Origin of the sequence: Clostridium tepidiprofundi DSM 19306 (assembly GCF_001594005.1) — a bacterium.
Taxonomy (GTDB): Bacteria; Bacillota; Clostridia; order Clostridiales; family Clostridiaceae; genus Clostridium_AC; species Clostridium_AC tepidiprofundi.
In genome coordinates this window covers 1-57,432 of the sequence record NZ_LTBA01000005.1, presented here as the reverse complement: position 1 = coordinate 57,432, position 57,432 = coordinate 1, and the positions used below count along the sequence as shown (strand labels likewise).

The following is a 57,432-nucleotide window of genomic DNA, read 5'->3' as shown; positions in this document are numbered from 1 at the left end:
ATCTAACACAGTTATGAGCATATTCATCACATATAAAACACTTTCGTGGCTTCATATTAATATGCTTTCTGCCAATCTGCATAGCATTCTCATCATAAACATCAATGTCAACACATCTCCCTAGCATATGCCCATCTTCAATTTCTATTGCTACTTTCTTTACTTCTAAAGCCTTCTTATCAATTATAAAAATCAATAAAGGCCCTTCTGCTGTAAATGTAAGCAACTTGTAACATATTTTTAGCTTAAAGATTTGTGTCAAAACCATATCCATTATACCCAAAATATTTCTTGTCAAATTATTATCCTTATCTACTCCTGGATAATTAACCCTAGCTACTAATAAAGGTTTTTTATACTTTTTTTGAAGTTCATTTTGAAATTCAACCCTTTTTTCCCTTGCCTTCAAAATATCCTCTGCTTTATACATATTTTAATGTGGAGAATTACTAACCTTAATCTTCTCCATTATCTCCCTTCCTTCATTAGAATTTAAAAATTCCCATGTAACGCTCGGAATAAGCTCTTTCATTTTATCATATTGGTCTTCTTTTATTAATTCTCTAACCATTGAAGCACTTATCTTTATACCAGCATTTTCTTTTCTATTGATTATATGAAGTTTCACACCATATTTATTTAATGTTTCGTTTAGTGCATTATTATATGCCCTTGTAACATTACAATAAGGTTCTTCTCCAACAAACCTATCTGTTATATTGAATCTTGAACAAAAATATTTTGCAAATATACCAGCATCAATATTGGTATATGCTTTTAAAACTTCATCTTCTTTTCTTAAAAAATATGAAGGGAATGTAGCTGAAGAAATAATATACTCTCCACCTGGTATAACTTTTACGTTTTCTAAATCGCTTACACCTTTTTTTACCAATTCATATCTATACTTAAAAGGAAATAGCGATTTATCTTCTTCAACAATAAAAACCAATACTTCTTTTGATTTTCTAGCTGCACATTCAATTAAATATCTATGCCCTAAAGTAAAAGGATTACAGTTCATAACAAGTGCTGATTTTTCAGTAGTATTATCTATGTTATATTTATCTGCAATTTTATCTAGATACTTGTTTATGTCATATACTCCGTTTTCAAGCAAACAAACATTTTCTACTTCATATATATCCTTATAATTCATAGAAGTAAATATTTGTTTATTTTTAGGCTTTGTGAATATAAAATTATGATATGTTCCCTCTTCAAATAGTTTATTATTTAGAGCTGTTATAAGCTTATTGCTTATCCCCTCACCTTGAAGTTCAGGAGAAACAGCAAAACACTTAAAAACATTCTTAGCTTTTGAACAGGTAGCTTTAATATTACCATCAAGTCTTATTGCTATCGTATAGTCAACATTGTCATCCAATTTCAAGTCAAATTTTGCAAGAAAGTCCTTAATCTCATCAACTTGCTTTTTGTCACTTAAATCAATTTCTTCAATATTCATACCATACATACAAGCATCTCCAATCATTAGGTATATGAAATTATCAAAACATATCCACTTCAAGTGGCAACTCTACTCTATCTTAAGCAAAAATCTTTAGTTTCCCACTTAGGTGTATTGAAAAAATACCTAGTCAGCATGCAAATCTATACTTGCAAAGTTCTTAAAATTATATAATTCTCTGGACAAAATATGAATCTTACAACTTGATAAGTATAATTACAATGCTTTTCTAACAACATCAATAACAGTACCATCTCTATATTCTACTACTGCAACAATTTCATCAGATAATTGTATTGGCTTTGGCTTACCTGTCATTTTCTCAGCAATATTTTTTAATTCCTCAATATTAACTACTGGAAGATTTGATTTCTTAAGTTTTTCAATTAAATCTTGTCTTTTAGGATTTACTGCTATTCCTCTTTCTGTAACTATTAAATCAATACTTTCCCCTGGTGTCGTAACAGTAGTAACTTTATCCTTTATAATAGGCAATCTTCCTTTTATTAATTTAGTAACAACTATTGCAAGTTTAGAACCAGCTGCTGTATCGCTATGTCCACCTGAACCTCCCATTATTCTTCCATCTGAACCTGTAGTTACATTGACATTAAAATCAGTATCAATTTCTGTTGCCCCTAATATCATTATATCCAAATTATTTACTACTGCACCTTTATTATGAGGATTACCGTACATTGAAGCAGACATCCTCATATGTTTAGTATTAGTTGCACATGACTCAACCGCTTCTAAATCAAAACATTGAACATCAAATAAGTTTCTAAATAATCCTTCTTTGAGCATATCTACAATATATCCTGTTATACCACCTGCTGCAAAGCTTCCAACTATATTTTTATTTTTCATTATTTCTTTTAATTCAGCAGCAACTGCTAGTGAAATTCCACCCGCACCTGTTTGAAATGACACACCATCTTTCACCAATCCAGATGCTTCCATTGCTTTTGCACACATCTGAGCAATTCTAAGCCCAACTGGATCTTTAGTAATTTTTGTCGTTCCTGATACTATTCCTGCTGGATCCCCTATAGAATCAACCTTAACAACATAATCAACATACATTTGGCTAATCTCAATAGGACTTGCAGGATAAGGAACCAAATTATCTGTAATAGCTATAACTTTATCTGCATATTCTGCATCAGCAATGGCATATCCTAGTGAACCGCAAGCAGACTTTCCAAATAAACCATTTATATTGCCATAACCATCTGCAGTTGGTGCAGCTATGAAAGCAATATCAATATGCAAATCTCCACTTTCAATTAATCTAGCCCTTCCACCATGTGTATGCATAACGGCAGGTTTTTTTAGCAAACCATTTGAAACTGCATCTGCGACAGGACCTGACATGTAAGCAGCATATATACCAGTTACCACACCATCTTTAATATATTGAACTAAAGGAGCATGAACTGGGAAAATTGAAGTAGCCGCAATAGTAATATCTTTAATATTTCTTTTGGCCATAGCCTCTATAACCATGTTTAGTACATAATCACCATTTCTCAAATGATGATGAAATGATATTGTCATACCATCTTTTAAATCAATTTTATCTAATGCCTCATCAATACTATGTAAAAGTTTATTATCCATTGGAGTTACTGATTCAATTTTTACACTTGTCTTTTCTTTAATTCCCATATTTACAAAAGCACCTTTAAAAGGTTTTACTTTTCCATATCCATCTATGTATTCGGGTAACTCTCTTCCAATGCTGTTTTTCATATCACTACCTCACTTTCTTATAAAAGCCCTAGTATTTTAGCTAATTCTAATGTTGTTCTCGCTCTATTAATGATTGGAGCATCTACCATTTTACCATTTAATGAAAATACTCCCTTTCCTTCTTTTTCTGCCTTTTCTTTAGCTTCCATGACTTTTTTAGCATGAATAATCTCTTCTTCTGTAGGTGCAAATACTGAGTGCACTGTATCTATTTGTCTTGGATTAATACATGCTTTTCCAGTAAAACCTATGTTTTTTGCATTCATTGTATCTTTAGCTAATCCTATAAAGTCGTTAGTATCCGTAAAAGGAGTATCTATTGAATCTACTTTTAATGCCCTACATGCCATAGCAACTTTATTTCTTGCATAAAATATTTCTCTTCCTTCTTTTGTTCTCTTTATGCCTAAATCAGAAGTTAAATCTTCTCCTCCTAAAAGCACTCCTTCAACTCTATTTGAAGCTTTAATAATGTTGTATACATTTTCCACACCATATGCAGATTCAATTAATGCGAACAACTTAATACTTCCATTTTCATAACCTTTTTCTTTTTCTATTCTTGTTATCATTTCATCTGCTTTTTTTACTGCTTCTTCTGTAGCCTTTGGTATTAAAATTGTATCTGGCTTTACACTCGCTATTTCATTAATATCCTCTTCAGCATATTCAGTATCAAATGGGTTTACTCTTACTACAACTTCTACATTTGAATAATCAATATTTTTAATAGCTTCTCTAACTAATACTCTTGCACTATCCTTCTCTGTAAGACTAACTGCATCTTCTAAATCTAATATAACAGAATCCGCCCCTAATATTCCTGCATTTTGAAGCATACTTGGATTATTCCCTGGCATAAATAGCATTGTTCTTCTCAATCTTTTCATGGATTTTACCTCCTAAGCTGTAGCTCTTTTTACCGCTGTTTCTATTCTAGCTTTTATTGTATAATCTAATGCTCCTTTATCTTGAACTTTAAGCAATGCATTTTTTACTCCAAGCTCATTCAGAGTATTAAAAATCACTTTTTTAATTTCATCTCCAAACTGTTTAATTACAATGCTTTCAAGCTCTAATTCAATTCCGTTATTTTCATTTGGCATTATCATTACATATATATCATTGGATTCCAATGTACCCGCCTTAGCTGGTCTTTTTATTTCCATAGTATCACCTTCCAATATTTTTTACTCTCTGCTTTCTAAGTACGCTTTTTGACCTAATTCATAAAGATCATTTCCCTCACTATCTATTACAACTACCAAAGGTAAATCCTTTACTTCAAGCCTTCTTATTGCTTCAGCACCTAAATCATCATATGCAATTACTTCTGCATTTACAACAGATTTACCTATTAAAGCTGCTGCTCCTCCTATTGCCCCAAAGTAAACTGCTTTATTCTTTATCATTGATTCTACAACTTCTTTTGATCTCAATCCCTTACCTATCATTCCTTTTAATCCTATATCCAACAATCTTGGTGCATATGGATCCATTCTGTAGCTTGTAGTAGGTCCCCCTGAACCAAATGCTTTACCTGGTTTAGCAGGAGTAGGTCCTACGTAGTATATAATAGCATTCTTTACATCTATCGGAAGTTCTTTTCCTTCATCTAATAAATCAACCAATCTTTTATGTGCTGCATCTCTTGCAGTATAAATTATTCCTGATAACAATACAGTATCTCCGGCTTTCAAATCCCTAACCTTCTCTTCAGTCAAAGGAGTAGTTATTCTTTTCTCCATACCATTTTCCTCCAAATCTATTGATTATATAAATTAACACTCTAAAAACAAAGTCACCGTTCACTAGTCACCAATCACCAAAGCAGATTGTGACTTTGATAAAAATTAATACTTAACACCTTGCACTTTTCCTAGTACAGATACTGATATACAGATGTCAAATTTGTACTAGAGACTAGCGACTGGAGACTGGAGATTAAATCAAAATCACCAATCGCCAGTCACCAAAACACATTGTGATTTTGATAATTCCTAGTGCCTAATTCCTCATTGTTACAGTTCTTCCGAAGCATGACGTGTTACATGGCAATTAATATTTACTGCTACTGGAAGTCCTGCGATATGTGTTGGATAAGTCTCAATGTTAACTGCTAGCGCTGTAGTTTTCCCCCCAAATCCTTGTGGTCCAATTCCTAACATATTGATTTTTTCAAGCATTTCTTTTTCTAATTCAGCATAGAATGGATTCGAATTTCTTTCTGATACATCTCTTAATAAAGCCCTTTTTGCGAGGTTTGCTGCTTTATCAAATGTGCCTCCTATGCCCACTCCTACAACTATCGGTGGACATGGGTTTGGACCTGCTTCTTTGACAACTTTCAATATAAAATCTTTTACACCATCTATTCCATCAGCTGGTTTTAACATTTTTAACTGACTCATATTTTCAGAACCAAATCCTTTTGGTGCTACAGTTATTTTAAATTTATCTCCTGGAACTATATCATAATATATTACAGCTGGAGTATTATCCTTTGTATTAACCCTGTTTAAAGGATCTTTAACAACAGACTTTCTTAAATAGCCTTCAGTATATCCCTGTGCAACTCCTTCATTAACTGCATCTTCTATACTTCCACCAACTATATGTACATCCTGACCCATTTCTATAAATACACATGCCATACCAGTATCCTGACATATAGGCATTTTTTCATTTTTAGCAATCTCTGAATTAGTTATTATTTTTTCTAATATACCTTTAGCCGTATTCCATGTTTCTTCATTTTTGGCATTTATTATTCTTTCTTTTATATCACTGCATAAGTAATAATTAGCATCCATACAAAGTTTTTTTACAACTCTTGTTATATCAGAAGTATTTATTTCCCTCATTATTACAACACCTTTCCTAAACTGTTCTTTAGACTATTATAACTCAAATGTAAAAATTATTAAATACATACGTAGCTTAAAAGGCAGTTCTTAACAAACTGCCTTTTACAATATTTTAACCATGATATCCTTTTAATCTACTCTTATCTTCTGTTTACTAATGCTACAACTCTATTCATTTCATTGTTTACTATCATATATCCCTCGTCAACACCCATTCCTGGTTTAGCAAGACATTGAGTTGCTCCACAAGCCATTGCAATATTAGTTGTAACCTCTGCAGATCTGTTAGTTTCATTACAAGTACCACCACAGTATGAACCTATTCCTTTTTCATTACAATATAAAATAGCTTCTGCAATATTGTTTACTCCTCCCAAGTCTGGAGTTTTAATTTGAAGCATATGACCTGCTTTCTTATCAGCAAATAGTTTTACATCTTCAAGTGTGTTACACCATTCATCAGCAACTAATTCAACATTTATTCCTCTATTCTCTAATTCTGCAGTTAATGCTGCAAGTGCTTCAACCTGTTTTTCTCTATCCTCTACATCCATAGGACCTTCGATTCTTAATTTAAATGGTTTAGCAGCCTCTTCTAATGTTGCAATATAATCTGCCATAGCTTTTGTATCATAATTAAATGCAATACCTATTGTTCCATAAACATCAATATGGAATATTGGATTGTAATCCTCAGAAGTTCTTAATTCTCTAACTCTGTTGCTCATCCATTTTATATACTCGTATAATTTTTCACCTTTAGTTCCTAATTTTTCTTCAACATTATTGATTAGTGCATGAGGCATAACATCTGAACCCTTTATTATCATCTTATCAACATTTGCATATCTATCATCACCTGATTGAGTGAATATAGGCACTCTATCAATTTTTACACCAGTATTATATTCATCTCTTATTATCTCTGCCATAGTTACTTTCTTAGCTTTTGCTACAGCATCTAATATTGCTTGTGTTACACCATATCTGATTGCAGTATGTAATCTTTTACCATCAATCTGCATTTTATCAAATTCTTCAGCCAATGCTTTAAAGCTTTCTAACTCTCTTCCAATAAGCTTAGGAGCAATTTCTTTTTCAATAACTGGAATAAAATCCTTAGCTAAGAATAAAGGATCTCTTCCTCCTGCTCCAGAATATTGAACTGCCGCACAATCACCATAAGCTACTTGTCCATCTTCCAAAATTAACATAACAGAAATTGACTCCCCTGCCTGTCTAACTGAAGTAAATCCATCTGTAACGGGTTCTCCAACATATGTAAATCCATCATGCCCAGCACCTTTTTTTATTGCTCTTTGGTCATCAAAGTAAAATCCTGTTCTTCCTGCAGAACATACTACATCAATAATTTTCATTTATCACACCTGTCTTTCTCTGATTTTTTTTATACGTACATAAGGCATCTTCAAAAATAACTAATCAGTATGCTAGTATATTTGACTTGCCATTTTCTTTCAAACACCTAATTATCACTTAACAATTGGATTATTACCAACTGTTAAGTGATATATTATTTGTAAATTATTTTTGCTCAGGTCTTCCTATTAGAACTCCTTTACCAACTGCAAATATATCATCTACTGTCATCTGGAATCCTACTTTTCTTCCCTCAAATTTAGCTCTTTCTTCAAGCTTTTTCATATTATATTCCTTTAACTCATTTGTAAAAGGAACATTTCCAAATTTCAAATATCTAACAGCACCTTCATTATCTCTTGCAGGCATCATCTTACCAAAATTATATTTACTTGGAGCAAATGGAATATCTATTATTCCCATTTTAAATCCTTCAATAGTTCCTATAGCTAAATCGCCTTTTCCAATCTCAAACATCTTATCAATCATACATTTTGTTTCTGCTTTAATTATCTGTATTTCTGTTTTTAATTTATCAGACATTGCCATTTTCTGTCCTCTTAACATATTCAATGTCATCTTAGTAGCTTTAATTCCTTCTGCATTTGCCTCTTTTGTTGGAACACCTATTGCTTCATGAGGCGTCTTTACAATAACCTTTGTTGCTCCTGCCAATGCTGCAGCTGCTGAGCCTGTAGATATTACTCCAAATGCTTTTGCTTCATCTGAAGGGAAACCACCCATCCACTGATGGAAAACAGTTGTCAAATATATATCATCATACCCATTAGCCTTCAAATATTCGTTACATTGCTCTTCAAGTGCCATAATAGCAGCAACATCTTGTACTAAATTTCCACATTGACCATAACCAACAGTTATATTCTTAACTCCCTGTTCTGCTGCAAGTAAAGCTTCAATAATGGCAACCGCATTAGATGTACTTGGTGGTACTAATGTACCTGTTAAAGGTCCAAATGGCTCTCTATTTATTGAAACACCATTTTCTTCATAAATTCCTACTAATCTATCACAATACTGCCAATCAAGAATTGTTCTTTCTAAACTTACACTCTTTGCATACGGAATATTGTAAGATATTCCTCCTCCTTCATTAGAAGTCCATCCAGCAGCATGTATTATTTCGGAAAGAAGTCTAGCATCTGGTGTACCATGTCTAGCCTCAAGCGGTAAATTAACAGCCTCAAGTACCTTTTTACAACCATGCACACCATGATTTACACCTGGAAAACCATTTAACAATGATCTTCCCGCTTTTCTACTTTCAGTTATTCCAATTTCACATTCATCATATCTATTTTGTCTTGTATAACTATCAATTGTGCTAGGAAGTAAATCTGCTCCCCCTTCATCTTGAAGATATGTCAGTAGTTCTATATGCTTATCAATTAATGCAACACCTGCTCTAGGCTGAGCTAGCGTAACCCCCTCTTCCTTAGCCTTGATCAATTTCTTAGCAAAATTCTTGTGTTCTGGAACACTTTTACAATAATCAATTCCTTTTTTAATATCCTTAACGTCTTTACCTGTAGGCCATTGATTTAACACTTCTTCTCTTACTTTGAAAAATTGCTCCTCTGTCCACTTTTTATTTTTAAGTTCCACCTTTATATACCTCCTAGCTCACTTTCACTAAATACTTTTTCATTATTCTAACTGCCAAATCGGGCAATTCCTGTGCCAATAATCCCATTGCAGACAATATATACGTTTTATCCAATAAATATTTCGGATTTTGAGGTTTTAAATAATTAGCTTGTTGTTTATTAAATGTACCTGCTTTTAATATTTCCGCTGGATTATCACTGTGAACTAACACCCCACCTGTTCCTATCAAATACTTTACTTCCATTAAATCCTTACCAATCTGTGAATATATAGCCCCCATAGGTGTATACGTACATTCTATGGTACCAACATGTCTTGACATAGCTAATTCTGTTGCAACTTTAGCCATAGCCTCATCAAAAGCTATTTCACACTCAGTTTTAGGAACCATTTTTATATTTTCTGATCTGTACTTACAATTATTCAACACATCAATTTTCTTTTCCTTATCATTCAGATATTCTCTTATTTTTCTTGTACCTGCTGCTTCTAAAAGTGAGATTGCAGAATACCTCATTCCCAAATCTCCTTCAACAGTTCTTTTAGCAAAAGGTTCTTCAAGACCTCTAACTGTTACACCTGGTTTTGTTGGTTCTCCATCTGCTATTGAGTGAACATCTGTTGTTGCCCCTCCAATATCAATAACTATCAAATCTCCTATACCAGCTTCATCATCAGTTCCCTCACTTAAAGCCCTTGCTGCTTTTATAACTGCTGCAGGTGTTGGCATCAATATTCCATTAACAAATTCTTCTGCATTTCCTAATCCTTTTGCTTCCACTATCCTATTCATAAATATTTTTCTTATTTCTTCCCTAGCTGGTTCAACATTTAACTGGTTAAGTTTTGGCATTACATTTTCGGTAATACTGTAATCCATATTGTGCTCTTTAAATATTCTTTTTATATCATCATTTGCAACTTTATTACCTGCAACAACTATAGGTACATCAATGCCACTTTCAGCTAACATTTTTGCATTATGAATAATGCATTCCTTATTGCCCCCATTAGTCCCTCCAGCCAAAAGAATAATATCTAAATTTGAATTTTTAATTTCCTCTATTTCATCCAATGTAAGCTCAAAACTATAAATATCCAGTATTCTAGCACCGGCACCTAAAGCCGCTCTTTTCGCTGCTTCTGCAGTTAAATCTGGTACAAGCCCAATAGCTATCATTTTAAGTCCACCAGCCGCTGACGAACAAGCAAGTTTTTTTACAAAATTTACATTATTGTTTTCCATTAATTTCTCAAGCTTTTCATATGCTTTATTGAAACCTACCATTATGTCATCTTCTATAGTAGTGATATCTTTTGCTGTTGCAATTATTTCTTCATTCTCGATATCAACTGCAGTTAGTTTGGTATACGTACTTCCAAAATCAATCAATAAGTAAGCATCCATTCTCCCACTCCCAATCAATCGCATACACTGCAATTTTCATAAGCTTATCGCTATTTTATATTTAAATCTTCTTTTAAATCAGCAATAGTTGTTTCAATAGGTGTTCCTGGTGGATATACTCTATTGAATCCCATTGCCGTAAATCTTTTATATACATCATCCCATTCTTGCTTACCTACTACAATATTCCCCCCAACATAAAGAAATATATCTTTTAGTCCTGCTTCATCACATTTTTCTCTAAGTCCTCTACAATCAATTTCTCCATGTCCATACAAAGAAGATACTATTATAGCATCAGCATCAGTTTCCACTGCAGCATTTATGAAATCTTCCTGCGGTGATAAAACTCCTATATTAATTACATTAAAGCCTTCTTCTGTCAATGCATAATCAATTATTTTATTACCTACAGCATGACAGTCTGAACCTATTACCCCAATAACCACTGTTTTGCCATTTTTCTCTTCCATAGTGACAAAGTCCTCCTAATTAAATTTATATATATGTAAAATAATTAATAAACTATTTATCATAACCTATTTCAACAATCTTTGACTTAAGTGCCTTTACTGAACCATCATCAAGTCCATATTTGAATTCAATTATCTCTCTATTAAAGGTATTTAATTTACTAACATCCTTATACCTTCCTGGTGAAACCACTATAACATCATGACTGCTAATAAAGAGTTTAAGTTTTTCTTCATCAAATGTATTTGTAAATTGAATATTAATCTCACCTAATCCAGCTTTCTCCAATGCCCCTCTAACTTTAAACATAAATTCTTCTGATATACAAACAAATCCTAACTTTGATGTTACAGGATATCTAGCTATCTTAACTATTGTTTCCAAATCTGGACTAATTGCAACTCCAAATACTTCTTTTTTTAAATCTTTTGTTAGCTCATACACTTCATTTACATGATTAAATGTAGATATTATAACTTGTGCCTTATTCAGCTTTCCTACAGTATCAACATCCATAGCTCTTAAATCTGCTACTGTCAGAGGTATAACATTCATATTCGTTCTCTTCGATAATTGCTTACTGAACATTTTAGCTTGTTCAATATTGCACTCAACATATACTGAAACCATTTTCTTCATGAGTTCTTTTTTCTCTCTAACTCTATCATTTACCAATTGTAGAAAACCCTCAATATCCATTCCTGATTCAAAGGCTTGTTCTAAAGCTAAATCCAAAAATTTTAATATCTTATCTTTCTTATCTTTATCCTGCCATGAAATTACTTCCTCTATAACGAATGTTCCCTTACCTTGATATGATTTTAAAACACCTGCCTGCTCTAACTCTTTATATGCTGTACTAATAGTATTTCTACTAACTTTCAGCTCTTTAGATAGTTCTCTCTCGGTAGGCATTTTACTTCCAACCTTGATTTTCCCCATTCTTATTAAATCCATTATCTGTTTTTTTACCTGTAAATATAACGGTACCCCACTTTTTCTATTTAATACTATTTCCATATACATCACTCCTTAAACAAACAATGGATTAATGGATTAATCCAATCATCAAAAATATAATATCACACTAGTTCATAAAATACAATAATTTTTATAACAAATTATATTTTTGTTTTTAAACATGTTATAACTACACAATCAGTATATGTATGTTAATATTTTTGGTTAAAATATTACATTTATGTAATATGAATTATTTATTTCTTAATAATGTATTATTATTAAATCACTTATAAAAGCGGCGAAAATGGACTTTTTATTAAAGTCCATTTTCGCCGCTTTTATAATATTCATCTACTGAGTTTGCAATCGATTCTGCTATTTTATTCTGATATTCATCTGTTGTCAATTTTTGAGCTTCAGTCGGATTTGATAGAAAACCACATTCAACTAGTACACTAGGCATAGTATCATGACATCTCAAAACCTTAATAGAGTTATTGGCACTTTTTTCAACCCTCTTGTTATTGTTATCTAAATCCTTCTTTAAATTTTCCTGAATAATATGTGCCAAAATTTTGCTTTTTTGATAAGATGAATACCATACTTGAGCACCATAATACTTACTTTGTTCAAATTTATTTTGATGGATACTAATAAACATATCGCAATTAGATTCTATCTTCATTTTACACCTATTGCTCAAGTCTTCTATTTTTTTATCCCTAACTCTACCTTTATCTGAATATAGTCCAACATCCTCTTGCCTTGTCATAAGAACCTTATATCCTTTATCCCTTAGTATATCTCTTAATTTTAATGCTATGCTCAAATTTATATTTTTTTCAACAATACCACTTTTAGATATTGCCCCTCCGTCAATACCTCCATGTCCTGGATCAATTAAAATTATTTTTGTACCAACATTATTATTCATTGCGTCTATGGTTTTTTTATAATTTACAACTACAATAACAGCAGCACAAATACATATTGTAACTAAACTATAGATCAATTTTCTATTGTTTTTCACATCATCACTCTCCTAAATAGAATTCGTCCATAATACATTCTATTTTAATTATGCTGCACTTTATTCTAAATTATAAAAAAAATGACCCCAAAAGGTCATTTTTTTATTCATTATATATAGACTCAGCAATATTCATAGCGTGATCACCTATTCTCTCTAGGTTGCTTATTATATCCAAGAAAACTGCTCCAACAGTGGCATTACAAATTCCTTGATTCAATCTCCTAATATGAGATGCTCTTAATTCCTTTTCCAATACATCTATTCTTTCTTCAATTGCTTTAACTTCTTTAACTTTATTTTTATCTCTTGTATTAAATGCCTCAATACTCATATCAACAGCATTCAGTGTATACTTATACATTCCTTCAAGCTCTTCCATAGCCTCTTTTGAAAATTGCAACTTCTTTTGTATTTTTTCACTTGTTAAATCCACAATATTCTCTGCATGATCGCCTATTCTCTCTGCATCATTAACAACATGAAACATTGATGTTACTATCTCTGTTTGATTTTCTAAAAGCTCTGATTTTGATAATTCAACCAAAAACTTTGTTATTTCATCTTCTAATAAATTAATTAATTTCTCGTTCTTGTATACTTGTTCTATAATATTATTATCATTTTCTTTAAAAGCCTTAATTGCTAAATCATAATTATCTCTTGCTAATCTTGTCATTCTTAAAACCTCTTGTCTTGCTTGCCCTACGGCTATAACAGGAGTTTCTAATAATCTCTCATCTATGTATTTAACACCATATTCATCTCTTTCATCTTCACCAGGTATTAATTTATTTACCACATTTACAAATACTTTAATAAATGGTATAAAAACGACAGTATTTACTACATTGAAAAATGTATGGAAATTTGCAATCTGTCTTTTAGGTAAATTTGAACTAGATGCAATCCAGTCAACAACTGGTGTAAACATAATTAAAGGTATAAATACCAATGCTCCAATGATATTAAACATTAAATGAATTACAGCAGCTCTTTTAGCATTCTTTGATGTACCTACACTCGATATTAGTGCTGTAACACATGTACCTATATTACATCCTAAAATTATAGGTACTGCAGTATGTAAATTTAGAATTCCAGTCGCTGCAAGTGCAATAAGCATAGACGTTGTAGCAGATGAACTCTGTACTATAGCTGTTATTGCTAAACCTGCAAGTATTCCTAGAGGTATGTTTCCTTCTAAAGTTGAAAGCAAATTGGTAAATGCCTGCGAACTTCTAAGTGGATTCATTGCATCTTTCATTAAATGCATTCCTAAAAACAATATACCAAATCCTAAAACTATATTTCCAATTTCTTTTATATTTTTTCTCTTCGTAAATAATACTATTAATGCTCCAATACCAAGAAATACTGGAATTAATGCTTCAACATCTAATGTAATCATTTGAGCTGTTATCGTCGTACCTATATTTGCACCCATTATTACTGCTGCTGCTTGAAATAAATCCATTAATCTAGCATTTACAAATCCTACTACCATTACAGTTGTTGCACTACTGCTCTGAATAATGGCTGTAGCCAATGCTCCAGTAATTACACCTTTTATTGGATTAGATGTAATTTTTTTAAAAATAGACTTTAACTTCTCACCTGCTGCATTTTCTAAACCATCACCCATCATTTTCATACCATACAGAAACAATCCTAATCCTCCAAAAAGGGCAACAATCATCTGTACTATTTTCATATTATCCCTCCATATTATAAAATTATATAGACACATAACTCCATTTTCATAATACATCAATTAGTTATACAAGTTAATAGTTTTTCATTTTTTTAACATGAATTTAAGCTACTTAACATAGATTTAACATAACTCAAATTATTTATACAAATATCGATGTTTTACTTTAACAAAATAAGTTCATTTTCAAAATCTACGTAAAAAAAGAGAGAAGTATAATAACTTCTCTCTCGAACAAGCAACAAATTATCTCTTTGAGAACTGTGGAGCTCTTCTTGCTTTTTTAAGACCGTATTTCTTTCTTTCTTTCATTCTTGGATCTCTTGTTAAGTATCCAGCAGCTTTTATTTCTGGCTTCAAAGTTTCATCAGCTTTTACAAGTGCTCTTGCAATACCATGTCTGATTGCTCCAGCTTGACCTGTGAAACCTCCACCATGAACATTAACTAATACATCGAATTTTTCTTTAGTTCCTGTTAAAACTAGTGGTTGATTAACAATAACCTTTAAAGTATCTAATCCAAAGTAATCATCAATATCTCTTTTATTTATTACAACTCGCCCTTCTCCTGGTACAAGTCTAACTCTTGCAACTGACTTCTTTCTTCTACCTGTTCCAAAATATTGAACTTTTGCCATTTTTCTTCCTCCCTCCAGCACTTATCGAATATTAATATTTCAATTCTAATACTTCTGGTTTTTGAGCTTCATGATTATGCTCTGGTCCGCTATAAACCTTCAATTTTTTAAGCATCTGACGTCCTAATTTTCCCTTTGGCATCATTCTTCTAACTGCTTCATAAAATACAAATTCAGGCTTTTTAGCTAAAGCATCTCTATATGACATTTCCTTTAATCCACCTGGGTATAATGAATGGTGTCTTAATTTTTTCTGTTCTAATTTCTTACCAGTCAATACAACTTTATCTGCATTAACTATAATTACAAAATCTCCTGTATCAACATTTGGAGTATATATTGGTTTATGTTTTCCTCTTAAAATAGATGCTACCTGACTTGCTGCTCTACCTAATGTCTTTCCTTCAACATCAATTACATACCATTTTCTTTCTACTTCATGTGGTTTTGCTAAGTATGACTTCATTTTTCTCCCTCCCTGAACTTACATGAATAATCTATACGTAAAAGACCCGGGGCTAGTGGATCTTAACATACTATTACAATAACAACTCTAACAATTATAATACATTCATCCTAGTGTGTCAAGATATATACGCTTATTAAAGTGAATAAAACACACTATAAAATTTAATAAAGTACCTCAACTAAACATAGTCCACAAGCTGGTGCACACCCACCTGCCTTTGTCCTATCTTTTGAATACAATATATTCCTAATTTCTTCTGGTTTTATCTTTCCTATTCCTACATCAATCAATGTACCTACAATTATTCTAACCATATTATATAAAAAGCCATCAGCTGACACAGTTATTGTTAATTTATCGTTTTCCTTTTGAACATCCAATCTAGTAATTGTTCTTACAGTAGTTTTAACTGAACTCCCTTTTTTCATAAAAGAAGTAAAATCGTGTTTACCAATAAAATATTTACTTGCCCTTTTCATTAATTCAATATCTAATTTATTCTTATAATGATAAACATAATCTCTTCCAATTGCTATAGGTTCATACCTATTTATTATTGTGTATACATATATCTTTCCTGTACTATGATATCTTGAATGAAAGTTAATATCAACTTCTTCAGACTTTAATATAACAATATCGTTAGGTAATTTGCTATTTATTGCTTCTCTAAATTTTTGAGCTGGTATTTTGCTCTCCGTTGTAAAATTTGCAGTAAACCCTTTAGCATGAACACCAGCATCAGTTCTACTTGAACCAATTAAATTAATGTTTTCATTCGTTATAGAAACAATTGCATTCTCAACAACTTCTTGAATAGTCAATGCATTATTCTGCTTCTGCCACCCAGAATATTTAGTTCCATCATACTCAATTATGAGTTTAATATTTCTCATAAACTCACTTCCTCTTATAATTTCAAACTTAACTGTTATCTTTTCTCTTATTTCCTCGATATTATGGATATAGCAACAAAAACAGCAAATATGAACACAGCAATTAAGTCCTTACTCGTAAACTTAAGTTGTTTCATTCTTGTTCTACCTTCTCCACCTCTATAACATCTAGCTTCCATGGCTGTAGCTAAATCATCAGCTCTTCTAAATGAACTTATAAACAAAGGTACAAGTATAGGAATTAAATTTTTTGCTCTATTTACTATATTTCCAGATTCGAAATCAGCTCCTCTAGATTTTTGTGCTTTCATAATTTTATCTGTTTCATCCATCAATGTAGGAATAAATCTCAAAGCAATTGTCATCATCATAGCCAATTCATGTGCTGGAAACCCTATTTTCTTTAATGGATTTAATAATTTTTCAATTCCATCAGTCAATTCTATTGGAGATGTTGTCAACGTAAGTATTGAAGTTCCAACAATCAAAAATGTCAATCTTAATACCATAAATGCCGCAACCTCAACTCCTCTTCTATAAATATGTATAAACTTCCATGTAAAAATCAAATCTCCACCTTTAGTCATAAAAACATTCAATATTGCAGTAATCAATAGTAAAACAAATATGGGTTTAAGTCCTTTATAAATATATCTAAAATGGATTCTAGAAGCATAAATAATTAAACCTAAGAACAAAACTACATATATGTATCCTTGAAAATTATTTATTATAAATAAATCAATTATGTATATAAATGAAATTATAATTTTTATCCTAGGATCTACCTTATGCACAAATGAATCTCCAGGTACATATTGCCCTATTGTTATATCCTTTATCATTATTATTTAAGCAAAAACAATTTTGCTTAATGTCCCCCCTCTAAATTATTTTAAAACTCCCACTTGTACAAGTGGGATCATCATAAAAATAATAGTAAAACATATATATTTAAATGCACTATACACATTATTTTCGAATTCTAATTTTTTTTAACAAGACTTCTTTAGCCTGTTCAATAGTAAAAACATCTTCTGGCAATTCAAAGCCTCTTTCATTTAATTTTTTAATTAAATAAGTAACTTGTGGAACTGCAAGTCCTACGCTCTCAAGTACATCTGACTGCTTAAATACTTCTCTTTTACTTCCCTGCAATATACATTTGCCTTTTGATAAAACAAAAATCTTATCAGCAACCATCGCAACTTCTTCCATGCTATGCGAAACTAAAATTATAGTCATATTATATTCTTTATGCAACTGTTTGATCTTAGTTAATATTTCATCTCTACCTCTCGGATCTAACCCCGCTGCAGGTTCATCTAAAATTAATATTTTAGGTTCCATAGCAATTACACCTGCAATCGCTATTCTTCTCTTTTGCCCACCACTCAATTCAAATGGTGAAATATCTTTATATTTTTCGTAACTAAGCCCTACAATTTCCATTGCACGGCGTACCCTTTTGTCTATTTCTTTATTCGATAATCCTAAATTACTTGGGCCAAAAGCAATATCCTTTTCTACTGTTTCCTCAAAAAGTTGATATTCAGGATATTGAAAAACAAGTCCAACTTTTTTTCTAATATCGCTCATGTTTACTTTCTTACTAGTAATATCTAAATCATCTACATATATCTTCCCACTAGTAGGGACAAGTAATCCATTAATATGCTGAATCAATGTTGATTTCCCTGAACCAGTGTGTCCAATTAAAGCCACAAATTCACCATCACGTATCTCCATTGATATATTATCTAAAGCTTTCTTTTCAAATGGCGTATCAGGCATATATACATATGATAAATTTTCTATCTTAATTGACATAAAGCATCCACCATCTCATCAATATTTATTATATCTGTATCTATATCAATTCCTTCTTGTTTTAATAGATAAGCAAGTTCAGTAACTTGAGGCACATCTAAACCGACACTCTTCATATTAGGAACATCACTAAATATTTCCCTCGGTTTACCCTGCATAACAATCTTGCCTCTATCCATAACTATTACTTTATCTGCTTCAACTGCTTCTTCCATATAATGTGTAATCAACACAATTGTAATTCCATACTTTTTATTGAGATTATGTATAGTTTCAATTACCTCTTTTCTGCCGTATGGATCTAGCATAGCAGTTGGCTCATCAAAAATGATACACTTTGTTCTCATAGCTAATATTCCAGCTATTGCAACTCTCTGCTTTTGTCCTCCAGATAATAAATATGGAGCATGCTTTCTATATTCATACATATCTACTTTTTTTAATGCATCATCCACTCTTTTACGTATCTCTTGTGGTTCAATACCTAAGTTTTCAGGTCCAAAGGCTACATCTTCTTCTACGATAGTTGCAACTATCTGGTTATCTGGATTCTGAAATACCATCCCTGCTGAACTTCTAATATTCCACAAGTTTTCCTCTATTGAAGAATCAAATCCAGAGACAAATACTTTTCCCATACTTGGAACCAATAATGCATTAAAATGTTTTGCTAAAGTTGATTTTCCTGAACCATTTTGGCCTAAAATTACTACAAATTCACCTTCATCTATATTTAAATCGATTCCATCTAATGCTATTCTCGATGAATCAGTTTCATTTCCTTCATACTCAAAATAAACATCTTTACAATTAATAATCTGTTTTCCCATACTCATTCCTACTTCATTTTAAACTTATATTACTACTCACGTGATATCTATCTCACTTATTAATAATATTAGAAGTAAGTCATCAATATCATTTCTCCGCATTTTTGATAAACAGTTTAATAAAACGGGGACTAAGTTTAATCTTACTTAATCCCCCGCAGGTTAAACTAATTCTAATATTACAACTTCAGCTGCGTCTCCTCTTCTTGGACCCATCTTATACATTCTTGTATATCCACCGTTTCTATCAACATACTTAGGAGCAATATCACTAAAAAGGTTATTTACAACCTCTTTTTCTGTTACAAATGAAAGAACCTGTCTTCTAGCATCTAAATCTCCTCTTTTTGCAAGAGTAATCATTTTTTCAGCTAATTTTCTAGTTTCTTTAGCTCTTGTTACAGTAGTTTCTATTTTACCATGTTTCAAAAGACTAGTAACAAGATTTCTCAACATTGATTTTCTTTGGTCAGTTGGACGCCCCAACTTACGATATCCTGCCATTGCTCTCCCTCCTTAATCCTCACTCTTTTTTAAGCTCAAATCTAGTTCTCTGAGTTTGTTCTGAACTTCTTCAAGAGACTTCTTACCAAGATTTCTTACTTTCATCATATCATCCATAGTTCTCTCAGTTAATTCCTGAACAGTATTTATACCTGCTCTCTTTAAACAATTGTAGCTTCTAACTGATAAATCAAGTTCCTCTATAGTCATTTCAAGAACTTTTTCTTTCTTATCTTCTTCCTTTTCAACCATTATTTCAACATCATCTGCATGATCAGTTAATGTCATAAACAATTTGAAATGCTCAATAAGAATTTTAGCTGAAAGACTTACTGCTTCTTCTGGCTTAATAGTTCCATCAGTCCAAACTTCAAGCTCTAATTTGTCATAATCAGTTATCTGACCTACTCTTGTATTTTCAACTTTAAAGTTTACTTTTTTAACTGGAGTATATATGGAATCAACAGGTATAGTTGCTATAGGCATTTCATCATCTTTGTTTCTTGCCTGTGATACATAGCCTCTTCCTCTTCTTACATTGATCTCCATATGCAATCTACCATCTTTATCTAAAGACGCAATATGTAAATCCTTATTTACTACTTCAACACTTCCATCTGTAATAATATCCGCACCAGTTACTTCACATTCGCCCTGTTTATCGATAACAATTACACTAGACTCTTCTCCATTCATCTTCAATGCTAATTGCTTAATGTTAAGTATTAATTCCGTAACATCTTCCTTAACACCTTTAACAGTAGAAAATTCATGAAGTACACCATCAATTTTAACCCAACTAGCCGCAGCTCCTGGTAATGAAGAAAGTAATATTCTCCTTAGAGAATTTCCTAATGTAATTCCATATCCTCTTTCCAATGGTTCAATAACAAATTTCCCATAGGTAAAATCTTCAGCACTTTTTACGCACTCGATTTTTGGCTTTTCTATTTCTAACATTTAATAACCCTCCTTTATTCGGAATTTATACCTCACCTGAGGGCAACTGACTCTACACTTCAATTATTTACTATATAACTCAACAATTAATGTTTCATTTACTGGAACATCAATTTCATCTCTACTTGGTTTAGATAAAACCTTTCCTTCAAAACTATCTTGGTTAGCCTGTAACCAATTTGGTAATGTCTTTGGATTTTCATTAAATGTCTTGAATACTTCATAGCTTCTGCTTTTTTCACATACTGATATTACATCATTTACTGATACTTGGTAAGATGGAATGTTTACTTTCTTTCCGTTTACTAAAAAGTGACCGTGTGTAACTAACTGTCTAGCTTCTTTTCTAGAATTTCCATATCCTAATCTATAAACAACATTATCTAATCTCATTTCTAATAGTTGTAATAGATTTTCACCAGTAATTCCTTTTATTCTTTCAGCCTTTTCATAATATCTTCTAAATTGCTTTTCAAGAATACCATATATTCTCTTTGCTTTTTGCTTTTCTCTTAACTGTAATCCATAGTTAGACATTTTCTTTCTGCTTTGGCCATGTTGTCCTGGAGCATAGCCTCTTCTTGCAAATGCACATTTGTCTGTATAACATCTATCACCTTTTAGGAATAGTTTCATACCCTCTCTTCTGCATTGTCTGCAAACAGCACCTGTATATCTTGCCATTGAAATCACACCTCCTATATATTAAACTCTTCTTCTTTTTGGTGGTCTACATCCATTATGTGGTATTGGTGTAACGTCTTTGATTAGTGTAATTTCTAATCCTGCAGCTTGTAGTGATCTAATTGCTGCTTCTCTACCTGCACCTGGTCCTTTAACGTAAACCTCTACACTCTTTAAGCCATGTTCCATAGCTGCCTTTGCAGCAGTTTCAGCTGCCATCTGTGCAGCAAATGGTGTTCCTTTTCTAGAACCCTTAAATCCAAGAGCTCCAGCACTTGACCATGATAATCCGTTTCCTGCAGTATCAGTTAACGTAACAATTGAATTGTTAAATGTTGATTTAATATGAGCACATCCATGTTCAATATTCTTTTTCTCTTTTCTTCTTCTACTTCTTTTTACTTTCTTAGGTGCCACGATCATCCCTCCTCGCAATTAATTATTTTTTCTTATTAGCGATAGTTTTTCTAGGACCTTTTCTAGTTCTAGCATTTGTCTTAGTTTTTTGTCCTCTTACAGGTAAGCCTCTTCTATGTCTAATACCTCTATAACATCCTATTTCTGTTAATCTCTTAATATCTAAAGCAACCTTTCTTCTTAAGTCACCTTCAACCATAACATTTTTATTTATATAACTTCTTAATGCTGAAACTTCCTCTTCAGTTAAATCTTTAACTCTAGTATCAGGATTAATACCAGTTTCAGTTAATATTTCTTGAGATTTTGGCAATCCAATTCCAAAAATATATGTTAAGCCAATCTCTACTCTCTTTTCTCTTGGTAGGTCAACCCCAGCTATTCTTGCCATTTGCTACTTACACCTCCTAGGTATTTCTTAAAATATTGAATTGTAATCTAAAGTTACTAATTAAATATATAAATTTTAGGTTATTAGAATATCTAATACAGCCGCACCTAAAATATAATACCATAAAATACTTTCAAAAACATCAATTATTTAACCTTGTTTTTGTTTATGCTTTGGATTTTCGCATATAACCATAACTTTACCTTTTCTTTTTATAACCTTACATTTTTCACATATAGGTTTTACAGATGGTCTAACTTTCATCATTAACCCTCCTTATTACTTATCTCTCCAAACAATTCTTCCACGTGTCAAATCATATGGAGAAAGCTCTACTTTAACTCTGTCACCAGGTAAAATTCTAATGAAATTCATTCTAAGTTTACCTGAAATATGCGCTAATATTTGGTGACCGCTTTCCAGTTTAACTTTAAACGTTGCATTTGGTAAAGCTTCAACTACTACACCTTGCATTTCTATTACATCATCTTTTGACATAAGGTAATCAAACCTCCTTATTGGCATATTCAGCCTCTAAGAATCTCTTTATTCTTAAATCACTAACTTTACTACCATTTAAAATAAGTTCCCTTATTTCTTCAGCTACATTATCTGTAAAAATAAGGTGCTTCAATTTCTTTTTCTTAGGTTTTGATATCTTTCTTAATTTGCCATCCGCAATATAAACAAATTCTTTGTTCAATATACCTACAACAACAAAATGCCTATCTTTATCTCGTCCTACCTTAGAGTATACCACTCTTCCAATAAGGCTCTTATCTTCCAATATATTTCACCTCTATCAATTCTCTCTTAACCTAAGAAAATTATTACAACTCTCTACAGTAAATATTTTCCCAATTTTAATTAATATAATACATATATAACGTTTATTTTTAGTATAAGCACATTTAACTAATACACTTAACAATATACAACATACTTATGTCAGCACTTTCATATATGCTTAGTTAAGTAGCTTTACCCATAATCTCAGAAAATTATTTTATTAAATCCAATCTCTCTGAAATCTGTTTAAATACATTATTAATAGAATATGTTCCATCCACAACTGAAAGTAAATTCTTATCTTTATAATAATCAATAAGTGGTTGTGTTTGTTTATCATATATATCTAACCTATTACTAACAGTTTCTGGTGTATCATCTTCCCTTTGAATAATCGTACTTCCACACACATCACAAATTCCTTCTTGCTGCGGTGGATTAAACTTAATATGATAACTTGCTCCACACGAAGGACAAACCCTTCTGCCAGTCATCCTCTCAAGTATAAATTCTCTAGGAACTGCTATTAATAAAGCTAAATTTAACCTAGAACCATGTTCAGCCAAAAACCCATCCAATGCCTCAGCTTGTTTTACTGTTCTTGGATAACCATCTAACAAAAATCCTTTTTTACAATCATCCTTTAATAACCTATCTTTTACTATGCTGATTGTCAATTCGTCAGGAACTAATTGACCTTTGTCAATATATTTTTTGGCTTCTTTACCAAGTTCAGTTGATAGAGAGATATTTTGTCTAAAAATATCTCCCGTTGATATATGAGGTATAGAATATTTTCTACTTATAGACTTAGCTTGAGTTCCCTTACCTGCTCCAGGAGGACCTAACAAAATTATCTTCATGTACATCATCTCCTAAGGTATTATTTAAGGAACCCTCTATAGTTACGCATAACTAACTGAGATTCTAACTGACGTACTGTCTCAGTAGCTACACCAACTAAAATTAATAACGCTGTACCACCAAAAGCTATTCCAGTAAAATCTGTATAGCCTTCTAATATTATTGGGAACACAGCAATAACTGCTGCAAAACATCCACCAAGTACAGCAATGTTTGTTAAAATTCTTTCAATATACCTAGCTGTTGGCTCGCCAGGTCTTATTCCAGGTATAAATCCTGAAGACTTATGCATATTCTCTGCCATTTCATCTGGCTTAAAAGTAATTTGAGTGTAAAACCAGGTAAATAGAATTATCAACACAGAATACAATAATGCATACAGCCATGAATTAGGTCTAAATACACTATATGGACTAGTTTTAATAAAATTAGTAAAAGCTGAATTCGGTAAGAATTCACTTAATGTATTTGGAAATTGCATAACCGACAAAGCAAATATTATTGCAATAACACTTGCTGAATTAACATTAATAGGTATATGCGTTGACTGTCCTTTAACCATTTTAGTTCCTAACGCTTTTCCTGCATACTGAACAGGAATCCTTCTTTCTGCTAAGTTTACAATAATTGTTAAAAGCAATAATGCTAAAGCCACTACTATAAACATAACAACTTCAACAGACGTAACTGTTCCTGTCTTTTGTAAGTTAGCTATTTGCACAACAGAACCAGGAAATCTTGAAATAATGTTTACGAATATTATAAGCGAAACACCATTACCAATTCCATATGTAGTAATCTGTTCCCCAAGCCAAACCAAAAATATAGAACCAGTCGTCATTGTAAGTACAATTAAGAACAATGTAAACTTAGAATAATCTGCTAATGCACCATATTTTGCAATCAATGCATAAAAACCAAAAGCCATCAAAATACCAAATGCTACTGAAGCATATTTAGTATAATTCTGTATCTTTTTTCTACCCTCTTGACCTTCTTTTTGAAGATTTTCTAAATAAGGTATTGCAACAGTTAATAACTGCATTATAATGGATGCATTAATATACGGCGTAACACTCATCGCAAATATACTAAATCTTTTGAATGCACCACCTGATAGCATATCATAAAAAGAAAACAGATTGCCTGTGTTTGTTAACTGCACTAATTTACTTGTATCAACTCCTGGAACAGGAATAAAATTCCCCATTCGGAAAAACGCAATTAACATAAATGTGAATAAAATTCTCTTTCTAAGCTCAGGAACTTTCCAAGCATTACGTAGGGTAGATAGCATTTTATATCACCTCAACTTTTCCTCCAGCTGCTTCTATTTTTTCAGCAGCAGCCTTTGAGAACTTTGTTGCCTTAACTGTTAATGTCTTTTCCAGATTTCCTTTACCTAATATTTTAACACCACTTTTTACTTTTTTGATGATTTTCTTTTCTAGTAACAATTCAGGAGTTACTTCTGTACCATTTTCAAATACATTTAATCTATCAACGTTAATAGTAGCATATTCTTTTGCAAAAATATTATTGAATCCTCTTTTTGGAATTCTTCTGAATAAAGGCATCTGGCCTCCTTCAAATCCTGGTCTTACTCCTCCACCAGATCTTGAATTCTGTCCATCTTGACCTCTTCCTGCTGTTTTACCCCAGCCAGAACCAGTACCTCTTCCAACTCTTTTACGTGACTTTCTTGAACCTTCTGCAGGTCTTAATTCATGAAGTTTCATACTGACACCTCCTCTGTTTATATTTCTTCTACCTCTAGGAGATAACTTACTTTTTTGATCATTCCTCTAATTTGAGGAGTACCTTCATGCTCTACAGTTTTACCAATTTTCTTTAATCCTAGAGCATTAACTGTAGCTATATGATCTTTTTTACGACCAATTAAACTCTTTTTTAATGTAATTCTTAGTTTTGCCAAGGTTACCCCTCCTATCCTAAGATTTCCTCAACAGTCTTGCCTCTTAATTTAGCAATCTGTTCAACGGTTCTCAAATTATCTAACCCATTAATTGTAGCATTTACCATGTTTTTAGGATTATTAGATCCTAAAGATTTTGCTCTAACATCTTTTATACCAGCAAGTTCTAATACCGCTCTTACAGGTCCACCAGCGATAACACCAGTACCTTCTACAGCTGGCATAATTAATATTTTACTTCTACCGAATATACCATGTATTCTGTGTGGAATTGTATTTTCAACAATTGCAACTTCAATTAAGTTCTTTTTAGCATCTTCAATACCTTTTCTTATCGCATCAGGTATTTCTGCTGCTTTTCCTGTACCAACACCAACGTGCCCATTCTCATCGCCTACAACAACTAGTGCACTGAATCTAAAGTTTCTACCACCTTTAACAACTTTAGCAACTCTGTTAATGCTAACAACTTTTTCTTTTAAGTCTAAGTTGCTTGGATCGATTCTCAATACGTTCCCCTCCTTCTTTTAGAATTTAAGTCCTGCTTCCCTTGCAGCATCAGCAAGTTCCTTAATTCTTCCGTGATAAATATATCCGCCTCTATCAAATACTACCTCTGTGATTCCTTTATCTAAAGCCTTCTTAGCAATACTTTCACCAACTAATCTTGCAGCTTCTTTATTGCTTCCAACCTTTGCTGAGAAATCTTTGTCCTTAGTTGAAGCTGAAACGATAGTGTTTCCAACTGAATCATCAATAAGCTGAGCATATATATTCTTCTCACTTCTAAATACGCTTAATCTTGGTCTTTCGGCTGTTCCGCTTATCTTTTTACGTATTCTTATGTGACGTCTAACTCTAGCTTGAGATCTACTAACCTTCTTTGACATAAGCAGCTCACTCCTTTCTATCTATTATTTACCTGTCTTACCTTCTTTACGTCTAATTACTTCATTCTCGTATTTAATACCCTTGCCTTTATATGGTTCAGGTTTTCTCCATTTTCTTACATCAGCAGCAACTGCTCCTACTACTTCTTTATCTATACCTTTAACATGAACCTTAGTAGTTCCTTCAACCTCAAAAGTAACACCTTCAACTGGCTCTACTTCAACTGGATGAGAATATCCAAGATTCATAACTAATTTCTTTCCTTTTACCTCAGCTCTATAACCAACACCAACTAATTCTAGTGTTTTCTTGTATCCCTTACTAACACCGATTACCATATTGTTTATAATAGCTCTAGTTGTACCGTGAAGAGCTCTATGTAATTTATTGTCACTTGGTCTTGTAACAATTACATTATTTCCCTCAACAACAATCTTGATGTCTTTGTGCATATTCTTTTCAAGTTCACCCATAGGTCCTTTTGCTACAACCTTATTATTAGAATCAACTGTAACAGTAACACCTTCAGGTATAACTATTGGAAGTCTACCAACTCTTGACATAATCACACCTCCTATTCATTAGACTACCAGATATAACAAATAACTTCTCCGCCTACTCCTAATTTTCTAGCTTCTTTGTCAGTAATAATTCCTTTAGAAGTTGAAATTATCGCAATTCCTAAACCATTTAATACCTTAGGAATCTCATCTTTATTTGAGTAAACTCTTAAACCTGGTTTTGAAATTCTCTTTAATCCTGTTATTATTCTTTGCTTATCCTTACCATATTTCATAGTAATTCTTAGCATTGGCACAGAACCGTCTTTATATTCTTCTACATTTTTTATATATCCTTCATTTAACATAATATCTACAATAGATCTCTTAATTCTTGAAGAAGGAACTTCAACAACATTATGACCAACTATGTTGGCATTTCTAACACGTGTAAGTAAATCTGCGATAGGATCTGTCATTACCATATATTTTGCCTCCTTTCGTACAAATCATTTTTACCAGCTTGCTTTTCTGCAACCTGGAATTTGTCCTTTATAAGCTAATTCTCTAAAACAAATACGGCAAATTCCATATTTTCTTAATACAGCATGTGGTCTTCCACAAATTCTGCATCTTGTATACGCTCTTGTTGAATATTTTGGTTCTTTATTCCACTTTTGAATCAACGCTTTACGTGCCACAATCTCCCCTCCTTATTGCTGAGCAAATGGCATTCCTAAATATCTTAATAGCTCTCTTGCTTCCTCATCAGTTTTAGCAGTTGTAACAAAGATAATATCCATTCCTCTAATTTTATCAATCTTATCATAATCAATTTCTGGGAAAATCAACTGTTCTTTAACTCCTAGTGCATAGTTTCCTCTTCCATCAAATGATTTTGGAGATACGCCTCTGAAGTCCCTAACTCTTGGTAAAGCAATATTCATAAATTTATCTGCAAATTCATACATTCTTCTTTTTCTTAAAGTTACTTTACAACCTATCTTCATGCCCGCTCTAACTTTAAAGTTAGCAACTGACTTTCTTGCTCTAGTAACAACTGGCTTTTGTCCAGCAATAATTTCCAAATCAGCTACTGCTGAATCCAATACTTTAGCATTATCTTTTGCTTCTCCAACACCCATGCTAATCACAATTTTTTCAAGCTTCGGAACTTCCATAATATTTTTATATCCGAACTTTTCCATTAATGCTGGAACCACTTCATTATTATACTTTTCTTGAAGTCTTGGTAACATTTTTTAACCTCCTTCCAAAGCTTAGAATGTTTCGCCACATTTCTTACATACTCTTACTTTAGTTCCATCTTCAAGTATCTTATGACTTATTCTTGTAACATTCTTGCATTTTTCACAATATAACATAACCTTAGAACTGTAAATTGGAGCTTCTTTTTGAATAATTCCGCCCTGCATATTTTGTCTATTAGGTTTTTGATGCTTAGACACTACATTAACATCTTTAACCAATACCTTACCTTTTTTTGGATATACTGCTATAACTTCGCTTATTTTACCCTTGTCTTTACCTGAAATAACCATTACCTTGTCATTTCTTCTAACATGAATCTTATTAGCTGACATCTTAGCCACCTCCCTACATTATAATACTTCAGGTGCTAATGAAATAATTTTTGTGAATTCTTTTTCTCTTAATTCTCTAGCAACTGGTCCAAAAATACGAGTTCCTCTTGGGTTCTTGTCTTCTTTTATCAATACAGCTGCATTATCATCAAACTTTATGTAAGAACCGTCTACTCTTCTTACACCTCTTTTAGATCTAACTATAACAGCTTTTACAACATCACCTTTTTTAACAACTCCGCCTGGTGTTGCACTTTTGACACTAGCAACTATTACATCACCAATATTTCCATATTTTCTTTTAGAGCCACCTAATACTCTAATGCACATAATCTCTTTAGCACCAGAATTATCCGCAACCTTCAATCTTGTTTGCTGTTGAATCATTTAAAATTCCCTCCTTTCAGAATTATAAGGAAAAACCCTGAAACTATTTAGCTCTTTCAATAATTTCAACAAGTCTCCATCTTTTTTCTCTTGAAAGCGGTCTAGTTTCCATTATTTTTACTGTATCATTATATCTCGCTTCATTGTTTTCATCATGTACTTTAAATTTCTTTGTTCTATTAACAGTTTTGCCATATAAAGGGTGACGAACCTTAGTTTCAACTGCGACAACAATAGTTTTATCCATCTTATCGGATACAACTCTACCTATTCTCGTTTTTCTTTGATTTCTTTCCACGAAAAATACCTCCTTTCAACAACTACTGTTCTAAATTCCTCATTTCGCCTTCTCTTAAAATAGTTTTAATCTGTGCTATAGACCTCTTCACCTGTCTAATTCTCATTGGATTTTCGAGTTGTCCAGTAGCTAGTTGAAATCTTAAGTTGAACAGTTCTGCTTTTAAATCTTTAATTTTTAACATCAGTTCTTGAGGACTGCTGCTTCTCAACTCGTGCAATTCCCTAGCCTTCATGTTTTTCACCACCCATTTCTTCAAAATCTTCTCTCTTAACAAACTTTGTCTTAACTGGTAGTTTGTGTGATGCTAATCTCATAGCTTCTCTTGCTAATTCTTCACTTACACCAGCAATTTCAAACAACACTCTACCTGGCTTAACTACTGCTACCCAATGTTCTGGATTTCCTTTACCAGATCCCATACGAGTTTCAGCTGGTTTTTCAGTAACTGGTTTGTCTGGGAAAATTTTAATCCAAACTTTTCCCCCTCTTTTTACATGTCTATTAATAGCTATTCTGGCAGCTTCTATTTGATTATTAGTAATCCAACCACATTCAGTAGCTTGAATACCATATTCTCCATATGCTATGAAATTACCTCTTGTTGCTTTACCTCTCATTCTGCCACGTTGCACCTTACGATGCTTAACTCTTTTAGGCATTAACATATGTATTCCTCCTTCCTCGGCAATACTTCTTTTAAACAATCATAAATATATATTACTTTATTCGTTCTCTATGCTTCAATTTTCTCTTTACTATCTTTTTTTACAGGAAGAACTTCTCCTTTATATACCCAAACTTTAACACCTATTTTACCATAGATTGTATCTGCTTCAGCAAATCCGTAATCTATGTCAGCTCTTAAAGTTTGTAGAGGAATTGTACCTTCATGATATTGCTCTGTTCTAGCAATTTCAGCTCCTCCAAGTCTTCCTGAACAAGCAGTTTTAACACCCTTAACACCTGTTCTCATTGCTCTTTGTATTGTTTGCTTCATTGCTCTTCTGAAAGAAATTCTCTTTTCTAATTGTAGAGCAATGCTTTCAGCCATCAATTGAGCATCTGCTTCAGGTTTTTTAACTTCTACGATATTTATTAAAATATTCTTGTTTCCAGACACTACAGTCTTTAATGCATTTTTAAGGTTCTCGATTCCTACTCCACCTTTTCCGATAACCATGCCTGGTTTAGCTGTAAAGATATTTAACTTGATTCTTTTTGCAGCTCTTTCAATCTGAATCTTTGAAATACCTGCAGAGTAATGTTTTTTCTTTACAAGATTTCTGATTTTATTATCTTCTATCAAATAGTCAGCAAAGTTTTTTCTATCTGCATACCATTTTGCATCCCATTCTTTAATCACACCGACTCTCAAGCCATGAGGATGTACTTTTTGTCCCACTACATTTCCCTCCTTTTTAGTTTCTTTCTTTTACTACTAATGTTATATGACTAGTTCTTTTTCTAATTCTATACGCTCTTCCTTGTGCACGTGGTCTAAATCTTTTTAGTGTTGGACCCTGACATGCATAAGCTTCTGCAACATATAATCTATCAACATTTAAATCGAAATTATTTTCCGCATTAGCAACAGCTGATTTTAATAGTTTTCTTACAACAACAGCTGCGTCCTTAGGAGTGTACTGTAAAATAGCATCTGCTTCTTTAACATCTTTTCCCCTAATCAAATCAAGCACTATACCAACTTTTCTTGAAGACATTCTTATATGTCTCACTTTTGCCATAGCTTCCATTATATATTGCCTCCTTTCCGGACTATCTTAATTTTGATGATTTTTCATTTTTAATATGACCTTTGTATGTTCTAGTCAAAGCAAATTCGCCAAGCTTATGTCCTACCATATCTTCTAATACATAAACAGGAACATGTTTTCTTCCATCATGAACTGCTATTGTGTGTCCTACCATTTGAGGAAATATAGTTGAACTTCTTGACCAAGTTTTAATAACCTTCTTTTCGCCTTTTTTATTCATTTCAAGAATTCTCTTTAAAAGTCTCTCTTCAACGTATGGTCCTTTTTTAACTGATCTACTCAATTTACTTGCCTCCTTCCACCGATTATAGAATAGGCGAAGAGAATTAATCAATTCTCTTCAATTATTTTCTTCTCTTAACAATTAATCTATCAGAATATTTATTATTCTTTCTAGTTTTATAACCAAGTGTTGGTTTACCCCAAGGTGTAACAGGACCTGGACGTCCAATAGGTGATTTACCTTCTCCACCACCGTGTGGGTGATCATTAGGATTCATTACAGAACCTCTAACTTTAGGTCTGAATCCCATATGTCTCTTTCTACCAGCTTTACCGATGCTAACAATTTCATTAGTCAAGTTTGAAACTGTTCCAACAGTCGCTCTGCATTCTATTCTAACATTTCTTAATTCACCACTTGGTAATCTTAATAAAGCATACTTTCCTTCTTTAGCCATAAGCTGAGCCGATGCACCTGCTGATCTAACCATTTGACCACCTTTACCAGGTGTAAGCTCGATATTATGAATAACAGTACCAACTGGAATGTTTTTTAGTGGTAATGCGTTACCTACTTTAATATCTGCTTCAGGACCAGAAACAATTACATCTCCCACCTTTAATCCTACAGGAGCAATTATGTATCTTTTTTCTCCATCTGCATAATTAACAAGTGCAATATATGCTGTTCTATTTGGATCATATTCTATTGTTGCAACTTTTGCTGGAACATTATCTTTATTTCTTTTAAAATCTATTATTCTATACTTTCTCTTAGCTCCACCACCACGGTGACGTACAGTTATTCTACCATAAGAGTTTCTACCACCAGTTTTTTTCAATGCAACAAGAAGACTTTTTTCTGGTTTATTAGTTGTTATTTCTTCAAATGTTGGCATTGTCATATGTCTTCTAGCTGGAGTAGTAGGTCTAAAGCTTTTAACTGCCATCTTATTTCCCTCCTTTTTATTCGCTTATCTGGCATCTGCCAATAACAGCTTATTATTACATACCTTCAAAGAATTCTATTGTTTTACTATCTTCAGTCAATTTAACAATTGCTTTTTTATAGTCTGCTCTCTTACCAATATGAACTCCAACTCTTTTAGTTTTTCCGATATATCTTGCAGTATTAACCTTTTCAACTTTTACGTCGAATATTTCTTCAACTGCTTTTTTGATCTGTGTCTTATTGGCATGAATATCTACAATAAAGGTGTATTTTTTGTCGGCCATAGCAGCCATACTCTTTTCAGTTATTACTGGCTTTCTAATTATATCATGGCTTACTAATTTCATTATACATACACCTCCTCAATCTTAGCAACCGCATCTTTAGTTACCATAAATTTGTCGTATTTCAATATATCATAAACATTTAAATTATTTACTGGTAAAACAGTTACATTTGGTATATTTCTTGCAGATCTATATACATTTTCATTCTTTTCTGCAACAACGATTAATGTTTTATTAGCTTCAAACGCTTCAAGCATTCTAACTACTTCTTTTGTTTTAGGCTCAGTCATTTCTAAGCTCTCTAATACAATGATTTCTTCTTCATTAACTTTAGAAGATAATGCAGATTTCATCGCTAATCTTCTAACTTTCTTTGGAATAGACATTCTATAACTTCTTGATTTTGGTGCAAAAACAACTCCACCATGAATCCATTGTGGTGCTCTTATAGAACCTTGTCTAGCTCTTCCTGTACCTTTTTGTCTCCATGGTTTTATTCCACCACCACGAACTTCTGATCTTGTTTTAGCTGATTGAGTTCCTTGTCTTTTATTTGCTAATTGTGCAACCACAACTTGATGCATAACTTCTTTATTTACTTCAACTCCGAATATGCTATCAGATAAATTTATTTCCCCAACTTTTTGGGCATCTCTATTATAAACAGCTACTGTTGGCATTTTACCTCCTCCTTTCTCTTAGAAGTTACTTAACCTTTACTGTTTCCTTAATAACTAAGTATCCTTTTTTAGGTCCTGGCACTCCACCCTTTATAAGTAATACATTCTTTTCAGGAATAATTCTTGCAATTTCAAGATTCATTACAGTGCTCTTAACATGACCCATGTGTCCAGGCATCTTTCTATTTTTAAATGTTCTTGATGGGTCTGAAGCAGCTCCCTGAGAACCTGGTGCTCTATGGAATTTAGAACCATGTGTTGCATCTCCTGTTCTGAATCCCCATCTCTTAATAACACCTTGGAATCCTTTTCCTTTTGAAATACCAGTAACATCAACTTTGTCACCTTTTTCAAAGATATCAACTTTGATCTCTTGACCTAATTCATAACTATCTACATTTTCAAATTTAAATTCTTTGATGAATCTTTTAGGTGTAACCCCTGCCTTGTCAAATTGGCCCTTCATAGGTTTGTTAACAAGTTTTTCCCTCTTATCTTCAAAACCAACTTGAATAGCCTCATATCCGTCTTTTTCAACTGTTTTCTTTTGAATAACAACACATGGACCTGCTTCTACAACAGTTACAGGTATTACTCTTCCATTTTCATCAAAGATCTGTGTCATTCCTATCTTTCTTCCTAATATAGCTTTCTTCATACATCGCACCTCCTAAAGTATTAGCGGATCACACTAGTGATCATAATATTCGAGCCAACCAATCCTAAAGTTTGATTTCTATATCAACACCAGCTGGCAAATCTATTCTCATAAGCGCATCAACTGTCTTTTGTGATGGGCTTAATATGTCAATTAGTCTTTTATGCGTTCTAATTTCAAATTGCTCTCTTGAATCTTTATATTTATGAGGAGCTCTCAAAATAGTAACTACATCTTTTTCTGTAGGTAGTGGTATTGGTCCAGCCACTCCAGCTCCAGTATTTTTAGCAGTTTCAACAATTTTTAAAGCTGATCTATCCAACAACTCATGATCAAATGCTTTTAGTCTAATTCTTATTTTTTGTGCTGCCAATTCGTATCCCTCCTTTTTTTATCAACTATCAAAATTTATTCATTGCAAGCCCTGATATAATATAAACAGTTCCGGGTGTTGCATATTTATTAGTAAACACTTACACAGCTGAATATGTAACTTATACATTAAAAATTACATTAATTTATCTAAAACGCCCATAACGGGACACAATATACTTGCTTTTCTCGTCACAACTTCTTTAGTATACAATATTTTTTATACCTTGACAAGTACTTTTTTTAGCATATTAAAATTTGTTTTTTATTTCATATATGTTGGAAATTTTTCGTTTGTTTAAGGGAGAAGATTTTTGCTTCTCCCTATATTAATTTGAAAAAATTATTCAATAATGCTAGTAACAACACCAGAACCTACTGTTCTTCCACCTTCTCTGATGGCGAATCTTAGTCCTTCTTCCATTGCTACCTGTGTGATTAATTCTACTGTCATGTCAATGTGGTCTCCTGGCATTACCATTTCTACTCCTTCTGGTAACTGGATTGTTCCTGTTACGTCTGTTGTTCTGAAGTAGAATTGTGGTCTGTATCCTGGGAAGAATGGCTTATGTCTTCCTCCTTCTTCTTTCTTTAATACGTATACCTGACCTACAAATTTCTTGTGTGGATTTACTGTTCCTGGTTTACAAAGTACTTGACCTCTTTCTACTTCTGTTCTTTGTACACCTCTTAATAATGCTCCTATGTTATCTCCTGCCATTGCTTGATCTAGAAGCTTTCTGAACATTTCTACTCCTGTACATACTGTCTTCTTCTTCTCTTCACTTAATCCTACTATCTCTACTTCGTCTCCTACGTTCAATATTCCTCTTTCTACTCTTCCTGTTACAACTGTTCCTCTTCCTGTGATTGTGAATACGTCTTCTATTGGCATTAAGAAGTCTTTATCTGTATCTCTTTCTGGTGTTGGAATGTATTCATCTACTGCTTTCATTAATTCTTTTATGCAGTCTCTTTCACCTTTTTCTATTGCCATTAATGCTGATCCTGTGATTACTGGACACTCATCTCCATCAAATCCATATTCACTTAATAATTCTCTTACTTCCATCTCTACTAATTCTAGTAATTCTGGATCATCTACTTGGTCTGCTTTATTTAAGAATACTACTATGTGTTGTACTCCTACTCTTGATGCTAGCAAGATGTGTTCTCTTGTTTGTGGCATTGGTCCATCTGCTGCTGATACTACTAATATTGCTCCATCCATCTGTGCTGCACCTGTGATCATGTTCTTTACATAATCTGCGTGTCCTGGACAGTCTACGTGTGCATAGTGTCTATTATCTGTTTCGTACTCTACGTGTGCTGTGTTGATTGTGATTCCTCTTTCTTTTTCTTCTGGTGCTTTATCGATATCTTCATAGTTTTGTACTTCTGCTTTTCCTTCTTCTGCTAATGTCATTGTAATTGCTGCTGTTAATGTTGTTTTACCATGGTCTACGTGTCCTATTGTTCCTATGTTTACATGTGGTTTGCTTCTTTCAAATTTTGCCTTTGACATTTCTTTTTTCCTCCTTTATAGTAAACATTATTTTTGAATTGAAATCAGAATAAACTCATCCTGGTGTTTTGATAATACTTATAGAAACCTGGAGCCCACGACCGGGATTGAACCGGCTACCTCCACCTTACCAAGGTGACGCTCTACCTATTGAGCTACATGGGCATTTCAACTCATTTAATAACATATGTTTCTATTCGTAAAATACTACAAACTAGTAATTAATTTTACTATTAATGCTTTTCTTTGTCAACATGCATTTTTATCTTTTAGCTAAACATTTTTCCAATTTTCTCTTAACTCTTTGCAATGCATTATCAATGGATTTTGAGTGTCTATCCAAATCACAAGCTATTTCTTGATATGACTTTCCATCAAGATAAGACATTAATACTTCCATTTCTAGATCAGATAATATTTTACTTATTTCATGTTCAATATTCGTAACTTCTTCTTTGCTTATAATCAGTTCTTCCGGATCAGTAATCTTTACACCAGATATTACGTCTAGTAAAGTTCTATCTGATTCTTCATCATATATAGGCTTATTTAGCGATACATATGTATTTAAAGGTATATGTTTTTGTCTTGTGGCTGTTTTAATTGCAGTAATTATCTGCCTCGTAACACATAATTCTGCAAATGCTTTGAAGGAAGACAACTTATCTTTCTTGTAATCTCTTATAGCTTTATATAATCCTATCATTCCTTCTTGATAAATATCCTCTTTATCAGCACCTATCAGAAAATAGGATTTCGCTTTTGATTTTACAAAGTTTTGATACTTATTTATTAAATATTCTTGCGCCCTAACATCCCCTTCTTTAGCCTTGATAACTATTTCTTCATCAAGCTCATTATCAAAACAGCTATCTAAGTTTTCAGGATTTTTATTATCTTTTATTACACTGTTATCCTCAAAGCCCATTTTTTTGTCCAAAAATATCCCCTCCACAGCCAAAATACACCCTAAGACTAATTATACAATATTAGATTTTTTATAGTCAAGTTAATTCAATGACTTTTACGAATTTTATCAAGTTTTTCCAATATATTCTCTTCCAATAAGTCCTCTAATCTATTTTTTGTCTCTGAATTTCTCTTTTTAATTTTTTTTCTTAATTTACTGTTAACATTATTTATTTCATTATAAAACTCAATAGATGATTTTCTCACAGCACCTCTTTGAAAAACCAACTGTTGCTCTAATAAATCAGAAGTAACAACACAAATTTCAACTTTTCGCCCCATGTTATTTGCCGCTCTTTCTATGTAACTGTCTGCTGTTTCACCATATTTAGTAAACACCACTACTACATTTCCCATTCTTTCTTTTTTTTCTATACTCCCTTTTACCATATGAGCATCGAAAACAACAAAAACTTTATTGCCTGTATATTCTGCATAATTTTGCACAATTTCTATGAGTTTCTGCCTAGCAGAATCCAAACTATAATCAATAATAGGTTTGATATTTGGCCAACTATTAATAACATTATACCCATCAACAAAAATCGTTTTCACCTTTTATCACCTATTATTTTCTGTTTAAGAACTTCATACATCATGATTCCACCAGCAACAGAAGCATTTAATGATGTGATTTTACCCACCATTGGTATTTTCACTAACACATCACATTTTTCCATAGTCAATCTTGATAGTCCTTTCCCTTCACTACCTATTACCAAAGCAACCGCACCAGTAAGATCTGCTTCATAGCAATATTTATCTCCTTTCATGTCTGCACCATAAACCCATATACCTTTATCTTTAATATCATCTATATATGAATTAATATTGGTAACCTTAGCAATCTTCATGTGTTCTACAGCACCCGCTGATGATTTATATACTGTAGAAGTTACACTTACATTTCTTCTTTTAGGAATTATAATACCATGAACACCGCATATTTCCGCAGTTCTTATTATTGCCCCAAAGTTATGAGGATCTTCTATTTCATCTAAAATAACAATAAAAGGTTTCTCATCACGTTCTTTGGCATATTGTATTATTTCATCCGGTTCACAATATTTATATGACGAAACTATAGCAATGACTCCCTGATGTTTCCCCGTTTCTGATAATTGTTCTAATTTCTTTTTATCAACTTCCTTTATAACAATCTTTTTCTCTTTTGCAAGCTTAATAACTGTATTTATTGAACCCATAGTTTTACCTTTATTAATTAAAATGCTTTCAATATTTCTTCCAGTCTTTATGGCTTCAATTACAGCATTTCTTCCTTCTATTATATTATTTTCTCCCATTTTCTCACCTTACCTTCACTCTTTATACTATAATTTGAGATATTTCTCCCTCATTTCATTCATTTTACCACATGTCATTTTTCCTTCTGGACATTTTCCAAGCAAACACGCTGGGCCTGCATATTTAAATAAAGTTGGTGCTATATGCTTAACTTGAGTAAGCATTTCGTTAGCTAAATTTCTTATTTCCCACTGTGCTCTATTGCAACATCTATGCCTAAAAAAATTCATAAGACTTCTTGCATTCATAGTAACTATTATTTTAGTTTCACAAGCATTTGGAAATACATATCTCGCATCTTCAATAGCTTTTTTTTCTGCTTGCTTTGATTTCATTCCTTTATCTATATATTTACTTTTAAGTATGCTAACGAGTTCATCATATGCTTGTTGGCTTTTCTCCATAGCTTCTATAAATATTTTTCTTGCATTCTCATCATTTGATATTTCATAAGGTATCACATAATCAAATTGATCTAATTTTACATACCTTTGGCTTTGTTGTGAATAAGAAGCTATCCTATGCCTAACTAACTGGTGTGATAAACTTCTTGAAACACCTTCAATAGCAAAAGTAAATGATACATGTTCTATAGGTGATTCATGTCCAAAAGACATCAGCATTTCTAAAAATTGTTTTGTATTATACTCGCTTAATCCATTTAATATATCGTCAATCCCCACTTGGCTATAGCATAATTTAGCCGCAGCTGCAATGACTTTCTCTGGATTTGGAGTATGTTCTATAATCTCTACTTTTAAACTCATTTTATTCACCCTTATCTATATTTATAATTTTACCCATAATCTCATTTATTCTATCATATTCTCTCATTACAAACAAATACCCAATTAACGCTTCAAATCCTGTTGCCATTCTATATTCAACAACATTTGCATTCTTAGGAATTGTAGCTGATTTAGCATTTCTACCCCTCTTGAAAACTCTCAATTCTTCATCATTTAAGTTATCAATTATCTTTTTCATAAATTCGCTTTGTGCGTGAGCTTTTACATAAGAAACTGCTTTTACGTGCATTTTATGAACACTCATATCTCTATTATTGGTAATAATAAAGTTCCTTATTATCACTTCATACACAGCATCACCTATAAATGCCAGTACTAAAGGATTTAACTCATTAGCTTCTCGTTTCGTTAAATTACATCTAAAAAAATCAAATTCCATAGCTATCCCCTTATCATAATAATTGATTATATTAATTCATTAATATCTATGTTACTATTTTTTATTCTATTTTGCCATAGTTTTATTATTTGCGTATATGTAAATTTGTAAAACAAACCTCCACTAATTAGTATATTAGTGGAGGTTTTAGTATTTATTTTATCATCTAAATCTTTTTCCATCTTACTCCCTGTGGTGTATCTTCAAGAACAATTCCTCTTTCTTTTAAGTCATCTCTTATTTTGTCAGCTAAAGCCCAGTTCTTTTCTTTTCTAGCCTTTTGTCTCTCTTCAATTAATTTCTCTATTTCCTCTTCTAAACTACCTTTTGTAGTTTTTTGAAGTATTCCAAGTGGTTTACCTAATTCTCTTATCATATTTAGTGAAGTCTCAACTAATTCCTTTGATGATTCAACATCTACACTGCTATTTATATCCCTAACCATATCAAATATTACAGAAATTGCATCTGCAGTATTAAAATCATCATCCATTTTTTCTATATATTTTTGTTTATATTCTTCTAATTTTTGAACAAATATTTTATCTTTATCATTTAATTCTTTTCTAGAAACCTCGTCTAGTAAGCTTTCAAGATTTCCAATTGCATTATATAGCCTTTCCACTGAAGCTTTTGCAGCATCTAACAATTCTCCACTAAAATTAAGCTGATTTCTGTAATGAGCCTGCAACATAAAGAACCTAATTACATCAGCATCATACTTTTCTAACGCTTCTCTTGCAGTAAGAAAATTATTAAGTGACTTAGACATTTTCTTATTATTAACATTTAAATATGCAGAATGCATCCAATAATTTGAAAATGGTTTGCCCGTTCTTGCTTCACTTTGAGCGATTTCATTTTCATGATGTGGAAATACCAAATCCATTCCTCCACCGTGAATATCTATTGTTTCTCCAAGAAGTTTTTGTGACATACAAGAGCATTCTATATGCCAGCCTGGTCTTCCTTTACCCCATGGACAATCCCAAGCAGGCTCACCTGGCTTAGCACTTTTCCATACTGCAAAATCCATTGGATCTTGCTTTCTTTCATCGACTCTTATTCTAGCTCCTGCTTGTAACTCTTCCATATTTTGACCTGAAAGTTTGCCATATTCTTTAAATTTCTTAGTACTAAAATAAACATCTCCATCTACTTCGTATGCGTATCCTCTATCAATCAAATCCTGAACAAATTTTATTATTTCATCAATAAATTCAGTAGCTCTAGGATTTGATGTAGCTCTCTCAATATTTAAATTATCAGCATCTCTATAATACTCTTTTATAAATCTATCCCCTAATTCTTTAACAGTTATTCCTTCTTCATTTGCTCTTCTTATCATCTTATCATCTATATCAGTAAAGTTTTGAACAAATTTAACATCATACCCTTTGTATTCAAGATATTTTCTAATAGTATCAAATATTATAAAAGTCCTAGCATTACCTATGTGAAAAAAATTATATACTGTAGGACCACACACATACATTTTTACTACACCTGGTTCTATAGGAATAAATTCTTCCTTCTTTCTGGTCAAAGTATTGTATATTTTCATCTAAATACCCCCTGAATTAAGATTAAATTTGAATACTTGTAACTATAGTCTAACATTGTTCTTCTCGAATTCATATTTTACTTTTTGTAAAACTTCATTTATTTCAATAATTTGAACTTCATCTTCACTTCTTAATTTAAATTCTACTTTACCTTCACTAACTTTTTTACCAACAGTTATTCTCATAGGTATTCCTATTAAATCTGCATCCTTGAATTTAACTCCTACTCTTTCTTTTCTGTCATCAATAAGAACTTCAACTCCAGCATTCTTCAATTGATTGTAAATTTCTTCTGCAACCTTCATTTGTTCTTCATTTTTTGTCACAACTGGAACAACAACTACATGATATGGTGCAACAGATAGAGGCCATATTATTCCATTATCATCATGATGCTGTTCTATTACTGCAGCCATAGTTCTATTAACTCCTATACCATAGCACCCCATAACCAATGGCTTGTTTTTACCATTTTCATCAATATAGTTTGCTCCCATAGCTGCTGAATATTTAGTTCCAAGTTTAAATATGTGTCCTACTTCAACCCCTCTTGCAATAGTAATAGTTTTCCCACACTTAGGACATTTATCACCTTCAACAGCATTTCTATAATCTCCTACTATACCTTCAAAATCCCTGCCATAATTAGCATTTTCATAGTGATATCCTGTATCATTTGCACCAGTTATAAAATTACTCATTTCAGCAATTTCTCTGTCAATTAATAATATATCTGTCTTGATTCCTATTGGTCCAGCAAAACCTACCTCTGCATTTGTAACCCTTCTTATTGTTTCAGCATCTGCTAGCTCAAATTCAATAGCACCACCAATAGCATTTACAACCTTAACTTCATTTACTTCTCTATCGCCTCTTACAACTACTGCAACAGTTTTGCCATCAGCATTAAATATAAGTGTCTTTCCGAATTTTTTAGATGTTGTATCAAAGAATTCTACCAATTCATCAATAGTCCTAACATCAGGTGTTTCTACCTTATTCAATTCTTTTGGTTCTTCTTTTTCTGCTATTTCTGCAACTGCAGTTGCTTTTTCTATATTGGCTGCATAACTACATTCTGTACAAAATGCTACTTCATCCTCACCTATTTCACTTTTTACCATGAATTCAGCAGAACCTGAACCACCTATAGCTCCTGAATCAGCTTCAACACAACTTGTTTCTAATCCACATCTTTTAAATATATTTTTATAAGCTTTATACATATCATTGTATGATTTATCTAGTCCCTGCTCATCAATATCAAAGCTGTAAGCATCTTTCATTATGAATTCTCTTGACCTCATAACTCCAAATCTTGGTCTTCTTTCATCTCTATACTTTGTCTGAATTTGATACAGATTTAAAGGCAATTGTTTATAAGATTTTATTTCATCTCTTGCTATATCTGTAAACACTTCCTCATGTGTAGGTCCAAGACAAAACTCTCTTTGATTTCTATCTTTAAGTCTAAACATTTCAGGACCAAAAGCATCCCATCTACCAGATTCTTTCCACAATTCAGATGGTATTAAGGCTGATGCCAAAAATTCCTGTGCACCTGTATCATCCATTTCTTCTCTAATGATATCTTCTATTTTTTTTATAACTCTTATACCAAATGGCATTAAATTATAAACTCCTGAAGCCATTTTTTTTATCATTCCGGCTCTTAACATAAGCTTGTGACTTGATATTTCTGCTTCCGCTGGTACCTCCCTTAATGTTGGTATAAGCATTTTAGACATTCTCATAGTGATTTCCTCCTTCATATTTGTATTTAATATTCCCTTTTGAAATTTTCCTATTGCAATTAACCTCTTTTTTGCTCAAGTTTCTAAATTTAAAATTGTAAAAAAATAAAACTCTCCCATAATATGTTAGGGCGAGTTTTACCGCGGTACCACCTAAATTTTTCACTCATTCTGTTAACGGTATCAACCGGTAGGTTTTGCCTACAGCTCCGAAGCGGGTTCAAAACAGGTGAAAATCTCTCAGCCTAGGATTCTCTCTCTGTATAATTGTTTCTACTATTCTTCTTCATAGCCTATACTAATATTTTTTTCTTACAATCGTTACATTTTATTATACATAATTTATGTCATTTGTAAATACTCTTTTGTTCAATAATTACATCCATATTTTGAAAACAATATTTTTTCCCCTATTATCAAATCCTCAGGAGTAGTTATTTTAATGTTATCGTAACTTCCATCATAAAGATATACAGAATTATTAAATTTTTCGACAACCATTGTATCATCCGTAATAACAATATCCTCATATGCTATTTTCTCATGACATTCTAAAATAAGCTCATATTTAAAACACTGAGGAGTCTGAACCATAAACAATTCTCTTCTATTTAACGTCCCTTTAGATAAATTAAAATTATCTCTAATTTTAATTGTATCTTTAGGCACCACTCCGCATGCACATGCTCCATGAATACGTGCAAACATTATTCCGTCTTTTAGTATTCTGCTATCAACAAAAGGTCTAGCCCCATCATGTATCAACACTATTTCGCATTCTTCTATTGCCTTTAGCCCATTCAAAACAGAATCATGTCTTTCATTTCCACCAGCTACTACCTTTGATACTTTGGTAAAATTGTTTTCATTTACTATTTCCTTAATACAATATTCAACTTCATTTTCTGCCGCAACAAGTATTATATCATGAATATCATCACATTCTGAAAACACCTTCAAAGTGTAATACAAAATGGGTTTATTATTCATCAAAAGAAACTGCTTATTAATACCAGTTCCCATTCTTTTTCCTTTACCTGCTGCGAGAATTATTGCACAATTCTTTCCCATTTTTACTCCTCAATTAAAATTATCTAGATATCAAATCTTTTCTTTTAGCAAAAATCATCCTGCCAGCGGCAGTTTGAAGCACAGATGTAACAACAACATTCATAATTTCACCTATGTGTCTTTTGCCACCTTCAACAACAATCATAGTACCATCATCTAAATAAGCAATACCCTGCCCAGCTTCTTTACCATCCTTTATTATTTGAATCTCCATTTCTTCTCCTGGTAAAACCACTGGTTTAACTGCATTGGCAAGCTCATTAATATTAAGCACAGCAACACCTTGGAATTTAGCAACTTTATTTAAATTAAAGTCATTCGTAATAACCTTTCCTTTCATAACTTGTGCCAATTTTAAAAGCTTACTATCAACCTCATTGATTTCTGGAAAGTCTTTTTCAACTATTTCAACAGGAATTTTCAATTCATTTTGAATTTTGTTAAGTATATCTAATCCTCTTCGTCCCCTGTTTCTCTTTAAATCATCGGATGAATCCGCAATATGTCTTAATTCCTCCAAAACAAAATTAGGTATCACCAATGTTCCTTCGATAAATCCAGTTTGACAAATATCAAATATCCTTCCATCTATGATAACAGACGTATCTAAAATTTTCGATGTATATTTTGATTTATTTTTCTTTTCTTTTGTTGAACTACTCGTTTTCTTTATGCTTGAAAATATAGATATTATATCATCTTTCTTCTTTATAGCTATATCCACACCTAATGCAGTAATAATCAACGTTAAAATCACAGATATTATAGCAAATAATGTTCCTCCTACACCTGTATTCTTTAGTACACTAAAAAAGAGTGTTGAAATAATTAATCCTATTATACCTCCAGCCGTTCCAACTATAACATCATATGTTGGCACTCTCTGAACATCTTTCTCAACATAGTCCATAACCTTAGTTATAGCGGCATTAATCAAAGGTGATAAAAAGAAAAATATAAGTCCAAATATTATTACTAGAATTGCTATGAAAATATACTGGCCAACACTTCCATTAATTAACATAGGAAAATTCTTGCTTAAATCTGATTTAGCAATAATCTCACCAATAATATAACCTATCGTAGCTCCTATAAGTGTAAACAATATTCTTAATATTTTTTTTAACAATATTTTCACCTCCCTTTGAATTATTAACATTTTTTTCATTTTATATGCCTTTTATCTTACTATATTATATTACCAAAAACATTTCAATAATTATCGACACTATTTAATAATTTATTTACTTATTATGATAAATTTCATCCAAAATTTAACATAATTATCCCCCTATTAAAATAGTTGTTTGTGTTTTATTATGAATATATATTAAATTCTTAAAATAATCTTCATTGACAAATCATTTAAATAAAACTTATAATTTACTTAGTAGCATAAATACTTTCATTTGGGGAGTGAATATTATGAAAGATATAATAATCGATGATTTTCAAAATTCTGTTGATGAATGCCTTTTAAGACATAGAAGCATATTAGATATACTTACTAAATTACAGGAATCTGAGTCAAGGATCAATAGAGCTGTGGCTAAATCTGTAACAAGTTGTGGGTGTATAGAAATAAATGCAGCATCTAAATCTATTTCAATTGATAAATATGAAAACCAAAAAGAATGTTATAACAAAGGCTCTGATACACATCTATATGGGAAATTGTGTCCTAATTGTAGAGAAATTATCGAACAAGAAATTGGCAATAATTTATTCTATTTAGCTTCATTGTGCAATCTTTTAGATTTAAATTTGTATGACATTTTTCTAAAAGAAGAAGACAGAATCAATACATTAGGCAAGTTCACTTTAAGATAGCTGACACCAAGACAGTTAATAGCACAAAATAATTTCCTATTTTGTGCTATAATTGCCTATCTAGCATAAACTGTTCTCTGAGTCTAACTAATCCGTTTTTAACAGCCTTAGCTCTTGCTTCTCCAATTCCTTCGACATTTTCTAGTTGCTCATTAGATGCTTCAATAACATTCTTTAATTCTTTAAAATGCCCAACTAGGTTCTCAACAACACTATAAGGTAATCTAGGTATTTTATTTAACATTCTATAGCCCCTCGGAGAAATAAGAGTATCAACTAATGGTACCCCTGAATAACCTAACATTTTAGATATCATATCCAAATCGACAATTTCTTCAGAACTTGAATTTTGGATTCTTGTATATATTTCATTATAATCTAAACTTTCTTCACAATAATCTCTAATAAGTAAAATTCCTTCTTCTTCAACATCCCTTATCAATTCATTAAGTTGCATTGATATAAGTCGTCCTTCATTTCCAAGCTCAATAATATATTTTTCAATTTCTTCAACAATTCTCATAACCATCTCTATTCTCTGTACACCTGTCATAACATCAAATAGAGTTACCAAGTCTTGAAATTCAAGTAAATTAATATTATTTATAACCCTATCTAATACCGATACATATTTTTCTAAAGTCTGTATCGCCTGATTAGCCCTAGCCAATATAACACTACTATCTCTTAGAACATATTTTAAATTTCCCTTATAAATTGTTATTATATTTCGCCTTTGCGAAATCGCTACTACAAGTTCATTTGTTTGTTTTGCAATTCTGTGTGCAGTTCTATGTCTTGTTCCTGTTTCATATGTCGGAATTGATGGTTCAGGCATTAGTTGAGCATTTGCAAATAATATATTTTTTAAATCTGAACTTATTATAATTGCACCGTCCATCTTTGCAAGTTCATAAACATATGCAGGAGAATATTCAGAATTAATATTAAATCCACCATCTACCAATTTTAATACATCTTCTTTATCACTTACAACAATTAATCCTCCTGTTTTTGCCCTTAATATATTCTCCAAACCTTCCCTAAGTTCAGTACCTGGTGCCATTATTTTTAAAATATTCATTAATTCCTTATCTCTTTTTATTCTCATTTTTTTCACCAACTCTTCTAAAATACTTTTTTCAAACATTCTCTCAATGAAGATACACCTATAACATTTTCATATTTATTTATTTTACCCAAATTATTATTAGGTATAATAAATTTTTCAAATCCTAATTTAATACCTTCATTTACTAACTTTTCACAGAAAGCTACAGGCCTTACTTCTCCAGTTAATCCTATTTCACCAACAATCATTGTTTTTTCCAATTTTATAGGTATTCCTTTCACACTCGATATAAGTGCTAATGCAATACCCAAATCACCATATGTACCATTTAAGTTTAATCCACCAACTACATTTACATATACATCTGAACTATAAAATGGTATATTAAGCTTTTTTTCTAAAACTGCAAGAATCAAACTTAACCTTGATGACTCTACCCCAATAGACGTTCTTCTTGGCATAGGTGCATTGGTATGTCCTACCAATGCTTGAACTTCTACTAATACTGGTCTAGTACCTTCTACAATACCAATTACTGCTGAACCTTCCTTTAAATAATTGGTTTCTTCAAGAAACACCTGCGAAGGATTACTTATTTCAATCAATCCTTCCTCCCTCATTTCAAATACCCCTATTTCACTTGTTGTACCAAAACGATTCTTTATAGTCCTCAGTATTCTAAATTCTTGAGTTCTCTCTCCTTCAAAGTATAAAACAGTATCTACCATATGTTCAAGCACCCTTGGCCCTGCAAGTTCACCCTGCTTTGTTACATGTGCAACAATAAAAAATGGTATATTATTAGTTTTAGCAAGTCTCATAAGTTCATTAGAACATTCTCTAACCTGTGAAACACTTCCGGGTGCAGAAGTAATTACTGGCTTATATAATGTCTGTATTGAATCTATTATTACAAATATAGGTTTAACATCTTTCACATGCTTTTCAATAATATCTATATTTGTTTCTGAAACAACAAATAAATCCTTATAAATAGCATTTAATCTATCTGCTCTCATTTTTATCTGCTGCTCGGATTCCTCTCCTGAAACATATAATACTTTACCATAATTTTTCGAAATATTCCCTGCTGTTTGAAGTAACAATGTTGATTTACCGATACCAGGATCCCCTGAAATCAATGTTAATGAACCTTTTACAAGCCCACCACCTAATACTCTATTCAATTCATTTATTTTTGTATCATATCTCTCTTGTTTACTCGAAACAATATTTACAATACTCTGTGGAATATGCTTATCACTTATTGTTACCGCTCTTTTGAATTCAAGTGTTTTCTGTTCTTCAATAAATGTGTTCCATGAATTGCATTCAGGACATTTTCCCATCCATTTTGGTGACTCATACCCACATTCCTGACAAATAAACACAGTCTTATTCTTAGCCATACATTCATCCCCTAGTTATATGCAATAACCTATATTTGTAATCCGCTTTTACACTCATAAAAACATTATATACTCAATATGGTAGAATTTCTATACTATAATTAAAATTATTAGGCATTTAAAAAAATAATAAGTCAAAGATACAACATATATTTTATACCATACTTACTAGTTATTTTTTGAAAATGCCTTATTCAAATAATGGAGCTATCTTTTAAAGACAGCTCCATTGTTTTGGTAATTTTAAATAAAATAATATATTTTGTGAAACACAAAGAGTTGTGTTCCAAATAGACTAGTATACTGGCTTATTATTTATCTGAATGCGCCTTGGTAAATTTTAATTCACCATCTTCACAAGTAACAAATATACTATCACCCTTTTTTACATGTCCTCTTAAAATTTCTTCTGAAAGTTTATCTTCAACAATTTTGGTAATAGCTCTTCTTAATGGCCTTGCACCATAAGCAGTATCAAATCCTTCCTTAGCCAAATAATCCTCTGCTTCTTTTGTAAATGATATAAATATATTATTATCTTTTAATTTTTCTGAAACACTATTTAACATAAGTCTTACAATTTCTTTTAATTCATTTTCTTCTAGTGGATGGAACACAATTATGTCGTCAATTCTGTTTAAAAATTCAGGCTTAAATGTCTGCTTCAATTCTTGCATCATATTTTCTTTTAATTTTTCATATTCACTTTGTGACCTATCAGAATCAATCGAAAATCCTAAAGTCTTTTGTTTCTTGATAGTTGAAGCACCTACATTTGATGTCATTATTATTATAGTATTTTTAAAATTAACAACCCTACCTTTTCCATCTGTAAGTCTTCCATCTTCAAGTATTTGAAGTAAAATGTTAAATACATCTGTATGTGCTTTTTCTATTTCATCAAATAAAATAACAGAATAAGGCTTCTCTCTAACTTTTTTAGTTAATTGTCCTCCTTCATCAAATCCAACATATCCTGGAGGAGATCCAATAAGCCTTGACACAGTATGCTTTTCCATGTACTCTGACATATCAATTCTTATCATATTATTTTCGTCACCAAACATAGCCTCAGCAAGTGCTTTTGATAATTCAGTTTTACCAACTCCGGTAGGCCCTAAAAATATAAATGAACCGATAGGTCTTTTAGGATCTTTAAGACCCACTCTTGCTCTTCTAACGGCTCTAGAAACAGAACTTATAGCTTCATCCTGTCCTATAACTCTTTTGTGAAGAATCTCTTCTAATTTAAGCAACCTTTCAGACTCTTTTTCTGTTAATTTTTCAACTGGTATATTGGTCCATTTAGATACAACATTTGCTATATCTTCTCCTGTAACAACATGTTCTGTTACTTCATTTTTGGTTTTCCAATTATTTTTGATAAAATCTAATTTGTTCTTTATTTCTTTCTCTTTATCTCTTAATTCTGCTGCTTTTTCAAAATCCTGAACAGCTATAGCATCTGCCTTTTCTTTAGATATTTTTTCAAGTTCTTCTTCAAGATTTTTCATATTAGGTGGTGCAGTTAAATTTTGTATTCTAACCTTAGCACCCGCTTCATCTATTAAATCAATTGCTTTATCAGGAAGATAACGGTCTGTAATATATCTATCTGACAAATTTACTGCTGCTTCTAGTGCCTCATCTGTAATTTTTGCTCTATGGTGTGCTTCATATTTATCCCTTAATCCTTTTAGTATTTGTAATGCCTCTTCTTTAGTAGGCTCTCCTACCATAACAGGTTGAAATCTTCTTTCAAGTGCAGCATCTTTTTCTATATACTTTCTATACTCATCAATAGTAGTAGCACCTACACACTGAATTTGACCTCTTGCCAGTGCCGGTTTTAAAATATTTGATGCATCTATTGCACCTTCTGCTCCACCTGCACCTATTATGGTATGGATTTCATCAATAAACAAAATCACATTCCCACTATTTTCAATCTCCTCCATAACCTTTTTTAATCTCTCTTCAAACTCTCCTCTGTATTTAGCACCTGCTATCATTGATGACATATCTAAAGTTACAACTCTTTTGTCTTTTAATAGCTCTGGTATATTACCTGATGCTATTTTCTGTGCTAAACCTTCTGCAATAGCTGTCTTACCAACTCCCGGTTCTCCTATTAAACATGGATTGTTTTTAGTTCTTCTACACAATATTTCAAGAACCCTCTGCGTTTCATTATCTCTACCTATTACAGGATCAAGCTTTCCCTCCGATGCCATTTGTGTCAAATCTCTTCCAAACTTATCCAAAGTAGGTGTTTCACTATTTCTATTATTACCTGAATTTTTCATAGTTGTATTTGAATAACTTTCCATCTCATCTAGCAATTGCTTAATCAACTTATTAATATCAACCCCAATATTAACTAAAATAGTATACGCTACACCCTCACCTTCTTTTGCTAATGCAAGTAAGAAATGTTCCGGTGCAATATAATTATGCTTTAAATTACTAGCTTCAGCAAGACTTAAATCTAATAACCTCTTTGTTCTAGGTGTAAGAGGTATTTCATGCCTCTGCATATTAACGTCTCCTTGCCCTTCATATTCTAAAATCAGCTTCATTACAGCATCAATTGTTACACCATTTTCATTAAGCACCTTGCTTGATATACCATCAGTTTCTCTTAGAATTCCTAACAAAATATGTTCTGTACCGACATATCCATGCTTCAATTCATTTGCAGCTTCTTGTGCAAATATTATTACCTTCTGAGCTCTTTCGGTAAACCTGCTAAACATCATTATTATCACCTCCAATATATTTATAGATTTAACTCATTTGTAATTTATTCCTTACAATCTCAGCTCTTCTATACGCTAATTCCTTACTTGACAATTCCTTATCAATTTCTAATTGAATCGATGCATCACTAATATCCACTAACAATTGATTTAATGTTGAAAAAGTCACATCTTTAATTATTCCCATTTCTACACCTAATCTTACATTCGATAAAAGACCTAATGTTTCTTCCATTTGCAATAAATATGCAGATCTTAACAGTCCTAATGATCTGAAAATTTTATCCTTGAATTCATAACTGTATTTATTCACAACTTTTTCTCGAGAAATATATTCTTGATTAATAATTTGTTTTACCACAGCAAGTAAATTATTTAATATCTCTTCCTCTTCGAGTCCCAAAGTAATTTGATTTGATATTTGATATAAATTTCCCTGAACCTTAGACCCTTCTCCATAAAGTCCCCTTATAGTCATACCTATTTTTGAGACAGTATTAAAAATTTTATCCATTTCATTTTGCATAGACAATATTGGTAAATGAAGCATAACAGATGCTCTCAAACCAGTACCTAAATTAGTCGGACAGGCTGTTAAATATCCAAGTTGTTCATCAAATGCGTAATCAACTTTTTCTTCTAATAAATCATCAAATTTATTTGCTACATCAAATGTTTCTTTTAAATTTAATCCTGCACTTATTGCTTGAATTCTCAAATGATCTTCTTCATTTATCATAATACTTATTGTTTCATCATCATTTACAATGAAAGCTGATTTATCCATGTTTGATACTAATTTATAGCTTATTAAATGCTTATCGAAAAAAACTCTATTTTTGATTAAATCATTCTCCCACAAATAAATGGTTTTAAAATTTTCATTCGGATATTCTGTGTTGTAAAATGCCTTCTCGACATCTTTAACTATACTTTTTCCATCTTTTGAATCAAGTCTGTGGGGAAATGCTATTCCTTCAATATTCCTAGCTAATCTGATACGACTGCTTATAACTATATTGTTTTCGTTGTTTTCGTCATTTACAGAATATATCCAATTTTTCATATTCATCCCCCTTATTCACTTTTCAATTCTTTTATTTCATCTCTAATTTCCGCAGCCTTTTCATATTCTTCTAATGCAATAGCCTTTTGTAATTCTTGTTTTAACTTAATAATTTTTCTTTTATTATATATATCTTTTGCAGAGTTTTTAGGAACCTTACCAGTATGTTCAATACTTCCCTGAACTCTCTTAATTACAGGTATTAAAGCTTCATTAAAATTTTTATAGCACTCACTACATCCTAAAAGTCCATTCTTCTTAAATTCTCTATATGATGTATTACAATTTCTACATACTAATTCATAATTGTTTACATCTTTTGATGATTTATTGTAATTTACATAATCCATTATTCCATTTATAATATTTTGCAGTGAAAATGGTGTATCAAATTCAATATCTCCTATCATATTTATTCCTTCAATTTCCTTTGCACACTTCTCGCACAAATTCAATTCCTGTTTAACACCATTTACTATCTTTGTAATGTGAACATTTGCTTCATTTTTATGGCATCTATCGCAAATCATACTATCACTCCTTGCATATTTTATAATCAACTTAATATACTCATAATAATAGATTTCAATATATCTGCTCTTACATTGTTCCTTCTGTCAGTAGAAGCGGCTAATGTCCTATCATTTATTGCAATTCTTATAATTTTAGCTTCTCTTTCAGTAATTATGTTGCTTTCAAGTAAATTATTTACTATGCCAAGACCAGTTGAATATGTTATACTATTACCTATTTTTTCAGAAATAACATCTGCTAAAGAATTATGCTCCTTATATTCAATCTTCTTTATTTTTATGCATCCTCCGCCGCCTCTTCTACTTTCAATAATATATCCCTTATCTGTTGTAAATCTAGTTGTTAAAACGTAATTTATTTGAGATGGTGCACAGCTAAAATAATTTGCTAATTCATTTCTTTTTATCTCTAATTCATAGTCATCTTTATCAACAAACATTTCTTTAATAAATTCTTCTATCAAATCCGATAATCTCGCCACACTACCATTCCTTTCATTAATTAGCCTTTGACTTTCTTTGACCATTATTAATTTTACTACTTAGTAGTTATTTTTTCAAGTTTAATTCGTATAAATACATTATTTTTTTAATTATGCTTATAAAAGCCTCTTCAAAAATAACTAATCAAAAATAACTAATCAGTATATTAGTATAATCTATAAAAACATGCATATGTATTGAACTACATTGCATGTGTAAAAATTATAAATATTTATTTATATACTTTCTGTCCTTATATAACCTAGAAATTGCATCATCATAATTAAAAAAGTTGATAACAATACACTTTGGATTATTATACCTTATTCTTATTAACTCATCGCTTTTTAATGAAACATCTACCTGTGCTGATTCTTTAAAGTATTTAAAGCTCCCTTGTTTTTTGATTAGCTCTTCCACATTATTTTTACACCTTATCATTCCTATTCCGTTGCCAAAACCTTATAAAACTCTATAAAGCTTGTTTAATTCCCTGTTCAACCTATCCCATTTTGCCGAAGCTACTTTGGTTTGATATAATAGTCCGAGGGCTTAAATTCGGATACAACGAATCCTACATATACAAGTTTACTTTTAAGTGTAACTACTTGTATTCACTAACATTTGCTTGGTTTTCGCTAACTACCACCCTCATGGTTCTACCCAATGGTTATATCACTTTCGCAATATACGGGATTCACAATAGCTAACTCTATTATATCACAAATTTAGTACTTGTATCCTTAACAATTTTTTAGATAGTTTTATAGACTTTTATAATAATTCTGCAACAGTCTACCTCCCTCCTGATATTACTTAATTAACTACTTACCAAAATGGTATACTCATTACAATATTATAGTATTATAGTTGATTTTTACATTTTATTACAACCACATTGTACATATTCTATGAGAAGAGCTAATTTCCTTTTTTTTGAAATAATTTTATGCAAAATCTGGTATATACCCTTTAAATTGTGCATTAAATAACTGAGCATATATTCCTTCACGTTCTATTAATTCATCATGACTTCCTCTTTCTTTTATTCCTTCATTAGTCAACACAAGTATTTCATCAGCATTTACTATGGTAGATAACCTATGTGCAACAACTAATGTAGTTCTTTCTTTTGATAATTTTTCAAGAGATTTTTGGATTATTATTTCTGAATTGTTATCAAGTGCAGATGTTGCCTCATCTAGTATTAGTATTGGTGGATTTTTCAAAAACACCCTAGCAATTGATATTCTTTGTTTTTGCCCTCCTGATAACTTTACTCCTCTTTCTCCAATATAAGTATCATAACCCTCTGGTAAAGAAAGAATAAAATCATGGATATTTGCATTTTTAGCTGCTTCAATGATTTCATCATCTGTCGCTCCTGGTTTACCATATAAAATGTTTTCTTTTATAGTACCAGTAAATAAAAATACTTCTTGTTGAACTATACCTATGTTCTTTCTAAGTGATTTAAGAGTTACATTTCTTATATTTATCCCATCAATAAGAATTTCACCTTCAGAAATTTCATAAAACCTTGGAATCAAATGACATATAGTAGTTTTTCCTCCACCTGATGGTCCTACTAATGCAAGTGTTTTGCCGCTTCCAACTTTAAAAGATAGATTTCTTAATATTGAATGATTTTCATTATAGTTAAAAGTAACATTTCTAAATTCAATATCTCCTTTTACGTTTTTAAGTTCAATAGCATCCGCATCATCAATAATATCAGGTTTTATATTCATTATTTCAATAAATCTTTCAAATCCTGTCATTCCAAGCTGATACTGTTCAACAAAAGAAGTAAGTCTCCTAACAGGCTGCATAAAAAAGTTTATATAAAGAAAATACGCTAACAATTCTCCTAAATTTATTTTATGGTAATATAAAAATAATCCTCCTGCAAATAACACTATAACATTTAAAATATTTAGCATAAATCTCATTCCTGAAGAAAATTCCGCCATAGTCTTAAATGCATTCTCTCTAGCTTCCTTAAATTCTCTATTGCCTTCATCAAATTTTTGCTTTTCATATTCTTCATTTGTAAAAGATTTTGCAACTCTTATTCCTGAAATACTGTTTTCTAATTGAGCATTAACAACCGCAATTTTTTTTCTGTTCACTTTAAATGCTTCTGACATTTTAACTCTTTTCTTAATTGCAAACCATATCAATATTGGCATAAAAGCAAAAATTATCAACGTTAATTGCCAATTTACAGTACATAATATAATGAATGAACCAAATATCATAACTGTTGAAATAAACAAATCTTCTGGACCGTGATGTGCAAGCTCAGATACATCTCTTAAATCGTTTATCATTCTAGACATAATATGCCCAGTTTTAGTATCATCAAAATAACTAAAAGGTAGTGTTTGAAGATGTGCAAATAAATCCTTTCTCATATCATACTGCATCCTAACTCCAACTACATGTCCCCAATAATCTACTACATAATTGCATATCAATTTAAGCACATATAATACTACTAAAATCAAAACATAAATATACAATAATTTAATCATTCTATTAGGAATAACATTATTGACTATATCTTTAGTAACCATAGGAAATGCCAAATCAGCAACCGCCATAAATAGTGCACATAAAATATCTAGCAAAAACAATTTAATATGCGGTTTATAATAGTGTATAAATTTCTTTATCATTCTATCTATTCCCCCTATGTTAACAACAAATTCTTACAACGCAAATGTGGAAATATGAACTTTTCAGCCCAATTTCCACATTGTCTAATTTATTGTTTAATTTAATATATTATCTATTTTTCATAAATTCCTCAATATCTTCTACAGTTTTGATAATATCCTTGGATAAGTTTTCACATCCATTTTCAGTTATCAATAAATCATCTTCAATTCTTATTCCAATACCTTCTTCTTCTATATATAACCCTGGTTCATTTGTGATTACCATACCTGGCTTTAATTCTATATTATAAGTACCGACATCATGTGCATCAGCACCTAAATAATGAGAAACACCGTGGAAATAATATTTAATTAATTCACTATCATCCTTTATCAATCCAAGTTCTTTACATCCTTCAATTAAAACCCTTTTAGTAATTTCATTTAAATTTTTGAAAAGTACTCCAGGTTTAGCTGCTTCTTCTACAGCTTTTTGTGCTCTTAAAACAACTTCATATACTTCTTTTTGTCTCTTAGTAAATTTACCATTAACAGGGAAAGTACGACTTATATCAGCATTATAATATTTATATTGTGCTCCTAGATCAAATAGCATTAAGCTATTATCTTCAATCTTACAATTATTTTCAGAATAATGTAGTATTGTTGCATTTTTACCCGATGCTGCTATTGTAGAAAAAGCTTTATTTTTTATGCCATTCTTCTTTAATGTATAATCAAAATATGCCTCTATTTCATATTCCATAACACCTGGTTTAATATTTTTTAATATATTCTGAATACCCTCATTAGTTATATCAATAGCTTTTCTTATAAGCTGTACTTCCTCTTCTGACTTAATCATTCTTAGTTCTGCAATATCATAATATACATTTTTAATATGTATATATGGATATTTCTCTAAAACAATTTTTCCAAATTTCTGAGCCTCCGTTATAGCCGTTCCAATCTCCTGTCTTTCTAAATCTAGATACACATTTTCTATCCTATTTCTTGTTAATAAAGAACTTAATGTATCTTCAAATTTATCTAAATAGTCTACACACTCAATACCGGAAACTTGGCTTGCCTCCTTATCTGTCATCCTTGCACCAATCCATCTTGCCATAACTGGATCTGGTCTCTCTACAAATAATTTTTCTTGAACATTTCCATTAATCTTAGCTACCATAAAAATTATTTTTTCTCTATCTATACCAGTGAGATAGTAGAAATTTCTATTAGGTACAAATTCATATTTCTCATCTGCCGACTTATATGGTGCATAACCTGCAAATAGCAATAGTATGGAATTATCATCAAGTTTTTTTATTAAATTATTTCTATTTCTTATAAAAAATTCTGTATTCATCATTTTTCCCCCTTAAATGTGGTCTTTTTCTATTAATTATACCTTAACACCATTAATTATACCTTAACACCATAATAATTTAACCCGTTGTGCTAATAGAATAATTTTTATTTAAATGATAATTATTCCATTAAGAATAAGTATAAGTATCCACTAAAATCAAGTTCGCTTCAGGAATAATTAACCAAATATAAGTTGTTTAATTTTAGCTGGATTTACATTAATACCTAACGTTTTATTGATAAAGAAACAAAGATTATGAGCTAATACTTTATTAATTATTCTAGTAATAAAGCCCCATTTAGATTTTGCTAGTACTCTTTGAATATTTAGTTGTTC

Annotated in this window: 71 protein-coding genes, 1 tRNA gene, 1 pseudogene and 1 other annotated feature (1 of these 74 only partly in view); of the genes and pseudogenes, 1 reads left to right on the top strand and 72 read right to left on the bottom strand. The window is 31.7% G+C overall.

Features of this window, described 5'->3' with window-relative positions:
- The 62 genes from citX to CLTEP_RS03850 form a co-directional block, all read right to left on the bottom strand.
- Positions 1 to 409, bottom strand: partial view of a citrate lyase holo-[acyl-carrier protein] synthase gene (gene citX / locus CLTEP_RS04155; RefSeq protein ID WP_161938348.1) — the 5' portion only. It extends 92 nt beyond the left edge of the window; 409 of the gene's 501 nt are visible here — the first part of the coding sequence; it begins with the start codon at positions 407 to 409; its stop codon lies off the left edge, out of view.
- A gap of 24 nt (positions 410 to 433) precedes the next feature.
- Positions 434 to 1,477, bottom strand: coding sequence for a [citrate (pro-3S)-lyase] ligase (citC, locus tag CLTEP_RS04150; RefSeq protein WP_066823072.1), 1,044 nt, complete (start codon positions 1,475 to 1,477; stop codon positions 434 to 436).
- A gap of 210 nt (positions 1,478 to 1,687) precedes the next feature.
- Positions 1,688 to 3,226, bottom strand: a complete 1,539-nt coding sequence (citF, locus tag CLTEP_RS04145) for a citrate lyase subunit alpha (protein ID WP_066823070.1) — start codon at positions 3,224 to 3,226, stop codon at positions 1,688 to 1,690.
- A gap of 17 nt (positions 3,227 to 3,243) precedes the next feature.
- Complete coding sequence (locus tag CLTEP_RS04140) at positions 3,244 to 4,116, bottom strand: HpcH/HpaI aldolase/citrate lyase family protein (RefSeq protein ID WP_066823068.1); 873 nt, start codon at positions 4,114 to 4,116, stop codon at positions 3,244 to 3,246.
- A 12-nt stretch (positions 4,117 to 4,128) separates the two neighbouring features.
- The gene (gene citD / locus CLTEP_RS04135; RefSeq protein WP_066823065.1) at positions 4,129 to 4,395 is read right to left on the bottom strand and encodes a citrate lyase acyl carrier protein; all 267 of its coding nucleotides are present in this window, start codon (positions 4,393 to 4,395) and stop codon (positions 4,129 to 4,131) included.
- A gap of 21 nt (positions 4,396 to 4,416) precedes the next feature.
- Positions 4,417 to 4,974 carry a Fe-S-containing hydro-lyase gene (locus tag CLTEP_RS04130; protein ID WP_066823064.1) on the bottom strand — a complete coding sequence of 186 codons (558 nt, stop codon included), beginning with the start codon at positions 4,972 to 4,974 and terminating at the stop codon, positions 4,417 to 4,419.
- Between the two features lie 273 nt (positions 4,975 to 5,247).
- Positions 5,248 to 6,090: a fumarate hydratase gene (locus CLTEP_RS04125; RefSeq protein WP_066823062.1), complete on the bottom strand. Its 843-nt coding sequence runs from the start codon at positions 6,088 to 6,090 to the stop codon at positions 5,248 to 5,250.
- Between the two features lie 143 nt (positions 6,091 to 6,233).
- Complete coding sequence (locus CLTEP_RS04120; protein WP_066823061.1) at positions 6,234 to 7,472, bottom strand: methylaspartate ammonia-lyase; 1,239 nt, start codon at positions 7,470 to 7,472, stop codon at positions 6,234 to 6,236.
- Positions 7,473 to 7,638: 166 nt separating this feature from the next.
- Positions 7,639 to 9,099, bottom strand: a complete 1,461-nt coding sequence (locus tag CLTEP_RS04115) for a methylaspartate mutase subunit E (protein WP_066823060.1) — start codon at positions 9,097 to 9,099, stop codon at positions 7,639 to 7,641.
- A gap of 13 nt (positions 9,100 to 9,112) precedes the next feature.
- On the bottom strand, positions 9,113 to 10,510 hold the full coding sequence (glmL, locus tag CLTEP_RS04110; RefSeq protein ID WP_066823057.1) for a methylaspartate mutase accessory protein GlmL: 1,398 nt from the start codon (positions 10,508 to 10,510) through the stop codon (positions 9,113 to 9,115).
- 50 nt (positions 10,511 to 10,560) lie between these two features.
- Positions 10,561 to 10,983, bottom strand: coding sequence for a methylaspartate mutase subunit S (gene glmS, locus CLTEP_RS04105; RefSeq protein ID WP_066823055.1), 423 nt, complete (start codon positions 10,981 to 10,983; stop codon positions 10,561 to 10,563).
- A 52-nt stretch (positions 10,984 to 11,035) separates the two neighbouring features.
- Positions 11,036 to 12,004, bottom strand: a complete 969-nt coding sequence (locus tag CLTEP_RS04100) for a GntR family transcriptional regulator (protein ID WP_084364622.1) — start codon at positions 12,002 to 12,004, stop codon at positions 11,036 to 11,038.
- A gap of 259 nt (positions 12,005 to 12,263) precedes the next feature.
- Positions 12,264 to 12,977: an N-acetylmuramoyl-L-alanine amidase CwlD gene (gene cwlD, locus CLTEP_RS04095; RefSeq protein WP_066823052.1), complete on the bottom strand. Its 714-nt coding sequence runs from the start codon at positions 12,975 to 12,977 to the stop codon at positions 12,264 to 12,266.
- Positions 12,978 to 13,080: 103 nt separating this feature from the next.
- Positions 13,081 to 14,691 (bottom strand): Na/Pi cotransporter family protein, encoded by a 1,611-nt coding sequence (locus CLTEP_RS04090; protein ID WP_066823050.1) that lies wholly within the window; start codon positions 14,689 to 14,691, stop codon positions 13,081 to 13,083.
- Between the two features lie 246 nt (positions 14,692 to 14,937).
- A complete protein-coding gene (gene rpsI / locus CLTEP_RS04085; protein WP_066823049.1) occupies positions 14,938 to 15,330 on the bottom strand; it encodes a 30S ribosomal protein S9 in 393 nt (130 codons plus the stop codon).
- Between the two features lie 31 nt (positions 15,331 to 15,361).
- Complete coding sequence (rplM, locus tag CLTEP_RS04080; RefSeq protein ID WP_066823048.1) at positions 15,362 to 15,796, bottom strand: 50S ribosomal protein L13; 435 nt, start codon at positions 15,794 to 15,796, stop codon at positions 15,362 to 15,364.
- A gap of 164 nt (positions 15,797 to 15,960) precedes the next feature.
- A complete protein-coding gene (gene truA, locus CLTEP_RS04075) occupies positions 15,961 to 16,695 on the bottom strand; it encodes a tRNA pseudouridine(38-40) synthase TruA (RefSeq protein WP_066823047.1) in 735 nt (244 codons plus the stop codon).
- Between the two features lie 47 nt (positions 16,696 to 16,742).
- Positions 16,743 to 17,540, bottom strand: coding sequence for an energy-coupling factor transporter transmembrane component T family protein (locus CLTEP_RS04070; protein WP_066823045.1), 798 nt, complete (start codon positions 17,538 to 17,540; stop codon positions 16,743 to 16,745).
- A gap of 127 nt (positions 17,541 to 17,667) precedes the next feature.
- The gene (locus CLTEP_RS04065) at positions 17,668 to 18,525 is read right to left on the bottom strand and encodes an energy-coupling factor transporter ATPase (protein WP_066823044.1); all 858 of its coding nucleotides are present in this window, start codon (positions 18,523 to 18,525) and stop codon (positions 17,668 to 17,670) included.
- Positions 18,510 to 19,355 (bottom strand): energy-coupling factor transporter ATPase, encoded by an 846-nt coding sequence (locus CLTEP_RS04060; protein ID WP_066823043.1) that lies wholly within the window; start codon positions 19,353 to 19,355, stop codon positions 18,510 to 18,512. Before CLTEP_RS04060 ends, CLTEP_RS04065 begins: the two co-directional genes overlap by 16 nt.
- A gap of 162 nt (positions 19,356 to 19,517) precedes the next feature.
- The gene (gene rplQ, locus CLTEP_RS04055; RefSeq protein WP_066823041.1) at positions 19,518 to 19,859 is read right to left on the bottom strand and encodes a 50S ribosomal protein L17; all 342 of its coding nucleotides are present in this window, start codon (positions 19,857 to 19,859) and stop codon (positions 19,518 to 19,520) included.
- Positions 19,860 to 19,871: 12 nt separating this feature from the next.
- On the bottom strand, positions 19,872 to 20,819 hold the full coding sequence (locus CLTEP_RS04050; protein WP_066823039.1) for a DNA-directed RNA polymerase subunit alpha: 948 nt from the start codon (positions 20,817 to 20,819) through the stop codon (positions 19,872 to 19,874).
- Between the two features lie 63 nt (positions 20,820 to 20,882).
- Positions 20,883 to 21,503 carry a 30S ribosomal protein S4 gene (gene rpsD / locus CLTEP_RS04045; RefSeq protein ID WP_066823037.1) on the bottom strand — a complete coding sequence of 207 codons (621 nt, stop codon included), beginning with the start codon at positions 21,501 to 21,503 and terminating at the stop codon, positions 20,883 to 20,885.
- 21 nt (positions 21,504 to 21,524) lie between these two features.
- Entirely contained in the window at positions 21,525 to 21,920 is a 396-nt protein-coding gene (gene rpsK, locus CLTEP_RS04040; RefSeq protein WP_201786584.1) for a 30S ribosomal protein S11, read from the bottom strand.
- Positions 21,921 to 21,942: 22 nt separating this feature from the next.
- Positions 21,943 to 22,311 (bottom strand): 30S ribosomal protein S13, encoded by a 369-nt coding sequence (rpsM, locus tag CLTEP_RS04035; RefSeq protein ID WP_066823033.1) that lies wholly within the window; start codon positions 22,309 to 22,311, stop codon positions 21,943 to 21,945.
- 150 nt (positions 22,312 to 22,461) lie between these two features.
- Complete coding sequence (gene rpmJ, locus CLTEP_RS04030) at positions 22,462 to 22,575, bottom strand: 50S ribosomal protein L36 (RefSeq protein WP_002509257.1); 114 nt, start codon at positions 22,573 to 22,575, stop codon at positions 22,462 to 22,464.
- 15 nt (positions 22,576 to 22,590) lie between these two features.
- Positions 22,591 to 22,809 (bottom strand): translation initiation factor IF-1, encoded by a 219-nt coding sequence (infA, locus tag CLTEP_RS04025; RefSeq protein ID WP_066823031.1) that lies wholly within the window; start codon positions 22,807 to 22,809, stop codon positions 22,591 to 22,593.
- 7 nt (positions 22,810 to 22,816) lie between these two features.
- Entirely contained in the window at positions 22,817 to 23,098 is a 282-nt protein-coding gene (locus CLTEP_RS04020) for a KOW domain-containing RNA-binding protein (protein ID WP_066823027.1), read from the bottom strand.
- A gap of 214 nt (positions 23,099 to 23,312) precedes the next feature.
- Positions 23,313 to 23,963, bottom strand: coding sequence for an adenylate kinase (locus CLTEP_RS04015; RefSeq protein WP_066823025.1), 651 nt, complete (start codon positions 23,961 to 23,963; stop codon positions 23,313 to 23,315).
- Between the two features lie 20 nt (positions 23,964 to 23,983).
- Positions 23,984 to 25,261 (bottom strand): preprotein translocase subunit SecY, encoded by a 1,278-nt coding sequence (secY, locus tag CLTEP_RS04010; protein WP_066823022.1) that lies wholly within the window; start codon positions 25,259 to 25,261, stop codon positions 23,984 to 23,986.
- A 1-nt stretch (position 25,262) separates the two neighbouring features.
- Complete coding sequence (gene rplO, locus CLTEP_RS04005) at positions 25,263 to 25,703, bottom strand: 50S ribosomal protein L15 (protein WP_066823020.1); 441 nt, start codon at positions 25,701 to 25,703, stop codon at positions 25,263 to 25,265.
- A 17-nt stretch (positions 25,704 to 25,720) separates the two neighbouring features.
- Complete coding sequence (gene rpmD / locus CLTEP_RS04000) at positions 25,721 to 25,900, bottom strand: 50S ribosomal protein L30 (protein WP_066823017.1); 180 nt, start codon at positions 25,898 to 25,900, stop codon at positions 25,721 to 25,723.
- A gap of 11 nt (positions 25,901 to 25,911) precedes the next feature.
- The gene (gene rpsE, locus CLTEP_RS03995; RefSeq protein ID WP_066823016.1) at positions 25,912 to 26,409 is read right to left on the bottom strand and encodes a 30S ribosomal protein S5; all 498 of its coding nucleotides are present in this window, start codon (positions 26,407 to 26,409) and stop codon (positions 25,912 to 25,914) included.
- Between the two features lie 18 nt (positions 26,410 to 26,427).
- On the bottom strand, positions 26,428 to 26,790 hold the full coding sequence (gene rplR / locus CLTEP_RS03990; RefSeq protein WP_066823015.1) for a 50S ribosomal protein L18: 363 nt from the start codon (positions 26,788 to 26,790) through the stop codon (positions 26,428 to 26,430).
- Positions 26,791 to 26,814: 24 nt separating this feature from the next.
- Positions 26,815 to 27,354, bottom strand: a complete 540-nt coding sequence (gene rplF / locus CLTEP_RS03985; RefSeq protein WP_066823012.1) for a 50S ribosomal protein L6 — start codon at positions 27,352 to 27,354, stop codon at positions 26,815 to 26,817.
- Between the two features lie 23 nt (positions 27,355 to 27,377).
- Complete coding sequence (rpsH, locus tag CLTEP_RS03980) at positions 27,378 to 27,776, bottom strand: 30S ribosomal protein S8 (protein ID WP_066823010.1); 399 nt, start codon at positions 27,774 to 27,776, stop codon at positions 27,378 to 27,380.
- Positions 27,777 to 27,806: 30 nt separating this feature from the next.
- Complete coding sequence (locus tag CLTEP_RS03975; protein WP_066823008.1) at positions 27,807 to 27,992, bottom strand: type Z 30S ribosomal protein S14; 186 nt, start codon at positions 27,990 to 27,992, stop codon at positions 27,807 to 27,809.
- 12 nt (positions 27,993 to 28,004) lie between these two features.
- Complete coding sequence (gene rplE, locus CLTEP_RS03970) at positions 28,005 to 28,550, bottom strand: 50S ribosomal protein L5 (RefSeq protein ID WP_066823001.1); 546 nt, start codon at positions 28,548 to 28,550, stop codon at positions 28,005 to 28,007.
- 21 nt (positions 28,551 to 28,571) lie between these two features.
- Positions 28,572 to 28,895 (bottom strand): 50S ribosomal protein L24, encoded by a 324-nt coding sequence (gene rplX, locus CLTEP_RS03965; RefSeq protein WP_066822999.1) that lies wholly within the window; start codon positions 28,893 to 28,895, stop codon positions 28,572 to 28,574.
- A gap of 18 nt (positions 28,896 to 28,913) precedes the next feature.
- Entirely contained in the window at positions 28,914 to 29,282 is a 369-nt protein-coding gene (rplN, locus tag CLTEP_RS03960; protein WP_066822997.1) for a 50S ribosomal protein L14, read from the bottom strand.
- A gap of 43 nt (positions 29,283 to 29,325) precedes the next feature.
- Complete coding sequence (rpsQ, locus tag CLTEP_RS03955; RefSeq protein ID WP_066822994.1) at positions 29,326 to 29,580, bottom strand: 30S ribosomal protein S17; 255 nt, start codon at positions 29,578 to 29,580, stop codon at positions 29,326 to 29,328.
- Positions 29,581 to 29,602: 22 nt separating this feature from the next.
- Positions 29,603 to 29,815: a 50S ribosomal protein L29 gene (gene rpmC / locus CLTEP_RS03950; protein ID WP_066822992.1), complete on the bottom strand. Its 213-nt coding sequence runs from the start codon at positions 29,813 to 29,815 to the stop codon at positions 29,603 to 29,605.
- A complete protein-coding gene (gene rplP / locus CLTEP_RS03945; RefSeq protein WP_066822990.1) occupies positions 29,805 to 30,248 on the bottom strand; it encodes a 50S ribosomal protein L16 in 444 nt (147 codons plus the stop codon). The genes rpmC and rplP overlap by 11 nt, the downstream gene beginning before the upstream one ends.
- A 68-nt stretch (positions 30,249 to 30,316) precedes the next feature.
- Complete coding sequence (rpsC, locus tag CLTEP_RS03940; protein WP_066822987.1) at positions 30,317 to 30,985, bottom strand: 30S ribosomal protein S3; 669 nt, start codon at positions 30,983 to 30,985, stop codon at positions 30,317 to 30,319.
- Between the two features lie 16 nt (positions 30,986 to 31,001).
- Entirely contained in the window at positions 31,002 to 31,337 is a 336-nt protein-coding gene (gene rplV / locus CLTEP_RS03935) for a 50S ribosomal protein L22 (protein ID WP_066822985.1), read from the bottom strand.
- A 22-nt stretch (positions 31,338 to 31,359) separates the two neighbouring features.
- Entirely contained in the window at positions 31,360 to 31,641 is a 282-nt protein-coding gene (gene rpsS, locus CLTEP_RS03930) for a 30S ribosomal protein S19 (protein WP_066822984.1), read from the bottom strand.
- Positions 31,642 to 31,702: 61 nt separating this feature from the next.
- Positions 31,703 to 32,530 carry a 50S ribosomal protein L2 gene (gene rplB / locus CLTEP_RS03925; RefSeq protein WP_066822981.1) on the bottom strand — a complete coding sequence of 276 codons (828 nt, stop codon included), beginning with the start codon at positions 32,528 to 32,530 and terminating at the stop codon, positions 31,703 to 31,705.
- Between the two features lie 55 nt (positions 32,531 to 32,585).
- A complete protein-coding gene (gene rplW, locus CLTEP_RS03920) occupies positions 32,586 to 32,879 on the bottom strand; it encodes a 50S ribosomal protein L23 (RefSeq protein ID WP_066822978.1) in 294 nt (97 codons plus the stop codon).
- Positions 32,879 to 33,499: a 50S ribosomal protein L4 gene (gene rplD, locus CLTEP_RS03915; protein ID WP_066822967.1), complete on the bottom strand. Its 621-nt coding sequence runs from the start codon at positions 33,497 to 33,499 to the stop codon at positions 32,879 to 32,881. The genes rplW and rplD overlap by 1 nt, the downstream gene beginning before the upstream one ends.
- Before the next feature lie 25 nt (positions 33,500 to 33,524).
- Complete coding sequence (rplC, locus tag CLTEP_RS03910) at positions 33,525 to 34,157, bottom strand: 50S ribosomal protein L3 (RefSeq protein ID WP_066822966.1); 633 nt, start codon at positions 34,155 to 34,157, stop codon at positions 33,525 to 33,527.
- Between the two features lie 64 nt (positions 34,158 to 34,221).
- Positions 34,222 to 34,530: a 30S ribosomal protein S10 gene (rpsJ, locus tag CLTEP_RS03905; protein WP_066822963.1), complete on the bottom strand. Its 309-nt coding sequence runs from the start codon at positions 34,528 to 34,530 to the stop codon at positions 34,222 to 34,224.
- 342 nt (positions 34,531 to 34,872) lie between these two features.
- Entirely contained in the window at positions 34,873 to 36,054 is a 1,182-nt protein-coding gene (gene tuf / locus CLTEP_RS03900; RefSeq protein WP_066822961.1) for an elongation factor Tu, read from the bottom strand.
- Between the two features lie 89 nt (positions 36,055 to 36,143).
- Positions 36,144 to 36,219: transfer RNA gene (locus tag CLTEP_RS03895), tRNA-Thr, on the bottom strand.
- A 97-nt stretch (positions 36,220 to 36,316) separates the two neighbouring features.
- Positions 36,317 to 36,982 (bottom strand): RNA polymerase sporulation sigma factor SigH, encoded by a 666-nt coding sequence (gene sigH / locus CLTEP_RS03890; RefSeq protein WP_066823148.1) that lies wholly within the window; start codon positions 36,980 to 36,982, stop codon positions 36,317 to 36,319.
- A gap of 86 nt (positions 36,983 to 37,068) precedes the next feature.
- Complete coding sequence (locus CLTEP_RS03885) at positions 37,069 to 37,578, bottom strand: NYN domain-containing protein (RefSeq protein WP_066822958.1); 510 nt, start codon at positions 37,576 to 37,578, stop codon at positions 37,069 to 37,071.
- On the bottom strand, positions 37,575 to 38,327 hold the full coding sequence (gene rlmB / locus CLTEP_RS03880) for a 23S rRNA (guanosine(2251)-2'-O)-methyltransferase RlmB (protein WP_066822955.1): 753 nt from the start codon (positions 38,325 to 38,327) through the stop codon (positions 37,575 to 37,577). The genes CLTEP_RS03885 and rlmB overlap by 4 nt, the downstream gene beginning before the upstream one ends.
- A 27-nt stretch (positions 38,328 to 38,354) precedes the next feature.
- Positions 38,355 to 39,095, bottom strand: coding sequence for an FAD-dependent thymidylate synthase (gene thyX / locus CLTEP_RS03875; RefSeq protein ID WP_066822953.1), 741 nt, complete (start codon positions 39,093 to 39,095; stop codon positions 38,355 to 38,357).
- A 1-nt stretch (position 39,096) separates the two neighbouring features.
- The gene (locus CLTEP_RS03870; protein ID WP_066822951.1) at positions 39,097 to 39,516 is read right to left on the bottom strand and encodes a Mini-ribonuclease 3; all 420 of its coding nucleotides are present in this window, start codon (positions 39,514 to 39,516) and stop codon (positions 39,097 to 39,099) included.
- 166 nt (positions 39,517 to 39,682) lie between these two features.
- Complete coding sequence (cysS, locus tag CLTEP_RS03865) at positions 39,683 to 41,080, bottom strand: cysteine--tRNA ligase (protein WP_066822949.1); 1,398 nt, start codon at positions 41,078 to 41,080, stop codon at positions 39,683 to 39,685.
- A 42-nt stretch (positions 41,081 to 41,122) separates the two neighbouring features.
- A complete protein-coding gene (locus CLTEP_RS03860; RefSeq protein WP_066822947.1) occupies positions 41,123 to 42,835 on the bottom strand; it encodes a proline--tRNA ligase in 1,713 nt (570 codons plus the stop codon).
- Positions 42,836 to 42,959: 124 nt separating this feature from the next.
- Positions 42,960 to 43,134 (bottom strand) — a binding site (T-box leader).
- A 70-nt stretch (positions 43,135 to 43,204) separates the two neighbouring features.
- On the bottom strand, positions 43,205 to 43,906 hold the full coding sequence (gene ispD / locus CLTEP_RS03855) for a 2-C-methyl-D-erythritol 4-phosphate cytidylyltransferase (protein WP_066822944.1): 702 nt from the start codon (positions 43,904 to 43,906) through the stop codon (positions 43,205 to 43,207).
- A 19-nt stretch (positions 43,907 to 43,925) separates the two neighbouring features.
- Positions 43,926 to 45,035 (bottom strand): PIN/TRAM domain-containing protein, encoded by a 1,110-nt coding sequence (locus CLTEP_RS03850; RefSeq protein WP_066822942.1) that lies wholly within the window; start codon positions 45,033 to 45,035, stop codon positions 43,926 to 43,928.
- Positions 45,036 to 45,331: 296 nt separating this feature from the next.
- Between CLTEP_RS03850 and CLTEP_RS03845 the strand changes: the two genes are divergently transcribed.
- Positions 45,332 to 45,736: a nucleoside triphosphate pyrophosphohydrolase family protein gene (locus tag CLTEP_RS03845; RefSeq protein WP_066822940.1), complete on the top strand. Its 405-nt coding sequence runs from the start codon at positions 45,332 to 45,334 to the stop codon at positions 45,734 to 45,736.
- A 46-nt stretch (positions 45,737 to 45,782) separates the two neighbouring features.
- Here CLTEP_RS03845 and disA read toward each other — a convergent pair whose 3' ends face one another.
- The 10 genes and pseudogenes from disA to CLTEP_RS15140 all read right to left on the bottom strand — a co-directional run.
- Positions 45,783 to 46,847 carry a DNA integrity scanning diadenylate cyclase DisA gene (gene disA / locus CLTEP_RS03840; RefSeq protein WP_066823146.1) on the bottom strand — a complete coding sequence of 355 codons (1,065 nt, stop codon included), beginning with the start codon at positions 46,845 to 46,847 and terminating at the stop codon, positions 45,783 to 45,785.
- Positions 46,848 to 46,864: 17 nt separating this feature from the next.
- On the bottom strand, positions 46,865 to 48,217 hold the full coding sequence (gene radA / locus CLTEP_RS03835) for a DNA repair protein RadA (RefSeq protein WP_066822930.1): 1,353 nt from the start codon (positions 48,215 to 48,217) through the stop codon (positions 46,865 to 46,867).
- A gap of 311 nt (positions 48,218 to 48,528) precedes the next feature.
- A complete protein-coding gene (locus tag CLTEP_RS03830; RefSeq protein ID WP_066822927.1) occupies positions 48,529 to 50,976 on the bottom strand; it encodes an ATP-dependent Clp protease ATP-binding subunit in 2,448 nt (815 codons plus the stop codon).
- Between the two features lie 28 nt (positions 50,977 to 51,004).
- On the bottom strand, positions 51,005 to 52,042 hold the full coding sequence (locus CLTEP_RS03825; RefSeq protein ID WP_066822924.1) for a protein arginine kinase: 1,038 nt from the start codon (positions 52,040 to 52,042) through the stop codon (positions 51,005 to 51,007).
- An 11-nt stretch (positions 52,043 to 52,053) separates the two neighbouring features.
- A complete protein-coding gene (locus CLTEP_RS03820; RefSeq protein ID WP_066822911.1) occupies positions 52,054 to 52,572 on the bottom strand; it encodes a UvrB/UvrC motif-containing protein in 519 nt (172 codons plus the stop codon).
- A gap of 26 nt (positions 52,573 to 52,598) precedes the next feature.
- Positions 52,599 to 53,102 (bottom strand): CtsR family transcriptional regulator, encoded by a 504-nt coding sequence (locus tag CLTEP_RS03815; RefSeq protein WP_201786583.1) that lies wholly within the window; start codon positions 53,100 to 53,102, stop codon positions 52,599 to 52,601.
- 178 nt (positions 53,103 to 53,280) lie between these two features.
- A complete protein-coding gene (locus CLTEP_RS03810; protein ID WP_242863865.1) occupies positions 53,281 to 53,478 on the bottom strand; it encodes a hypothetical protein in 198 nt (65 codons plus the stop codon).
- Positions 53,479 to 54,005: 527 nt separating this feature from the next.
- Positions 54,006 to 55,739, bottom strand: coding sequence for an ABC transporter ATP-binding protein (locus CLTEP_RS03805; RefSeq protein WP_066822905.1), 1,734 nt, complete (start codon positions 55,737 to 55,739; stop codon positions 54,006 to 54,008).
- Between the two features lie 109 nt (positions 55,740 to 55,848).
- A complete protein-coding gene (locus CLTEP_RS03800) occupies positions 55,849 to 57,093 on the bottom strand; it encodes an aminopeptidase P family protein (protein WP_066822902.1) in 1,245 nt (414 codons plus the stop codon).
- A gap of 180 nt (positions 57,094 to 57,273) precedes the next feature.
- Positions 57,274 to 57,432: pseudogene (locus CLTEP_RS15140) on the bottom strand (IS982 family transposase); the annotation flags it as partial.

Excerpts from the sequence above, each read along its gene's own strand:
- citC (WP_066823072.1), bottom strand. The coding sequence starts at position 1,477 with ATGTATGGTATGAATATTGAAGAAATTGATTTAAGTGACAAAAAGCAA.
- citF (WP_066823070.1), bottom strand. The coding sequence starts at position 3,226 with ATGAAAAACAGCATTGGAAGAGAGTTACCCGAATACATAGATGGATAT.
- CLTEP_RS04140 (WP_066823068.1), bottom strand. The coding sequence starts at position 4,116 with ATGAAAAGATTGAGAAGAACAATGCTATTTATGCCAGGGAATAATCCA.
- citD (WP_066823065.1), bottom strand. The coding sequence starts at position 4,395 with ATGGAAATAAAAAGACCAGCTAAGGCGGGTACATTGGAATCCAATGAT.
- CLTEP_RS04130 (WP_066823064.1), bottom strand. The coding sequence starts at position 4,974 with ATGGAGAAAAGAATAACTACTCCTTTGACTGAAGAGAAGGTTAGGGAT.
- CLTEP_RS04125 (WP_066823062.1), bottom strand. The coding sequence starts at position 6,090 with ATGAGGGAAATAAATACTTCTGATATAACAAGAGTTGTAAAAAAACTT.
- CLTEP_RS04120 (WP_066823061.1), bottom strand. The coding sequence starts at position 7,472 with ATGAAAATTATTGATGTAGTATGTTCTGCAGGAAGAACAGGATTTTAC.
- glmL (WP_066823057.1), bottom strand. The coding sequence starts at position 10,510 with ATGGATGCTTACTTATTGATTGATTTTGGAAGTACGTATACCAAACTA.
- glmS (WP_066823055.1), bottom strand. The coding sequence starts at position 10,983 with ATGGAAGAGAAAAATGGCAAAACAGTGGTTATTGGGGTAATAGGTTCA.
- CLTEP_RS04100 (WP_084364622.1), bottom strand. The coding sequence starts at position 12,004 with ATGGAAATAGTATTAAATAGAAAAAGTGGGGTACCGTTATATTTACAG.
- CLTEP_RS04090 (WP_066823050.1), bottom strand. The coding sequence starts at position 14,691 with ATGAAAATAGTACAGATGATTGTTGCCCTTTTTGGAGGATTAGGATTG.
- rpsI (WP_066823049.1), bottom strand. The coding sequence starts at position 15,330 with ATGGCAAAAGTTCAATATTTTGGAACAGGTAGAAGAAAGAAGTCAGTT.
- rplM (WP_066823048.1), bottom strand. The coding sequence starts at position 15,796 with ATGAAGTCATACTTAGCAAAACCACATGAAGTAGAAAGAAAATGGTAT.
- truA (WP_066823047.1), bottom strand. The coding sequence starts at position 16,695 with ATGAGAAATATTAAACTCATAATTGAGTATGATGGAACTAAATATTCT.
- CLTEP_RS04070 (WP_066823045.1), bottom strand. The coding sequence starts at position 17,540 with ATGATAAAGGATATAACAATAGGGCAATATGTACCTGGAGATTCATTT.
- CLTEP_RS04065 (WP_066823044.1), bottom strand. The coding sequence starts at position 18,525 with ATGTCAATTAAGATAGAAAATTTATCATATGTATATATGCCTGATACG.
- CLTEP_RS04060 (WP_066823043.1), bottom strand. The coding sequence starts at position 19,355 with ATGGGAAAACAGATTATTAATTGTAAAGATGTTTATTTTGAGTATGAA.
- rplQ (WP_066823041.1), bottom strand. The coding sequence starts at position 19,859 with ATGGCAGGATATCGTAAGTTGGGGCGTCCAACTGACCAAAGAAAATCA.
- CLTEP_RS04050 (WP_066823039.1), bottom strand. The coding sequence starts at position 20,819 with ATGTTAGAAATAGAAAAGCCAAAAATCGAGTGCGTAAAAAGTGCTGAA.
- rpsD (WP_066823037.1), bottom strand. The coding sequence starts at position 21,503 with ATGGCAAGATATACAGGTGCTGTTTGCAGACAATGCAGAAGAGAGGGT.
- rpsM (WP_066823033.1), bottom strand. The coding sequence starts at position 22,311 with ATGGCAAGAATAGCTGGGGTTGACCTACCAAGAGAAAAGAGAGTAGAG.
- rpmJ (WP_002509257.1), bottom strand. The coding sequence starts at position 22,575 with ATGAAAGTTAGACCATCTGTAAAACCTATATGTGAAAAATGTAAGGTT.
- infA (WP_066823031.1), bottom strand. The coding sequence starts at position 22,809 with ATGTCAAAAGATGATGTAATAGAAATGCAAGGTGTAGTAGTTGAAGCT.
- CLTEP_RS04015 (WP_066823025.1), bottom strand. The coding sequence starts at position 23,963 with ATGAAGATAATTTTGTTAGGTCCTCCTGGAGCAGGTAAGGGAACTCAA.
- secY (WP_066823022.1), bottom strand. The coding sequence starts at position 25,261 with ATGCTATCTACCCTACGTAATGCTTGGAAAGTTCCTGAGCTTAGAAAG.
- rplO (WP_066823020.1), bottom strand. The coding sequence starts at position 25,703 with ATGAAACTTCATGAATTAAGACCTGCAGAAGGTTCAAGAAAGTCACGT.
- rplR (WP_066823015.1), bottom strand. The coding sequence starts at position 26,790 with ATGTCAAAGAAGGTTAGTAGATCTCAAGCTAGAGTTAGACGTCACATA.
- rplF (WP_066823012.1), bottom strand. The coding sequence starts at position 27,354 with ATGTCAAGAGTTGGTAGACTTCCAATAGTTATACCTGAAGGTGTTACT.
- rpsH (WP_066823010.1), bottom strand. The coding sequence starts at position 27,776 with ATGGTAATGACAGATCCTATCGCAGATTTACTTACACGTGTTAGAAAT.
- rplE (WP_066823001.1), bottom strand. The coding sequence starts at position 28,550 with ATGTTACCAAGACTTCAAGAAAAGTATAATAATGAAGTGGTTCCAGCA.
- rplX (WP_066822999.1), bottom strand. The coding sequence starts at position 28,895 with ATGTCAGCTAATAAGATTCATGTTAGAAGAAATGACAAGGTAATGGTT.
- rplN (WP_066822997.1), bottom strand. The coding sequence starts at position 29,282 with ATGATTCAACAGCAAACAAGATTGAAGGTTGCGGATAATTCTGGTGCT.
- rpmC (WP_066822992.1), bottom strand. The coding sequence starts at position 29,815 with ATGAAGGCTAGGGAATTGCACGAGTTGAGAAGCAGCAGTCCTCAAGAA.
- rplP (WP_066822990.1), bottom strand. The coding sequence starts at position 30,248 with ATGTTAATGCCTAAAAGAGTTAAGCATCGTAAGGTGCAACGTGGCAGA.
- rplV (WP_066822985.1), bottom strand. The coding sequence starts at position 31,337 with ATGGAAGCTATGGCAAAAGTGAGACATATAAGAATGTCTTCAAGAAAA.
- rplB (WP_066822981.1), bottom strand. The coding sequence starts at position 32,530 with ATGGCAGTTAAAAGCTTTAGACCTACTACTCCAGCTAGAAGACATATG.
- rplW (WP_066822978.1), bottom strand. The coding sequence starts at position 32,879 with ATGAAATTAGTAAGCCATGATATAATTAGAAAGCCAGTAATAACTGAA.
- rplD (WP_066822967.1), bottom strand. The coding sequence starts at position 33,499 with ATGCCAACAGTAGCTGTTTATAATAGAGATGCCCAAAAAGTTGGGGAA.
- rplC (WP_066822966.1), bottom strand. The coding sequence starts at position 34,157 with ATGAAGAAAGCTATATTAGGAAGAAAGATAGGAATGACACAGATCTTT.
- tuf (WP_066822961.1), bottom strand. The coding sequence starts at position 36,054 with ATGTCAAAGGCAAAATTTGAAAGAAGCAAACCACATGTAAACATAGGA.
- sigH (WP_066823148.1), bottom strand. The coding sequence starts at position 36,982 with ATGGGCTTTGAGGATAACAGTGTAATAAAAGATAATAAAAATCCTGAA.
- rlmB (WP_066822955.1), bottom strand. The coding sequence starts at position 38,327 with ATGGGAGAAAATAATATAATAGAAGGAAGAAATGCTGTAATTGAAGCC.
- thyX (WP_066822953.1), bottom strand. The coding sequence starts at position 39,095 with ATGAGTTTAAAAGTAGAGATTATAGAACATACTCCAAATCCAGAGAAA.
- CLTEP_RS03870 (WP_066822951.1), bottom strand. The coding sequence starts at position 39,516 with ATGGAATTTGATTTTTTTAGATGTAATTTAACGAAACGAGAAGCTAAT.
- cysS (WP_066822949.1), bottom strand. The coding sequence starts at position 41,080 with ATGAAAATATACAATACTTTGACCAGAAAGAAGGAAGAATTTATTCCT.
- CLTEP_RS03860 (WP_066822947.1), bottom strand. The coding sequence starts at position 42,835 with ATGAGAATGTCTAAAATGCTTATACCAACATTAAGGGAGGTACCAGCG.
- ispD (WP_066822944.1), bottom strand. The coding sequence starts at position 43,906 with ATGGGAAAGAATTGTGCAATAATTCTCGCAGCAGGTAAAGGAAAAAGA.
- CLTEP_RS03845 (WP_066822940.1), top strand. The coding sequence starts at position 45,332 with ATGAAAGATATAATAATCGATGATTTTCAAAATTCTGTTGATGAATGC.
- disA (WP_066823146.1), bottom strand. The coding sequence starts at position 46,847 with ATGAGAATAAAAAGAGATAAGGAATTAATGAATATTTTAAAAATAATG.
- radA (WP_066822930.1), bottom strand. The coding sequence starts at position 48,217 with ATGGCTAAGAATAAGACTGTGTTTATTTGTCAGGAATGTGGGTATGAG.
- CLTEP_RS03830 (WP_066822927.1), bottom strand. The coding sequence starts at position 50,976 with ATGATGTTTAGCAGGTTTACCGAAAGAGCTCAGAAGGTAATAATATTT.
- CLTEP_RS03825 (WP_066822924.1), bottom strand. The coding sequence starts at position 52,042 with ATGAAAAATTGGATATATTCTGTAAATGACGAAAACAACGAAAACAAT.
- CLTEP_RS03820 (WP_066822911.1), bottom strand. The coding sequence starts at position 52,572 with ATGATTTGCGATAGATGCCATAAAAATGAAGCAAATGTTCACATTACA.
- CLTEP_RS03815 (WP_201786583.1), bottom strand. The coding sequence starts at position 53,102 with ATGGTCAAAGAAAGTCAAAGGCTAATTAATGAAAGGAATGGTAGTGTG.
- CLTEP_RS03805 (WP_066822905.1), bottom strand. The coding sequence starts at position 55,739 with ATGATAAAGAAATTTATACACTATTATAAACCGCATATTAAATTGTTT.
- CLTEP_RS03800 (WP_066822902.1), bottom strand. The coding sequence starts at position 57,093 with ATGAATACAGAATTTTTTATAAGAAATAGAAATAATTTAATAAAAAAA.